The organism is Thioalkalivibrio sp. ALJ24, from assembly GCF_000377785.1.
In the GTDB taxonomy this organism is placed as follows: Bacteria; Pseudomonadota; Gammaproteobacteria; order Ectothiorhodospirales; family Ectothiorhodospiraceae; genus Thioalkalivibrio.
Map to the genome: position 1 here is coordinate 1 of NZ_KB898729.1, position 57,274 is coordinate 57,274.

The window sequence follows — 57,274 nt, forward strand, 5'->3', positions numbered from 1 at the left end:
CATCTGCTTGAGCCGGCGGTTCTCCTCCTCCAGCTCCTTGAGGCGCTTGAGGTCCGAGGCGGCCATGCCGCCGTACTTCGACTTCCAGTTGTAGAACGTCGGCTGGCTGATCCCGTGCTTGCGGCAGATCTCCTTAACGGACTGCCCGGCATCCGCCTCCTTCAGGATCGACAGGATCTGGTTCTCGCTGAAGCGTGACTTCCGCATGGCTCCCCTCCCGGCGGCTCGACCTCGATTGTGCCAGAGCACTCTAATAACCACTGGTCCTCGTGGATGGGAAGCTTACGAGCCAGCGGCGAAAGGGCCGCCAAACAAAACCGGGGCTGACTCGTTTTAGCAGTCTGTAGGTCTCGCTCATGGTCTGTTCTTTCCCTGATCAAGAGGAGACGATGCGTTGGTTCTCCCGTAGAACCGTCTCACCGCCAAATCTCTATCCGGGGACGGTTTTCCTGCGCTCCGGAGTTTTCGAAAAAGTACCATCAAGATGCCCCGCGTTTCCGATTGAATCGCAAGAATGACTCTGCTATGCGGCGCATCTTTCCGATAGCTCGTAGCATCCACCGGTAATGTCGAACACTGTGCGCAAGCTCCAGGTAGACGGCGCGATGCTGGCTCGCGTTTCGTATATCCACTTCTGGCTTTCTTGTGCCGTCAGGGTCAGCTCCCGGCAGCGTTTCCGTTATCCCGGAAACGCCCGGAAATGCCTCCTTTACAGTGGTTGCCGGGGCCTTGGGCAAGAATTTCATGTAGGAGTGGTCGCCAGAATCGTTTACACCGTTTACGGTCGCCAAGTAGCCTGGATAACGCGAGTCGATAATCACGGGGTATCGGGTGTCGATGCTGACATGAGATCCACAATTGTGTATGTGGAAGGTCTCTTCGTCGAAATAACGCCCGCCGCTATCCGGTTCGTATCTATTGAAATAAGCAAGCCCCAGCGCAATCTTGGGAAACGACCAGTGCCTCAAGTCGGTCATGTTTCGCTGGGTGGCATCGAGTTCGCACAAAAAACCAACCGGCATCGAAAATACATACCCAGCCATGTCGGGGCCCAGATGGCCACATAAGGTTTTTACATATTGTGTCGAGAGGGCGTCGTCGTCATCCAGACGTACGGTGGCAAAAAGAACCGGCTCTTCGTTTTTTTCACATTTTTCGTGGACTTGCTGCCGAATCGCAGCATCGATGTTGGCCGGGTGCGCGTCGTTGGCCAAACCGCAAGACCCTGGTGCGACTTTGACGACCCTCAAATGGGCATGTTGATCCGCCAGGGACTCGAGTTTCCTCAAGAAATCTGGTGGTAGTTCGGTAGAGGTGAGAACCAGATGAACGATTTCCACGTTCGGTTCTGCCGGTATCTGCTGCGCGCTGATTGAAGGCAACGTAAAGGTCTCGAAGGTGCGCATTCTTGTCGACAAGCGTTCATCATCAAAAATCTGCTGCTTGTGCTCTTCGAAAGCCATCTCGATGGATGCCCACTCCGAGCCGCGCTCCTGCGGAGGAAGGAGTACACTAAAGCGTGTTACAAAAAAGATAACTACACGCATCTACAGGTCCAAATTGTGTTGTAATCGGGGATCAATAGCCCGTTATCTGGCGCAGTTTTTCAACAATTCGCGTCTGGAGGGGTATTGTAGTCACAGTATACTGTTCTACCCGTGTGACGGTTGGATGGATCGGTCACCGGGAGGTTTTCGGGCAATACGCTCCGTGCAGCGGTAACCCGATTGGGTCGCGCTCGCTACAACTTCAGCCACGCTGAACAGGCGGCATAGCTGCTCGGTGCCTTTCTTCATACTCGAAGAGCAGGCCGTGTGATGGCCCGAAATTGAGTTGTTTCAGACTTCATTGAACGCATTCAAGATGCCTTCCATTCGGGCGAGGCGCTCATTCAACCGATGATCCGAGCCTAGGCGGAAGTGGCGCGAGCGTGCAAGGGCGCGCATTCGATGCTCGAATGCCGTCGCCTTCGCTCGGGCGACCAAGCGACCCTTGATCGAGGATTCGGGTGGCGACCAGAGGGTTGGGAGCTTCCGGAATGAAACGGTGATATTCAGACTGGCTGCCCAATCCTGCCACTTGTCGGGGACGATCTCGGGGCTGGTGATGACGGGCAGCCAGGGGACGCGAAGTGCTTCCGCGGCAATGGCGCCGTGCATGGCGGAACAGATGAGCTTCCGGCTGCGGCCGATCTGGTCGATGACGCTCTCGCAGGATGCTTCTGGGTGGATGAAATGTACGCCGGCGTCTTCGCACAGTGCTTTCATGCGGTCGTGGCACAGGCCGTGATGTGGCATGAAAGCGCAGTCGATGTCTTTTTTTTGGTCGAGGTCTTCCGTTCGGTTCAGCAGGATGCCCGGGTCCGAGATGGCCAGAGACGGGTCCAGACCCAGCGTCTTCGCGGTCAGCGGCCCACGGACAAAATGGATCTTTGCGCGGCGCATCGCGTCCGGGGTGGGTGGCGCACCATAGCCGTAGCCAGTACCGAGGATGTGCAATGTACCCTGCTCCGGAAGGCGCTCATTCAGCAGCGTGCCGATCCCGACTAGTACGTCCTCGGAGCCCGGCTCCGGCTCGAGGGGAGCGCGTATGAAACGGGGCCAGAGATATTCATTCAGCTCGTCGCCGAAGTTGGGCCGTTTGCGGTAGCGGTAGAGATACATCCGGGTCTCCAGCAGAATCCACTTGGTATCGTGCCATCCAGGCGCGGTGCGAAACGACGCCCGCAGCCATCATGCAAGCCGCCTGCGCCGAGGGCAAAACAGATGTCGAACACCGAAGCCAAAATTGCCGTCATCGTACCGTATTTCCAGCGCGAACCCGGGCTTCTGCGGCAGAGCGTGCAATCCGTGCTGGATACTAGGGGCGGGACACCTGTGCGGATTCTCGTTGTAGACGATGGATCACCGCTTCCGGCGGAAAAGGAAATCGGCGATCTGGAGGATGGCGAGACGGTGAGCATTATCCGTCAGGAGAATGCCGGGCCTGCCACGGCGCGCAATACGGGGCTGGACCATGCGGGGGATGCGGCCTTCGTGACCTTTCTGGACTCGGATGACCAGTGGACGGGGCCTTTCCTGCAGGATGCCGTGCGGGCACTGGAGAAGGGGTACGACCTGTTCGTCGGCGACAGCTTGCGTGGCGGCGTTCCAGGTACGCGATTCCACTGGGGACCTTCGGCCGCCGACAATATCCGGCACGACCAGCACCGGCTGGTGGAGACAGAACACCAGCTTTACGAGTTTGTGGGTGATTTCCTCGATCTACTGATTCGTCGCAGCAACATTATCAGTGCGAATACGATGGCCTACCGGCTTGATCGATTCGCGGGTGTCCGATTTCCGGAAAACCTGGTCCATGGCGAAGATAGGTTGTTCAAGCTTAGGCTGGGCGCCCAGCTGCAGCGCGTTGCGTTTTCGCCGCGGGTGTATGCGGATGAGGGCGAAGGCGTGAACATCTTCGACAAGTCGGGCTGGGATACCGAGGGCTATCTGGGGCTGACCGCCAATTACGTTGCACTGGCGCACATGGTCCTGAACGAGATCCCGTTGAACTCCCGGCAGAAGGCGTTTGTGCGGGGCCAGCTCGGCCGCTCCCGCCGAGAGTTTCTGGCCGGTGTGCTGCACCAGCTTCGCCACCGCAAGCCGCTGGACTGGCGGGTGATTGGACAGACCTTTCGTAACGATCCTGCCGGCGTTGCGCTGCTGGTCCCGAATTTCTTACGGCTGATGGCCGGCCGCCTCGCCCGGCGGGATGAGCCACCCGAGAGCAACTGAGTTTGGCTACTCACGCCTGTGCGTCGCCATAGATCCAGACGACTGGTCGGTCCAGGTGACCTGTAGCACCGCCTCATAGCGGCCTCGCGGCAGCTCCAGCGGGGCGAGGCTGCGTCCCACAGCCCCTGCGATTGCCGACGGCAGGGATGTCTCAAGCCAGTTGTCCGTACCCGGTGACTCAGCGCGGAAGGCGCACTCCGAGGGCGCCGCATCGGTGACCGCGTGTCCGCCCAGATTCAGGTAGCGCACGCCATGTTCGCCCTGGTGATCCAGAGTCAGTCTCTGCTCGATGCGCGGATGATCGAGGTGAACGGTCCACTCCAGGGACCCTGTGATGCCGGCAAGCGGTGGACGGCGCAGGGCGGCCTTTCGGCCGAGCGTGCCGCCCAGCAGACGCCAGTCCAGCGCGGCCAGTGTGCGCTGACCGAGCCCTCCGGGCGACGGTCGGATCAATGCCCGTGGCGCGCCCGACAGCGCGATCCGTACGCTTCGCCCGTCACGTTCGATTTCGCATGTATCGAAATCCGTCAGGCCGTAGAGCATCCCCTCACACTCGAAGATCGGTGTCCAGCCCGCCAGGGCCGGGTTCTCCTCCAGCGCCTTGCGTGAAACGCGAACCGGCGCCGGGCAAAGCGGGCGCCCCTGCCAGGTCAGATGCAGCGGGATGCCCCCGGCGTAGCGCAGTTCCACCCCGCTGCGGCTGAAGGCCTGCGGCGGCTGTCCGCGGCCGGCGATCAGCGCAAAGGTCGCACCAGGATCGCCGACGCGAAACTGGGCGGCATTCAGATCGTTTGTGGCGCAGGGCTCGAATGCCGAAAGGTCGACGGGAATGGCGGTTCGCCCGGTACTTGCGATGCGGTCCCGCGCCCAGGCAACGATGGCGGCCGCCCAGGCGTTGTAGACCGACAGGTGCATGTAGGAGTCGTACCCGCAGCCGGGTGCCGCGCGATCCGCCGGATTCAGTGCAAGAAAGCCATCCGGCCGGGTCTGTTCCCGCCAGCGATCCAGAATGCCTTGCAGCATTCGCTCGGCGGGCGTGCTGCGGCCCGGCTCCTGTCCGGCACCCAGCAGGATCAGGCTGGCCACCAGGCAGGCATCCCCGAACAGGGCGTGACTGCTGCGGCCCAGGCCACCGACATGACCGTGTCCGTCCCAGGTTTGCAGGCTCCATTGCAGCAGTCGCGTCACGATCGACTGCCATTCACCGGGATGGCCGTATTCCGCCGCCATTACGGCCACGTACAGGGCCTTGTGGTGGTAGGCGGCCGGAGTGGCCCCTGTGCGGGTCGGCTCCGGACGTGCGGGATAGTCGATAAAGCCGCCATCAGGCCCGGACCAGGCCGCGAACAGCTGCTGCAACTGCCCCGCTGCACGAGGCCGGCGGTTGGCCGGTGCCTCCTGCAGCTCGCACAGCCGAGCCAGCAGTGCCCAGTTGTTGGAGGGATACCGACGGGCCAGTGGGCACTGGCGGGCGAGTGCGCGAAGGTTCTCCGCCTCTTGCTCGCCGCCGCCTTTCTGCGCGGAATGTCCGGCCAGCAGGTTCAGCAGAAAACGATTGAACGGTGCGTGCCCCCGCTCCCGGGGAGCCATCGACTGCCAGGCCCCGAGAGCGTGGCGGGCGGCCGCGGAGCCGCCCCCGTGCACGAGGGTCAGGGCCAGAGCGGTGGCGGTCTGGCCGTAGTGGTCCTGCGGGGTGGCTGCCTGCTCGCCGGGGTCCCACAGCCCGGAGCCAGGGCGGGTGTGGTCGCGCAGGGCGCCGGCCAGAGTCTGCAGCGCGGCATCGAGCTCTGGCATGTCCGTCCCTGCGGGCGAGGAGGCCGGCTCGACGGTCCCGGGACCCGGTTCGCGCTCAGCGCGTTGAGGGCGCATCGCGGCCGGGGTCGTCCATCATTGAACCCGACATGATGGTGTCCTGCGATGTTGCGACCGTCCCCGGGGACGATGCGGTTTGCGCCGGCGACGGAGCTACCTCGGGTCCCGTTCCGGAGGTGGCGGGCCCGGCAGCCGTCGGCGCAACGCTCGGGCGCGCATCCGTCAGCGGTACCGATTCCAGCTCCCGCCGCATGATCACCGCCAGGGCGATGAAGGCATACAGCAGGTTGAAATAGGCCACGTCGAGGAATGCACCCGCGACCAGGTAACCCAGAAGGCCGATTTGCAGAGCCCATGCATATTCGGACAACCAAATCTGTCCTGTGCGGTTCCGGGCGGTGCGCCGGACGCGGTTGAGCGTGAAAAAGGTGAAACCGATCAGCAGCAGGAACACGGCAAGGCCACCGAACCCGTGCTGTCCCAGGATGCCGAAGTAGACGCTGTGAGGCGATAGCACATGACGCCAGTCACCTTCGAAGTTGGCGTATGACACCCACCAGTCGTAACCCAGAGCGGAGTTGCCAAACCCCATGCCGGTCAGGGGTCGCTCCATCGCCATGTTCCAGGCCACGCCCCAGGACTGGATGCGCTGCATCGCGGACCGGTCTTCCTCGTAGGTCTCAATGGTCTGCCAGCGTTCGACCAGGGGTTCCGGGGCGGTCACGCCAACCACGGCCACCAGGATGATGCCCGACAACACCATCAGCCATTTCTTCTGCATGTGCCAGAACAGGAAGGGCAAGATCGCAGCCAGACCCACAAAGGCACCACGCGAGTGCGTGGCCAGGATCGCGATCGCGGTCAGCCAGAAAACGGCATAGGCAAACCACCCGATGGGCCGTGAGAAGCGGTTCAGCAGGTTCACGCCAAGATCCGCCGCCCAGCGCCGGTCGAACATCCGCGCGGTGGCCAGGATCAGCGGCAGGACCATGAGCATGGCCAGCCCGATGTAGGTGTTGCCGGAGAGGTAGGAACCCGTGGGGCCAAGCACGTGATGAGCGCCGCCAGTCTGGATCGCAAAGATTCCGCCCTTGAAGCCGTAGAAGGCGAGCGAAGCGGTGATGATCAGCAGCAGCCAGACGATACGGCGCTCGCCGTAGATCAGCATCGGCGTGACGAAGGTGATGAGCAGGATCTTCATGAAATGGATCCAGAAGTCCCACGCGCCACTGGAGTTGACCGCAAAGTGGCTGGTCATCGCGAAGTAGCCGGCCAGCACGAACAGCATGACCGTCTCCCGCGTAAACGGGAACGGCTTTCGATCCTTGGCCAGGAAGAGCGCGATCAGGGTGACACCACCGACGTAGGTAGCCAGGGGCGCGCCGCGCATGAATGTCCATGTGTGCCACTGCGGGGCAAACAGCCCGATCCAGAACCAGGCCAGCACCCCGATCCATGCATAGCGCACGATCAGAGGCAGGAGCACGGCGATGATCAGGGCGAGAAGATAGTCACGCATGCGGTTCTTCGCTGGCGCCGCCGGGTTGGATGGTGCGGGAAGGCGGCGCGTAATAGCCCATAGTACACGTTCGAGACCATGGTGAATAAGCCAGCAATCGACGGGGCTTTTCCACGCGTGCCCCAAGTGCCAGATCCGAGCCTACGGGATGTGCTCGCCCTCGGGCTCAGGGCAGCACGATCCCTGGCGGCGAGCGACCCGGCGTCACGCGCGATCAGTTTCCAGAGCGCATGGATCTCGCGAGGTGTTCCCAGAAGCTCCGGTGCTGAATTCGCCGGAAGAACGGAATTCGCCAGCCCATATCCTGCTCAATCGCAAACTTGCACGGCGCGCAGCGACCACAGGGCCTTCCCCTGCGAGGTGAGTGGCAGAACCATGTTCTTTCCATGGTGGCGCGGAATCCCCTTTCATCGGAGATCCGGAACATATCATTCTTTGACAGGTGAATGATTGGGAAACGAAATGGCGCGAAAAGCCTTAGCAAGGCGTTTTCGAACTCCGATTCCCCGCCCCCCCCCCTGACGACTCCATTTTCCACATGGGGCCTGAGAATGTTCTCAATCCGCCCTCCACCCTGGATCCCCAGCTCCAGAGGCTCCTCCAAAACCTGCGCGTACCCGGATAGCCACGGGTACTGGCTGCCGATGTCCATCTTTCTAGAGATGATCTTGCAGGCTTCTCGGACCCCATCCGGCACCGGCCGCCCTCGCGCGGAGGCATAATGTGTCGGAAGAAGGCGCGAGGAATCCACTTGCGGATGCTTTTCCAGGTCGCGCCTGATGCGATTCATTGTATGAATCTCTTCACCGGTGGACTTGCGGGTTTCGTCTACAAGGTAATAGGGCTGAACCAGATCGCTTGATTCAGCCAGGATTTGGCAGACCCGGAAAGTACTATCGAAGCCGCCGGTCCACAGGACATGGCGTGTTGGCGTACTCATTATTGGAAATGGCCTTGTGTCCGATTGTGGATTTCAGGCGTCCTGACTTCGAAAGTCGTTTACCTGCCGTGGAGTCTGAACCCTGCCCGCGGGCGCAACGCCACATCATCGGCGGCCGTCTAGCCCCACGCGGCACTGAGAACAATCAATTTGTGCCTCAACGCGGGTCGCCCGGCTTGCACAGCCCCTCACATTTAACCCGAGAGCGTAGCTACCGTAAAACCATTCTTCTACGAAGCCGGCAAGCCGTAAGCTCCGCTGCGCCAATCGAACATGCGTGCCATCGCGCCACGAGCGGTGTCCCGTGGGTTACCATGTCGTTGCAATCACCGGGGGATCACAGGCCGACCGCACATGCCCTACCTTGTTCACGACGCCATACTGGCGCATGCCGATTCCACGCCGCACGCCCCGGCCCTGCGCCACCGCGATTCGGTGGAGGATTACGCGTCGCTGGCCGCCAGCGTCGAAGCCGCAGGAGCGCGTCTGCTGGGCGCCGACATCGAGCATCAGGAACGCGTGGCCGTGTATCTGGACAAGCGCCCGGAGACGGTCCACGCGCTGTTCGGCGCCACGCTGGCCGGAGCCGCCTTCGTACCGGTGAACCCGTTGCTGAAGGCCGAACAGGTCACGCACATCCTGCGTGACTGCAACGTACGCATCCTGGTCACCTCGGCGGATCGGCTGTCGGGTCTGCTGGACGCACTGCCGGCCTGTCCGGATCTGCACACCGTGCTCGTGGTGGGCGAGGTGCCGGAGGATGCCGAGGCCGGTCATGTCCGGATCGAGCCATGGGCGTCCGATGCCCCCGCGCCGGATGTCCGTCCCCATCGGGTGATCGATACGGACATGGCGGCGATCCTGTATACCTCCGGCAGCACCGGACGGCCGAAAGGGGTGGTGCTCTCGCACCGCAACATGGCGGCCGGCGCCGAGAGCGTGGCGACCTATCTGGACAACCGGCCCGACGACCGCCTGCTGGCGGTGCTCCCGTTCAGCTTTGATTACGGCCTGAGCCAGCTGACCACGGCCTTTCGGGTGGGTGCCGAGGCGGTGCTGCTCAACTACCTGCTGCCGCGCGACGTGATCCGCGCGGTGGCCCGTTACGGCATTACCGGGCTGGCGGCGGTGCCGCCGCTTTGGATCCAGCTCGCCCGGCTCGACTGGCCGGAAGAAGCGCAGCAGTCCCTGCGCTACATCACCAACTCGGGCGGGGCGATGCCGCAGGAAACCCTGGCCGGGCTGCGCAGCCAGCTGCCGCGGACCGACTGCGTGCTGATGTACGGCCTGACCGAGGCATTCCGCTCCACCTATCTGCCCCCTTCCGAACTGGACCGGCGCCCGGGTTCCATGGGCCGTGCGATCCCCAATGCCCGGATCGAGGTGGTGCGCGAGGATGGCAGCCCGTGCGCCCCGGGCGAGCCGGGCGAGCTGGTGCATCGCGGGGCGCTGGTGGCACAGGGCTACTGGAACGACCCGGAACGCACGGCGGAGCGCTTTCGGCCGGCGCCGGGGCAGCCTTCCGGCATGCCCCTGCCGGAGATCGCCGTGTGGTCGGGCGACACGGTGCGCATGGACGAAGACGGCTATCTCTACTTTGTCGGGCGCCGCGACGAGATGATCAAGACCTCCGGCTACCGGGTCAGCCCCAACGAGGTGGAGGAAGCGGTCTACGCCACCGGCCTGGTGGCGGAGGCCGCGGCGTTCGGGGTGGCCCATCCGACGCTGGGCGAGGGCATCGTGCTGGTCGGGCAGCCGCAGGGCGAAGAAGCAACCGCGGAGGCCCTGATCGACGCCCTGCGCCCGCACCTGCCGGGGTTCATGCTGCCGGCCCATGTTCACCTGCGCGCCGAGCCGCTGCCGCGCAATGCCAACGGCAAGATCGACCGCAAGGCCCTGGCCGGCGAATTCGGGGACATTTTCCAGCAAGGAGAAACAGCGTGACGGACTCGCGCCCGGAACACAGCCCGATCGATCATTTTTCCGTGGTGGACGATTGCCTGCAGATCGGCGACCGGTCGCTGACGGATCTGGCGGCACGCGTGGGGCAGACCCCGTTCTATGCCTACGACCGCGCGCTGATGACCCGGCGCGTGGAGCATCTGCGCGCCAGCCTGCCGGACGGCATCGCCCTGCACTATGCGATCAAGGCCAACCCGATGCCGGCGGTGGTCCGGCACATGGCCGGCCTGGTGGACGGGCTGGATGTGGCCTCCAGCCGAGAGATGCAGGTGGCGCTGGACAGCGGCACGGCGCCGGGCGATATCAGCTTTGCCGGGCCGGGCAAGTCGGTGGCCGAGCTGGAGGCGGCGGTGGCGGCCGGGATCACCATCAACGTGGAATCGCCCACCGAACTGGAACGGCTCGGCGCCATCGCCGAACGCACGGGCCGGCTCCCGCAGGTCGCGGTGCGTGTCAATCCGGACTTCGAGCTGAAAAGCTCCGGCATGCGCATGAGCGGCGGCCCCAAGGCCTTCGGCGTGGATGCCGAACGCGTACCCGAACTGCTGGCCCGCATCGGCGAACTGGGCCTGCATTTTCGCGGGTTTCACATCTTTTCCGGCTCGCAGAACCTGCGCCCCGAAACCCTGATCGAGGCGCAGTCCCGGACCTTCGAGCTGGCCCTGCGCCTGGCCGACGCCGCCCCGGGGCCGGTGGAGATGCTGAACATCGGGGGCGGCTTCGGCATCCCGTATTTCCCGGGGGAGAAGCCGCTGGAGCTGGGACCCATCGGTGAACATCTGGCCCGCGAACTGCCCGCCGTGCGCGAGCGCCTGCCCCGCGCGGAGATCATCCTGGAACTGGGCCGTTACCTGGTCGGCGAGGCCGGCATCTACGTGGCCGAGGTGCTGGACCGCAAGGAATCACGCGGGCAGGTCTTCCTGGTCACCAACGGCGGCCTGCACCATCACCTCGCCGCGTCGGGCAACTTTGGTCAGGTGATCCGCAAGAACTACCCGGTGGCAGTCGGCAACCGCGTACAGGGCACCGAGCGCGAGGTGGTGAACGTGGTCGGCCCGCTGTGCACGCCGCTGGATGTGCTGGCGCAGCAGATGGAGATGGCGCGCGCCGACGTGGGCGACCTGATCGTGGTCTTCCAGTCCGGCGCCTACGGCTTTACCGCGAGCCCCACGCGCTTTCTGAGCCACCCGGAACCGGTGGAGGTTCTGGTCTGATGGACGGTGGCTCCGCGCCCTCGGCGTCGACGGATCTGCCGCTTGCGCAGCAGGCGGTGTACCTGCCCATTCGCTTTGGTTATCGCACCCTGGCGGAGCCGATGCGGACCATGCAGGTGCTGCAGCTCCCTTTTACGCGGATCGAGGCGCGACATGCCGAAGAAATCCTGAAGGCGGCCCCGGAAGAAGACTGCCTGATACGCTCGATGCCGGTAGAAGCGCCGCTACCGAGGGTTTCTCGTTTCCACGGGCGGTTGCGTTTTGTACCCCGTCAGTACCAGCGGCACTTCATCGACCTGACGACCGGCTGGGACGCCTATCAGGCACGGTTCTCGTCCAAGTCGCGCTCCAGCATGCGCCGCAAGGTCCGCAAGCTGGCGGAGGCCTCGGGCGGTTCGATCGACTGGCGCCAGTATGGCTCCCCGGATGAGATTCGGGAGTTTCATCGGCTGGCTCGGGAAGTCTCGGCGCGTACCTACCAGGAGCGCCTGCTGGATGCGGGCCTGCCCGGAGGTCAGTCATTTGTCGACCAGATTCTCGAGCGGGCCCGCGACGGGCGTGTTCGGGGCTACCTTCTGTTCCTTCATGGACAGCCGATCGCCTATTTGTACTGCCCCATTGACGATGGCGTCTTGCGCTACGCGTTCCTGGGCTACTTGCAGGAACATGCGGACCTGTCACCCGGAACGGTGCTGCAATGGCTGGTGCTGGAGTCCCTGTTTCGCGAAGGGACGCATTCCCTGTTTGACTTCAGCCCCGGAGAGGGGGCGCACAAGTCCCTGTTTGGCAAGGACTACTACTATTGCGCGGATGTCTACCTGCTGCAGCCGACGTGGAGAAATCGGGCCCTCGTGTACACCCACACGGCGATCACGAATGGCTCCCACTGGGCAAGCAAGGCACTCGGATTTCTGCGGCTCAAGGGGCGAGTCAAACGCATGGCCAGGTCGACTTCGGCCGGTTAGGGGGGCAGCTTGCGTCCATCCCTGACTTTCTTCGAAGCCGGCGGGTTCTGGTTTCTGAAACGCCTTACCGGAGTCCAGGTGCACTGGATCTACGAGCTGCGGGCGGAAGATGCCCCGGACGAGCGGCAAGCCGATCGAGTGTCGGGCCTGAATCAGGTCGTATTGCGGCATCCGGATGAATTCCGAGCCTTACCAACAGACCAGGCGCAGTCGATCGCTGGACACACGGGCAGGGCGCCGCAGCGTATTCTCGGAGAAGGTGGCCAGATCCATGCATTGCGGTCCGAGGAGCGCATCGCCTCGCAATTGAATATCCAGTTTGCGCGATTCGACGTTTCTACCCCCATCCCGCTGAACGTCTCCCTGCCGCAAAGTGCCTTCTTTGTTTCTTTCCTGTACACACCGGAACTGGACCGAGGGAAGGGGTATGCCCGGTTCCTGGTGAGAAAGGCCTGTGCGTCCCTTTTTGACGCGGGTTACCGGCGTGCGTACTGCCACATACGGTCGACCAACGTGGCGTCACGCAGGGCTTTTCGCCGCGCCGGTTGGCGGCCGGTCGCGCTGATTCTTACGACTACCAAAGGGGGTTTCCTCGGCACCCCCGGGGCCGGTCGTCGGGGCCTTGAAATCCGGGCCGTCAGCGTTGCCTCAGACGCTTCCGGGCCCACTCCCTGATGCCCAGACGCGATGCAATGCCCGTCAGCCCATCCGACACGGCGTTGAACCATTTCAGCGCAAGGTACTGCGCCGTTCCACGCCAGGTGCGCGGGAACAGATAGAACTTGCCTTCCCGTCGCATCGCATTGGCGAGCTTGCGTTTGGCCGGGTTGTCACCGTGCAGCAGATCGATCTCTTCTACCCAGATATTGAGCGAAGCGAAGTCCCGGATGGATTTGATATGCAGTACCAAACCCGGGGTCCACGCCGCGTAGTCCGGATCGAAACCAACATGATGGCTGAAGTACCGGCCTTTGAAGAGAAATCCGATCCTCCAGGCGATGACCTCTCCATCCACGTAGAGACCGTAACAGCGGGCCTGTCCGCGATTGGCAGCCGCAACGAGCTGACGTTCCAGAGCGCCACCAGGACCTACGCCGAGCTTCAGTAGGCGACTCTGATAGGTGCGTCGGGAGACCGGCGCAACCTCCTCCAGAAAGCGCTTGATTTCGTCTTGCCCAGTCAGCACCCTGACCTCGCTCTGGCCTCCGAACTCTCGTTCGAAGCGATTTTCTCGCCTCTTCAGATCCTTGCGGTGGTTACGCGGGATGCTCGCAAGATACTCATCGAAATCAGCGCCCAGCCGGATTGTGCGGCGGGCGTCTGTGGCACCGCTTTGCAGCACGCGGTAGTTACATCGCAGCTCGGGGTCCTGTAACGCCTGCCACAAAGGTTCGTTCTCGACGACGCCGATCAGAAACACCACGCCATTTCGGCCCAGATGCCCGCGCAGGGAGCGGAGAATGGCGATCAGATCCTCCCGCGACCAGTCCGGCAGGTTGCCGGTCAGGACGTGGCGGCGAATGTCGATGCGACGCACGGCGATGCCACCCAGGACGAAACTGAGGGCCCCGTCGTGGACTTGAATTGGCAGGTACCGCTCGTCCTTCTCGGCCAGCAGGACCTCACCGTGCCCCGGGTGGCGAATGGCCAGAAGCCATTCCGGGTCATGCTCCATCATGGGGCCGGGCCCGGGCGGGCTGAAGGATTCGTCCGGCCGCACCGTGCGCACACGCCAGTCAGCGACCGGCGCTGCGGCTTCCTCCGCCGGGCTGGATTTGGGGGCACGGGCCATGTCTACACGCCGATGGATGCCTGGTTGAAGCGGTTGACCAGCATCCGGGCCAGGGTCTGTTGCAGGGGAACTTCCAGCGCCATGTTTCGATGGTCTCCGGTTGCGGATTCAGGCGAATCGCCGATGCAGCCCGGTTCCAGCCCCGGCTCTGCGGCAATGTACGCGCACAGCTTCTCCAGGCGGTGACGGTTGATCCGGTCGATGCGGGGCGGCTTTGACGGATCGGAGTCGTGTTTGACGAACTCGAAGGGATGAGTGAGCAGCACTACATCCGGAATCCGGTTCGCCTGTGCCCGCCGAAGCAGTGAGCGGATTTCCGGCCAGGAGCATCCGGTGACCGTCAGGGTCTTGTGGTGTTGCTTCCCGGGCAGGCGCCAGTCGATGTAACTGGTCACCGGAAACTCGCGCACCCCGTCGATCTCATGATCACCGCTGAACAGATGCAGCTCGGGCTCCTCCGGTCGAAAGATCGCCAGGCCGACATTCGAGGCCATAGGCATGCCGCATTCCCGCATCGCCCGGTAAACGCCCAGCCCCACACGAAGACCACCGGTGCGCAATACCCGGGGTTCCGGCAGGGCCCAGCGGCGAAACGCCTGCTGGCCCAGTTCGATCAGACGAACCAGCTCATCATGATCGCGACGGGTCATGTCGTCGTTGGGTGGATTCCTGGTCAGTTGCTCCTTCCAGTCAGGCTGCTCGAAATAGGTCCAGCAAGGGTGCAGATGCAGCTGCACCTCGTGTCCCCGCGCGTGGATCTCCCGGGCGATCCTGCCCATTGGTTCATCGCCGAAATAGCAGGTATTCAGGGCTTCCACGAAGAACGTACCGCGAATGCCATGCTGCTCCAGAGTGTCGAGGAGATAGCCGAGCCCTTCCGAGCGCCCCTCGCGTTCACAGTACACGGCGGGCGGCCCTACCGGTTGCCGGTTTTCGGGGTCCTCGAAAGCCCCTCCGATGTTGAATTCGGTATCGACGGTGATATGGACACGGGTGGTCATGCGGCACGCCTCTCCCGGGGTTCGGCAAGATTGCGGGCCAGACGCAGGCCAAAGCGCATCGGGGTCCGGTCCCAGGGCGTGAAGCGCGGGAGCTGAAAGGGGTCGGAATCGGGACGCGCGGCACCCGGCGCAGTGGTGACGGCCGCCTCGAATCCGCTCTCGCGCGCGATGCGCACGTGCTCGGCGGCGTAGTCCTTCTCGGGACGCCCGTTCGGGTAGGCGAACAGGTGCGGCGCCCGTCCCAGCAGGGCCTCGAGGTCGTCCCGCCCCCGCTCGATCTCGGCTCGGGCGCTGGCCTCGTCCACCTCGGTCAGGATGGGATGGGTCGCGGTGTGGCCTCCGATCCCCATGCCTGCGGCCGCGAGGTCGCGCACTTGCTGGCCGGTCATCATCAGATTGTCCGGAAGCCGGACGTCGAAGCGCCGGGCAAGGGCCTCGGTTTCGGCCGTTCGCTGTTCGGCGGGCTGGTACTTGAACCGGCCGATCAGTTCGCGGATCAGGGCCGGACGATCGGCGTCGGTTTCCAGTTTTCGTTCGCCCAGCCCCTCCGGTGTCAGGTCGACCCGACCCGATGGCAGGCGCCGCACGGTCTCGATCAGGGTGTCGTTGAACATGCGGCCGCCGTCGAGATAACCGGTGGCGATGAAGAACGTGGCCGGGACGCCCTCCTCGCGCAGGATGGGCAGGGCGACTTCGGCGTTATCGGCATAGCCGTCGTCGAAGGTCACGCAGACCGCGCGGGGGGGCAGGCTCCGCTCCTGCAGGCGCCGAACGGCCTCGTCGAGTGGCAGCGGATTCATGGAGCGGGCGAGCAGGCGCATCTGCCAGCGAAAGTCGTCGGCGTGCGGGTCGCCATCCAGCAGCGGGTCGGGTTCGGGCAACACGCGGTGGTAGATCAGGATCGACAGCCGCCCCCGCGAACCGCCGGGCGAGAACAGTGAAAACAGGGATCGCAGCAGCATGCCGTTCAGCCTGTCGCCCGTGTAGCGCCCGGCAGCCCAAGCCAGTCACCGATGATGCCCGCGATGCGCTCTCCGGCATTGCCGTCCCAATAGTACGGAATACGGCCCTGTTTGCCGCCATGCTGCATCAAATCGCGGAACGCCGCCTGCAGTTGCTCGGTGTCGTGCCCCACCAGGACATTGGTGCCCTCGTCGATGGTCACGGGACGCTCGGTATTCTCGCGGAGGGTAATGCAGGGGACGCCCAGCGCCGTGGTCTCCTCCTGCATGCCGCCGGAGTCGGTGAGCACGACCTTTGCATCCTTCATCAGCCCCAGCATCTCGAGGTAGCCGGCGGGTGGAAGTACGGCGATGGAAACATCTTCAAGGTGCTGTTCCAGTCCGAAAGAGCGCAGACGATTATGGGTGCGCGGGTGCAGGGGAAAGACCAGCGGCAGATCTTTCGCGATCGTGGACAGAGTGGTGACCAGGGGCTCGAGGATTTCTGCAGCATCGACGTTGGACGGACGATGCAGGGTCAGGACGCCGTAGCGTCCGGCGGGGGCAAACTCCTCCGGCTCGATGCCGGCAGCCTGCAGGGTCTCGCGCCAGGGCACGGCACGGTCTAGATTATGGAGCTGGGTGTCGATCATCACATTACCGACAAAGTGCACCCGATCACGCTCGATACCCTCGCGTTCAAGGTTGTCCAGCGCGTGCCGTTCGGTGGTGAACAGCAGGTCCGAGATCTGGTCGGTCAGAACGCGATTGATCTCTTCAGGCATACGGCGATCGTAACTGCGCAGCCCTGCCTCGACATGGATCACTCCGATGCCTTTCTTGGCCGCAACCAGGGCACAGGCGATGGTCGAGTTCACGTCGCCCACAACAAGGATGGCTCGCGGATTGAGTCGGTCGAGAACGGGCTCGAAACGGCTCATGACCTCGGCCGTCTGCACCGCGTGCGAGGAGGAACCGACCTCGAGGTTGACATCAGGCCGGGGGATGTTCAGATCGGCAAAAAAACGCTCGTTCATTGCCGCATCGTAGTGTTGCCCGGTATGCACGAGCTGGGCCCGGATGCCGGCATTGTCCAGTGCCCGCATGACGGGACCGATCTTCATGAAGTTCGGGCGCGCGCCGACGACACAGACGATTTCGCATTGGCGTAAGTCTGACATGGGAGAGCCTGATGTCCTGTTGGTTATAAAGGATCATAACGCAGGGTCGCTGCACCGAGTTTGCGGCTGAGCACACGGGTTGCACAACCATCGGGCGCCGGGCGGCACGCGGAGGGTTCAAGCATGGGAAGAAATCGGATGCGGCTGGAAGCCCGGACCAGGTTGGTGTGGTGGCGGCCGGCAGGAGGCGTAGTCCTCCTGATGCTCGCGCTGGTGGTTGCGGGGGGCAGTGCCCCGGTGGCAACGGGCGGAGCGGAATCCGAGACTCGGAAAACGCCCGAAGGGGGCTGGAATCGGGTGCAAGCCGATCCCGCCAACTACCGCGAAGTCGTGTCGGAGCTGGAACCGGGCGACTGGCTGCAGCTGGCCCCGGGGGACTATCCGCGGGCCCTGCGGCTGCATGATGTGCAGGGGACGGCGGAGCGCCCGATCGTGATCAGCGGTCCGGAATCCGGCGAGCCGGCGGTGTTCCACGGGCGCCGCGGCGAGAACACGGTCAGCCTGCTGGATGCCGCGCACGTGGTGATCCGGCACCTGACGCTGGATGGCGGCGGGGAACCGGTCAGCGGCGTGGTGGCCGAGGCGCACGGCGAGTATGCGCACGACATTACGCTGGAGTCCCTGACTGTCCGTCGCTACGATCGCTCGCAGGGGAATTCGGCGATCACGACGCGCGTGCCCGCCTGGAACTGGGTCATCCGGGACAGCACGATCAAGGATGCCGGGACCGGGATGTATCTGGGGCAGCCCGACGGGGACAACGCCTTCGTCGGGGGGCGGATCGAAAACAACCGGATCGTGCGCACGCTGGGGTACAACATCCAGATCAAGCACCAGAACAGTCGCGACGATGTTCCCGGGATGCCGGCCGAGCCGCGCGAAACGCTGATCCGCTACAACCTGCTGAGCAAGGCGGAGCGTGGCAGTAGCGGCGGCCGGGCGCGGCCGAACCTGCTGGTCGGGCACTTCCCGCCCACGGGGGCCGGTGCGGAGGATCGCTACCGGATCGTGGGCAATCTCTTCTATCAGAACCCCCACGAGCGGCTGTTCCAGGGGGAGGGGAATGTGGCGCTGACCAACAACCTCTTCGTGAATCACCACGGGGACGCGCTGCTGGTGCGACCGCACAATCACGTGCCCCGCGATGTGAAGATCCTGAACAACACGCTCGTGGCCGAGGGGTTCGGGATCCGTGTGGACGAGCCCGACCCGGCGCATGTGCAGGTGGTGTCGGGTAACGCGGTGTTCGCCGGGGCGCCACTGCAGCTCTCGGGCGGGATCGACAGCCGTGACAATCTGACGGCGGAACGGGACGAGGCGGAGCATGCCCTGCGCGCCCCCGATGCGGCACTGGACGCGCTGGACCTGTATCCACGCCCGGGCCGGATGTACGAGCGCGAGGCGCCCGTGACCGACCAGGTGAAAGCGAAGTGGCCGGAGCTCGAGCACGATTACAACGAGCGCCCGCGACTGCGCCCGGTGTGGGGCGCCTACGCCGGGCCGACGGGAGCCAACCCCGGCCGGGTTCCGGGGATCGGGCCGGCCGCGCCGGAGTGTGCGCCGTGCCGGTAAGCGCCGTGGTCTTGGCCGTGCTGCGGTATGCTGCCCGACTCTGCCTCCTTCCCTTTTTGCAACCGGAATGGAACTCGTATGCAAGCGCTCCCTGCACTGGATGACATCACCATCGGCGTAATCGGCCTGGGGTACGTCGGACTGCCACTGGCCGTGGAGTTCGGCCGCCACTGGACTACGCTCGGTTTCGACATTGACCCGCGCCGGGTTCAGGAGCTGCGTGCCGGACATGACCGTACGCGCGAGGTGGAACCGAAGGCGCTGGCGGCCGCCGGCCGGCTCGAGTACACGGCTGACCTGGAGGCGCTGCGGCGCTGCAATGTCTTCGTGGTGACCGTACCCACGCCCATCGACGAGAACCGACGCCCGGACCTGCGCCCGCTGCTGGGCGCCAGCCACAGCGTGGGCAAGGTGCTGCAACCGGGCGATACCGTGATCTACGAATCCACGGTGTATCCGGGCGCCACGGAGGAAGACTGTGTGCCGATCCTGGAGGCGGAGTCGGGGCTGGTCCACAACCGGGACTTCTTTACCGGGTACAGCCCGGAGCGGATCAACCCCGGCGACAAGGAACACGGCGTCACCTCGATCATGAAGGTGACCTCCGGGTCCACCCCGGAGGTGGCGGACTTCGTGGATGCCCTGTATGCACGGGTGATCACCGCCGGCACGCACAGGGCCGAAAGCATCCGCGTGGCCGAGGCCGCCAAGGTCATCGAGAACACCCAGCGCGACGTGAACATCGCGCTGATCAACGAGCTGGCCCTGCTGTTCGAGCGCCTGGGCCTGGACACCGAGGCGGTGCTGCGGGCGGCCGGGACCAAGTGGAATTTCCTGCCGTTCCGGCCCGGTCTGGTGGGCGGGCACTGCATCGGGGTGGACCCCTATTACCTGACGCACAAGGCGCAGGCGGTGGGACACCACCCCGAGATGATCCTGGCGGGGCGGCGCGTGAACGACGCGATGGGGGCCCACATCGCCGATCGCACGATGCGGGCGCTGGTGCGCAAGGGCATCAACCCGGTGGGGGCGCGGATCCTGCTGATGGGACTGACGTTCAAGGAAAACTGCCCGGATCTGCGCAACACCCGGGTGATCGATATCCATTCGACCCTGGTCGACTACAACACGGACGTGACGGTGTTCGACCCCTGGGTGGACCCGGCCGAGGCGGAGCATGAATACGGGATCACGCCATTGACGGCCACCCCGGAGCCCGGCCAGTTCGATGCGATCATCGTGGCCGTACCGCACCGCGAATTTCTGGCCATGGGGATCGAGTCGATCCGCGGGCTGGCCCGGTCGGAAGGAGTCATCTTCGACGTCAAATCGGTGTTCCCGCCCGAGTCCACGGATCTGCGTCTGTAACGCGGCCCCGGCGACAGGGCCCGGGGCACCCGACTGCGGGAGTCCGAATGAACGCCAACGCCCTCCACCACGAACCGCTTTCACTGCGCACCTGCGCATTGTGGGCCTGGCTGGCGCTGGGGGCGGCGTTCTATCTGACGCTGCTGCCGTTCGAGTTCGGCAATGTCTCCCTCGAGACGGCGTGGGAGACCTACCGCAACATGAGCCTGACCGGGCCGGGCACGAGCGGTCGCCAGCAGTTCATGGCGAACGTGCTGATGTTCATGCCGCTGGGGTTCTTCTGGACCGCGTGGCTGACGCATGGTCGCCGCAGTGGTCTGCGGGCCGGGGGCGTCTTCCTGTTCGTGGCCGCCCTCGGTCTGGCGGTGACGGCCACGGTCGAGTTCTTCCAGGTCTGGCTGCCGTACCGCCATCCGGCCGGGGCCGATATCGCCGGCAACTTCTCCGGTGCAGTGGCCGGTTCGCTCGCCTGGCTGGCGCTGCGCAATCCGATGCTGCGCTGGCGTCGGGCGCTGGAGGCGTCGGGCGCGCGGACCTTGGGCATGGCGCTGCTCCTCTATGCGGGGCTGTACGTCACCGTCGGCCTGATCCCGTTTGATTTTGTGCTCTCGCAGGAAGAACTGCGCGCGCGGCTGGCCTCCGACTCGTGGGGCTGGTGGCTGGCCGCGGATGCCTGCACCAGCGGGATCCGCTGCTACAGCTGGCTGACGCTGGAGCTGGTGGTCAGCATCCCGGTGGGACTGCTGCTGGCGTGGTGGCTGCAGCGCCGGGGCCTGCCCCTGCTGGCGGCCGGCCTGCCGTTGGCGCTGCTGGGGGCCGCGCTGTTGGAGGTGGCGAACCTGTTCACCCTGTCGGGCATCGTCGAGGGCCGCTCGGTGCTGTTGCGATTCCTCGGGCTGGGGGCCGGGCTTCTGCTGTGGCGGCGGCTGCCGGACCACCCGCACGGGGTGATCCGCTCGCTGCAGCAGGCCGCGTCTGCGGTGCTGGTCGTGGCCATACCGGCGTATGCCCTGCTGCTGTTGGCGCTCAACCACGGCTTTGCGGATTTTCACTTCGATCTGGAAGCGGCGCACGCGCAATGGCGCGAACTGAACCTGTGGCCGTTCTACTACCACTACTTCGTCGACGAGATCCACGCACTGCGCAGCACGGCGCTGCATCTCGCCATGTATGCGCCGCTGGGCGCGCTGGTCTGGGTCTGGCAGCTCAACCGCGCCTGGTCGACGGCCGGGCTGTACTGGCTCGCGGTGGCCGGTGGGGTCCTGCTGGCCCTGGTCGTGGAACTGACCAAGCTCTTCGTGGACGGCGCCCGACCGGACCCCGCCAGCCTCGTGCTGGCCGGGCTGGCGGCCTGGGTGGTTGCGGCGGCGCTTCGCTGGCTCGAACAGGCGAGCGGTGCCGCCGCTTCGAACCGGCACGATGCGGGCGAGCCCGCGCAGGCACCGGCTGCTGGACCGACCCCGGACCCCTCCGGCCGGATGCGGCAAGCCCTGGGCGGCCTGGTCGCACTCACCACCCTGGGGGTGGCGGCGACCTGGCCGGTGGCGGCACCGGCCATGGTGGCGGGACTGCTGGGCTACGCGGTGTTGTTGTGGTGGCGGCCGCAGGCATGGCTGCTGGTCATCCCGGTCGTGCTGGCGACGCTGGACCTGACGCTGTACACCGGCCGGCTGTTCGTCTCCGAACTGGACCTGTTCCTGCTGATGACAGTGGCGGTGGCCCTGTGGCACGGCGTCCACCCGGGTCATTCCGGTCCCCTGCTGCCACGCGCCGTTCGCTGGCCGCTGGTGCTGCTGACGGGTTCCACGCTGGTGGCGCTGGCGATCGCCCTGTATCCGCCCGGCGCATGGGATCCGGGCCAGGCGGTGCACTTTGCCCATGACTGGAATGCCCTGCGTGTCGCCAAGGGACTCCTGTGGACCGTGATGCTGCTGGCGGTCCTGCGTGTTGCGCCGATACCGGTGCGCGAGCAGGTGGAGCGCTGGTTCCTGCCCGGGGTTGCGCTGGCCCTGCTGGCCAAGGTGGCCTATGTGATCCGCGAGCGTGCGACCTATCCGGGTCTGCTGGATTTCGACAGCGGCTATCGCCTGTCGGGGCTGTTCTCGGAGATGCAGGCCGGCGGGCCGAGTATCGAGACCTTCCTGGTACTGGCCCTGCCGCTGGCACTGATCTGGTGCTGGCGGCAGCGGCCGGGGATGCTGCTCGCGGGCTCGCTGCTGTTCGGCGCGGGGGCCGCCTATGCGGTGGCGATGACCTATTCGCGTGGCGGGTATCTCGGCTTCGGGGTGGCCCTGGCGATCCTGCTGGCCGGCCTGTTGCTGGCGGGCGTGCGGCGGCGGGGGACGCTGCGGCCCGCGTGGCTGGCCGGGGGGCTGCTGCCCGTGGCGGCAGCAGTTCTGGTCGCGGGCACGACCCTGGGCGGCTTCGGCGAGCAGCGCCTGGGGCAGATCGAAGATGACCTGCAGAGCCGGCTGCAGCACTGGCAGGCGGGCCTGGAACTGCCCGGCGGGGGGCCGCTTGCGCCGATCCTGGGGCGCGGAATGGGCAGCTTTCCCGACCACTATCGCACCGGCAACGTGGAGGGGCGGCTGCCGGCCAACCTGGCCTTCGTCCGGGATGATGAGGGTTCACAACTGCAGCTGGGCGGGGGCGATTCGCTGTTCGTGAATCAGCGTGTACGTCTGCCACGCCAGGGCCCGCTGACGCTGGAGATCGAGGCGGCCGGCGCGCAGGCAAACGGGTTCCGCGTATTCGTATGCGAGAAGCCCATCCGGCATTCCTTCGAGTGCCGCAGTCAGGGCCTGCAGCTGTCCGGCGACGGCGCGCCCGAGACCCTGGAATGGGAGTTCGATCTGGAGGGGCTGGAGGATCGGTCCTGGCCCTTCGAGCGGGGACTGGTATTTTCGATCAGCGTGGATCGCGGACTCGACGGCATCATGGAGTTCGAGCATGTGCAGATCCGCGACGCCGACGGTCACGGCTATCTGGACAACGCCGATTTCGAGCAGCGGAGCCGCCACTGGTATTTCATCACCGATCATCTCTGGCCCTGGCGCATCGAGAACCAGTGGCTGGAGATCTATTTCGATCAGGGCTGGCTCGGCGTACTGGCCTTTGTCTGGCTCACCCTGGCGGCCATCCTGTTCCTGCTGCGGCGTGCGATCCGCGGCGACGCCCTGGCGCTGGGAGCCGCGTCCGCAACGGGCGGGGCACTGGCGGTCGGGCTGTTCAGCACGATCTTCTTTTCACCCCGGATCGCGCTGCTGTTCTACCTGACGCTGCTGCTGGGGGTGGCCGCGGCGCACACGCGCGCATCGCGTGACGGCGGAACTGATACCATTCGCTGAGTGTGGATAGCGAGCCAGGACCCTGTGATGGGCGAAGTGATAGACCGATTCGACGAGCATCTGCCGGAACTGGCTCGTTTCGTGGAAGACGCCGACTCGCTGGAAAAGGGGCTTGAGCGGCTTGCCTCGCTGGTCGGGCATGCGATGAGCTGCGAGCGCTGCTCGATCATGCTGGTGAAACCCGATCCCGATTCGGGTGAGCCGCGACTGCGGGTGCAGGCGCATCACGGGAACCTTGCGGACCGGGCTTACGAGGAGCACCAGCCCCTGGGCCAAGGGATCTCGGGCCAGGTTTCGGCGTCGGGCAAGGGGATGCTCATCCGCGATCTGCACCGGACGGCTTACGCGGACGCGGCCAGACGTGAACCCGAAGACCGGCCGGTCGATATCATTGTGGTCCCGATCCGCCTCGAGGGCGAGGTGATCGGCGTGATCAATCTCGACTCCCCCGCAGACGGACGTCGTCTCTCCACGGAGGATCTGCGCATCGCCTCCATCCTCGCGCTGGTGGTGTCCCGGTCCATCCTGATCCACCGGCTGAAAGGCCTGTTGCGCACCAGCTTCACGCAGATGGCCCTTGCGCGTCAGCCCGACGCGCTCAACGGACCGATCACGCATGAACCCCGGCGTGTCGCCCGCCTGCTGGCGCAGACCATGTATGACGAGATGCAGCGGGCGGGGTTTTCCGACGACCATGTGCTGACCGCCGCGACCGAGCTGATCAGCCACGTGAGCGAGGCGCGCAAATGAGGCGGCATCCGCGCGCATGGATGCCCCGGAGGCCTGCGGAATGAACCAGCCGGAGGACTTCGAACGGCGCTGGCGGCGTCGCTTTGTCGAACGCGGTGCGCAGCTGGATGACGACGCCGGAATCGCCGGCTGGACCCCGACGGGACTGAACAGCCGGGTGCGGCAGTTTCGGCACTGGTGGGGACAGGCAGACCCGGTACCGGGGCGCTGGCTGGATATCGGCTGCGGCGCCGGCACCTACACCCGGATGCTGCAGGCCGAGGGATACGAGGCCGTGGGCATCGACTACTCCTCGCCTTCGGTCGGCAAGGCGCGGGATCGCAGCCCGGAGGGCATCGGCTGGCTGGCGGGCGACATCCACCGCCTGCCATTTCCGGAGGCGGTCGCCGACGGCATCCTCTGCTTCGGGGTGATGCAGGCGATCGTACGACCGGACACCGCGCTGGCCGAAATGGCGCGTGTGCTGCGGCCCGGCGGGGAGCTCTGGGTCGATGCGCTGAACGCCGACTGCCTGCCGACCCGGATCCGGGAGGCGCGTCGGCGGCGGGCCGGTCGCCCGCCCCATCTGCGTTACGACAGCCGCAGCGGACTGCTGCAGGCGGCCGCAGAAGCGGGTCTGGAACGCATCTCCGCGCACTGGATGCCCCTGGTGCCGGGGCGCGTGGCCTTCCTGCAGCCCCTGTTCGAGAGCGGGCCGGGGCGCGGGTTGCTGCATCTCGCGCCTCCCCTCGGCTCGGCCCTGAGCCACTCCTTCATCCTGCGCCTGCGACGCCCCGCGGACTGACGGGCGCAGGCCCCTTGGCCGCGGATTGCGGCATCCCTCGCAAGGATGGCGCTACAGCACGATCTCGGCGGGCAGCGGGCGATCCTGGAACCCGGCCGGGCTGGCGGTCAGGCCGTAAGCCCCGGACAGGAAGACCGCAATCAGATCGCCGGGCTCGGCATGTGGCAACGGTACCCGCGCTGCCAGACAGTCGTGCGGCGAATCCAGCGGGCCCAGAATGCTGACGGTCTCGGTGTCCGGGTTGTTGACGCGGGTAGCGATGGCCACCGGCGGGTTGCTTCGCCCATCCGCCCCGGGGAGGCCGGAAGCCGTCTGACGGTGGTGGGTGCCGCCGTCCGTGAGCAGGAAGGCCTCGCCGCCGGAAACCTTCCGCTCGACCACCCGGGTCAGATAGACGCCGGACTCTCCCACCAGGTAACGCCCCAGTTCGAGAACCAGATGGGTTTCGGGCCATTGCTCCTGCAGATCCCTTGCCAGTTGCCCGAGGCCCTGCGCGACGACGGCGGAATCCAGGGGCCGGTCTTCGGCGCTGGAGGGGATGCCGAAACCACCGGCCAGTGTGACGAATTCCGGGATGATGCCGGCCGGGCACAGACTGCGGACCTGATCGACTGCGTGCCTGTGGGCCTCGGCAATCCGGTCGGCCCGGAGGTTGGCGGAGCCGATACGGACCTCGAAACCGGCAATGTAGACCGGCAGGTGACGGGCTTCTTCCAGCAGTTCCGGAACGGCGCTGGCGTCGATACCCAGGGGCGGGAAATCGGAATCGGACAGCCACCGGTCGGACCGGAGATACCGTTCGGGACGGACATGAATGCTGACCGGGATACGGTGGCCGGCGGTACGGGCCTCGTCGGCGACCCGGCGCAGCTGGCCGGCGGATTCGATACCGAGCACGCATCCGGACTGTGCCGCGGCCTCCAGGTCCTCGGTCGTCTTGGCCGGTCCGGCAAACGAGATCCGGGACGGCGAGATGCCGGCCTTGCGGGCGCGCAGCAGCTCTCCGGCCGAGACGACCCCCATCCCGTCCAGCCATGGCACCATGCGGTGCAGAAGCTGCGAGTACGGATTGGCCCGCACCGCGTAGTGGAGGCGGACACGCGCGGGCAACTGGCTGCGCAGCGCCTGAATCCGCTCACCGGTGTCTTCGGCATCGTAGACGTACAGCGGCGTGCCGTGCTGTTCGACAAGGGAGTGTGCAGGATGCCCGGCGATCAACAACTCGCCCTGATGGTCGCATCCCAGTCCAGGGGGCCAGTAGTACGGGCCGGGTTCGTGTTCGCGTGTCATGGTTGCCTGCCCCCTGTGCTGAAGATGCCGCAGCTGATCTTGCCGCGCGCGGCTGAACGCGTCCAACCGCAGAGCGCGCCAGACAGGTGTCGGATTCTTTTACAATCGCCCGCACCCGAATCCGCGAAGAGGATGAAACACCAAAATTTCCCCGGCATGATCCGATAGTTACACGTGCCCGAAAAATATGGCGCCTTTCTTGCTTCCCATGAAATGAGCGTTTGCGCCCTGATGCTAGGCAACAGCCAGCGGGCGCGATAACATGGAATGAGTTCTTTTTGAAGAGCGGACAACGTCGGGCAACAACCTGAGACGCTGGATGCTCGGGGCCGCAACGGCCGGCGAACAGCCGATGGGTGATTCATCCGTTATCCGGTGGGGTGACATCGAGCCTGCTAAAATTTAGAAATAACGGTTGGTTACCGTGTATCTCCGAAATTGCGGCTCGCGCTGGTGCTTTCGGGGCCTCGGTACGGAAGGAAACAATGCCGGGGACGGACCTGGAGCAGAAGACATGAACGACGAACACGACCAAGACCCACGCCACAGCCAGAAGGGTGATGAGCGGCCCACCGCGTCGGTGGATCGAGATCAGGCCTCTGCCGCCCCCCGCAACCCGGCCCGGCGGCGCCTGGCTACGGCCGGTCTGGGCGGGGCGATGCTGGTCACGCTGCCAGCAAAATCGGTATGGGGCAATCAGGGCCGATGCTCGCTGTCCGGGGAGATCTTCTCTGCCAATGTCTCCGATATCGATCACGAGTGCACCAAGGGCCAGGGCTGCACCCCCGGGTTCTGGAAGAACAACACCGAGGCCTGGGACTGCACCGGCTTCGACCCGGGGCAATGCATCGAGCGGAACGAGGACGGCACCTGCGCGGTGTGGGACGCCTATGGCGCCGGCACCCGTTTCGACGCTGTCTTCCACAATAGCCCCACCTGCGCCCCTCCCTACGCCACGTTGATGGAGGTGCTGCAAACGTGCAAAGGCCGCGACTTGGATTGGCACGCGGTGGCCGCCATGCTGAACGCCGCCTGCAATTCGGTGGAGTACGGCGCCACCATGGAGGACGTCAAACAGGCCTACTACATGGCCCGGACGGATGCCGACACCGATGCGGAGCTGGTCAAGGATGTTTTCGACAACATGAACAACCGCGGCTGCCCCATCGATCGCTGGGGTGACTGTGAAGATGGCTACACCAAGAACGAAGCAGACCAATGCATTCCGGTGAAGACGTCTCAGTCCGACTAGGCGTATCCCCATTGGCTTGTCCGCCTAGGGAGACACTGACGGGTTTGGGCGATCGTCGCGAGCGTAGTGGGAGAGTGGCCCCTTTTTTCGGTCTTTCGAGGCGCATAGTGGGGCTATGCGACGAGAAAGAGCGGAAAAGGGGCCACTCTCCCATACGCGCAGCAGATCAGTCCTGAATCCGACAGGCTCCTAGAACCGGCATGAGGCAACGGATTGGTATCAGGCCCTGACCCCGCAGCACCCACCGGCCTCTGGCAGACAGCGGCCCTGCCGGCGGCGCATATTCGCGAATGGGCGCAACGCTGGGTGGTCTACGACCACCGCACCGGCGAGACGCACCTGCTGGAAGGGGCGGCCGGTGCGCTCTTCCAATGGCTGCATCAGACCCCCAGGAACCAGCGAGAGCTGATCGAGAAGTGCATCCAGGACTGGGGCCACGAGGTGGAAGATGCCGAGGCCTTCATCGAACAACTTCTGGCCGAGCTGCGCCGCCGGCAGTTGGTTTGGGAGCGGAGCTAGCCCGTGGCCGTTGCCGTTTCTGCCGATCTTCCCCGGATACTGCGCACGCAGGGCGCGCCTCTGGAGATTGGGCCTTTTATCGTACGGCTGAGCTCCCGGCTTCCGGCCATTGCCGAGAGCATCGGTTTGCACTACACCGAGCAGTTGCTGCCGGCAGACACCCCCTTTAGCGATTTCCACGTGCGCCTGGACCGGGCACCGGGGGTTCGCGGCGTATGGCGGCCGCAGGCGCGCTTCTATCTCGATGGCAGTTCCCCCTTCAAGCCACTGCCCCTAAGCCAGGCCTTCCCGCTATTCGAGTGGGGCCTGAACTGGTGCATTGCCCAGCACGGCCACCACTACCTGATGATCCACGCCGCCGTCGCTGCACGGGACGATCAGGCGCTGATCATGCCCGGCGCGCCGGGGGCGGGGAAGAGCACGCTGGTGGCCGCGCTGGCGCTCTCCGGCTGGCGGCTGCTGTCAGACGAGTTCGCTCTACTGTCCCTTGAGAATGGCCTGCTTACCCCGCTGCCGCGCCCGGTCAGTCTCAAGAACCAGGCCATCCCTCTGATCCGCGAGCGCTTCCCGGAGGCGGTGGTGGGCCGATCCGCCCATGAAACGACCAAAGGCACCGTGGCCCACATGAAACCACCGTCGGCGAGCCTCGCTCGGGCCCAGGCACCGGCCCGGCCGGCGTGGCTGGTTTTCCCGCGTTTCGCCCCAGGTGGCGACGACACCCTGCGCGAGATGCCCAAGGCCCACGCCCTGTTGACCCTCGCCGATGCCGCCTTCAACTACAGCGTGCTGGGCGGTCAGGGCTTCGAGGCGGCTGCCGAGCTGGTGGACCGCTGCGCCTGCGCCCAGCTGGACTACGCTGATCTGGACCGGAGCCTGTCCGCCCTGAACGCCCTGCCCGACGCCCCATGATGCCGCGAGCGCTCGATCACCTGCTGACCGCACTGACCCAACCCGCCGCCGTCGAATCGCTGCAGCTGAGCGACTGGGACCCGCTCTTGCGGGTGGCGCGGGCCGCCTCACTGGAGGCACGACTGCATGCCCTGCTCGAAGAGCAAGGGCTGCTCGCCCGGGTGCCAGCGCGCCCCCGGCGCCACCTGGCGGCCGCCGGCAAGGTGGCGGCCCAACAACACCAGCGCATGCGCTGGGAGGTGGAGCAAGTACACGAGGCATTGGGCGCCCGAGAGGCACCGGTGGTGATCCTCAAGGGGGCCGCCTACCTTATGGCCGATCTGCCCTGTGCCCCCGGCCGGCTTTTTGCGGACCTGGACATCATGGTGCCGCGCCGAGCACTGGAGAGCACCGAACGGGCCCTGTTCGCCCGCGGCTGGCTGGCCCAGGGGCACGATGAGTACGACCAGACCTACTACCGGCGCTGGATGCACGAACTGCCGCCGCTCACCCATATCCGCCGCAAAAGCGTTCTGGACGTTCACCACACCATCCTGCCACCCACCGCAAGACTCGCCCCGGACCCGGACAAGCTATTCGCCGCAGCCCGTCCGCTGAAGGGCTGGTGCAACCTGTTAGTACTGGCTCCGGCGGACATGGTGTTACACAGCGCTACCCACCTGTTTCACGACGGCGAGCTGGAGAACGGCTTGCGCGACCTGGCCGACCTGGATGCGCTGCTGCGGCACTTTGCAGAGCGGGACTCGGGCTTCTGGGAACAGCTCACCGCGCGCGCCTTCGAGATGGATCTGGCGCGTCCGCTGTACTACGCGCTGCGCTACGGTCGCGAGTTTCTGGCGACACCGATCCCCGACACGGTCTATGCGCGCCTTTCCCCGGCGCGGCCCGCCACCCCGTTGCTGGTGGTGATGGATGCCCTTTTCCGGCGTGGTCTCAAGCCCCATCACTGGATATGCGATGGCCCATTATCCGGCACCGCCCGCTGGTGTTTGTACGTGCGCTCGCATTATCTGCGCATGCCCCTGCGCCTGCTGCTGCCGCACCTGGTGCGCAAGGCGATCAAGGAGCGCCGTGCTGGCAAGAGGGAACAGCCCGACCCTTGAGGGAGGCACCACTCTGCACCCATGGCCCCTGCGCTGGTCGTCTCGATTCCCGGCGTGGCACGCGCGAGTAGCGGTTCTGTCCTGACCGTGGTCGATCCGGGTGTTCAGCCGATCGGGGCCAGCGTCAGATCGGCGCGGAACAGCACGCTCGAGTCGGCCAGCAGTCCCAGGCAACGGTAGCGCTGCTGGCCTGTGCCGGGTTTCACCAGGCCGCGATCGGCGGGCGCCACGTATTCGGGCGGGCTGACCAGGATGTGCAGGGCATCGGCGCTGCGCAGGCCGCGGACCAGGCGCCGGTCCACACTGATGTGGTGCGTGGTGTAGACCAGTGGCTGGGCGTAGAAGTCGTGCCCGGTGGCGTGGGCCCGCTCCAGCAGCGCGCAGGAGATCAACGAGACCGGGAACATGTCCGGGAAGTTGACGCAGTCCTCCAGTTCATCGAAGTAGTCGGCCTGATGCACCAGGGACCCTGCCAGCAGATTCTTGGCATTGCCGTTGGACATGAATTTGCGCTTGTGAAACCACCCGGAGTCGGCGATGACGCTGCGATCCTCGAGCTGTTCCAGCGGCGTCTGCGCCGGCAGGGGGAGTGTCGCGTCTGCCAGGGCCAGTGGCGTCTGGGTGTCGCGTACATGACCCAGCAACACCAGCCCGTCGCCCTTGCGCATCACGACACGATTGGCCACCTGGGGCGATCCCGCCGAGGCCGTGCGCCGCACGGAGGGCTTGACCACCGTGGTGAAGGCTTCGTCCGTACGCAGGGCACCGGCAAAGGTGAACTGGTAGTTGCGAAACGGCAGTGCGGTGTCCTCGTGGCCGCCCTCGGCGCGGCGCACCGCGTTCACGAGGTCCTCGGCCAGCGATTCGAGCTGAAAGCCGAGCACGATCGGACCGCCAAAGGGGTTGCCGCGAATCCTGTCCCACTTGTCCCCGTCATGAAAGGGATTGAAGTCGTCCGTGGAGTTGCGGGCGACATCAATGTGGATCTGCTGGAAGACACGGGTGGTGTCGGTCGGGCTGTCAGCCATGCGGGCGTCCATTTCTTCATCCGTTTGGCGGGCGCGGCCAGCACTGCGCCTCGTTCATGCGCATCGAATTCGGAGCGCGAATGCGCTCCCGGGTTGGCGCCTTACTGGTCCCGGTAACGCGCCAGCAGGGGCCGGATGCGATCCGCCGGGATCGCATAAGTGATGCCGCTGGGCTGGCCGATGGCCGCCTCGCGCCCGCCCTGCACGAAGACCTGGTTGATCACCCCGACAACCTCTCCCGAGTCCATGCGAAACAACGGACTCCCGCTGTTGCCGGGATAGGCGGTCGCGTCCAGCTGGAACACCATCGGAGGATCGTTGCGCAGCGCCCGAATACGTCGCTCGTCCAGCTCATCCGAATGGCGGGCCGGTATGACCATCGGGGTGCGGGCGGAAACGGTCGCCCGATGCGTTGCCGGGTAAAGCCCCAGAATCATGCCGATGGGGTAGCCGGTGAAGGCAACCTCCTCTCCGACCCGCACCGCATCCGATGAACCCAGAGGCAGCGCGGGCAGCGACGACCCGTCAATCTCCAGCAGGGCAAGATCATGATCGACGGACCGGGCCACGACCTCCCCCGAATGGACTTCGGTATCCCGGCCCTGGCCGCTGACCACCACCAGGCGTTCCCGCCGCTCGCTGTCCAGGTCCTCGGGGATCACATGATGATTGGTGACCACCAGCCGGCCGTTGCCGACCACGAAGCCCGTTCCCTTGTATTCCGCACGGGGACTGCGGGTCGCCTGATAAGTACCGACCGCGACGATCGAGGGCTCGACCCGATCGACCGTATCTGGCAGATCCCCGGACTGGACGGCCCCTGACAGGAACGCGAACACCGCTCCCAGCACGAACGACACCACCCATCGCGCCAGGCGATGGCGGCCGCCAGCCGGCGGCTGGAACACGGCGTAGCGATACGGGCTCATGGTCGCGACCCTCCAGCATTCTTTCGGATGAGTCTAGCCCAGAATGCACCGCGGGATGCGGGCGGTCGACACCAGCCCCTTGCCCTGCTCGACGGCTACGCGAGTTCCACGCGGAAGCACAGGACCCGTGCCCGGTTCAGCTCACGCCGCCGGGCGCTCCATGAGGTCCGCTGAACGGGGTGGTTATGCCGCAATAACTTCCACCATGGGATGGCTCACTTTCATATCCGGAACCCTCGATCATCCAGCACAGGGCGGCGGGTTCAGGCCTGCTCGGCCTCGCCAATGCGGCGGAGGAAGGGGGCCTGCGGCGGGCCGGTGACGATCAGCTCGTCCATGGCACGGGTCATGGCCACGTAGAGCAGGCGGGCCTCTTCGGCCTCGCGCTCCTCAGCGGTATCCATCTCGCCCAGGCCGGTCAGGGCCACCACGGGAAACTCCAGGCCCTTGCTGGAGTGCATGGTCACCATCTTGACCGTGTCGGCCGGGGTGGCCGACTTCTGGCGGTTACGGTCCCCGAGGTTTTCCAGCGGGATGCCCGCGCGCTCGAACACTGCGCGGATCTTGCCGGCGGCGGGCACGCGGCGGTGCAGCACGGCCATCTCGCTCCAGGGGCGGCCCTGTTCGTGCAGCCGCTTGAAGTGCCCGGCGATGTATTCAATCTCCTGCGGCTGGGCGGGCAGGGGGATGATCGCGGGCTCCGGGCCTTCGCGGCCCGCGCTTTCCGGCGGCACCAGCGGGATGCCGTCTTCCTCGGCCTCCTGCGGATCCAGCAGTTCGCGGGCGAAACGGGTGGCCAGGTCCAGCACCTGCCGGGTGTTGCGGTAATTCACCCGGAGGATGGTGGTGCGCCCGCGGGCCTCCACGCCTACGCTGGAGAAGCTGAACCGGCTCTGGCTGCGGCCGTAGATCGACTGGGCGTCGTCGTACAGCACCAGCACCGAGTTGGTGTCCGGGTCGACCATCTGCGTGGCCAGCCGGAACCAGCGCGGTTCGAAGTCGTGGCCCTCGTCGATCATCACCGCGCCGTACTGCCCGCCGGGGATCTGCCCCTGGTCGACGCCGTCGATCACCTGCTGCACCAGCTGGTCGAAGAAGGCCCGCTTGTCCGTGTTATTCGGCGGTGGCGGCACGTTGTAGGTGCGCAGCTGCGCGTGGCACCAGCGGTGGAAGTTGTACACCACCACCTGATCGCCCGCGCCCTTCTCCGCCAGGATGGCCTGCAGGCGGTCAGCCAGGGTGCGGTTGTAGCACAGCACCAGGATCGGCTTGCGCAGGGCCCGCGCCAGATGCAGGCAGCGGTAGACCAGGATCAGCGTCTTTCCCGCCCCGGCCGCGCCATGGATCACCCGGTGCCCGGTTCCCAGGCTGCGCGCCAGCTGTTCCTGCTGCAGGTCCATCACCCGCATCAGGTCCGGGAGCACTTCGGCCGGCGATTCGGTCTCGTCCGCGTCGGGCGCATCGTCGAAAAGGCTGCCCTGGCGGATGCGGATCTCGGGGAACAGGTGACCGCGGATGCGGTCGATCTGCGGCAGCGACAACCGGTGCGGGAACTGCACGGTGAACATGTCCCACAGCCGCTTCTGAAAATCCTCCGGATCCTGGGACTCGGTCATCTCGTCGCGACAGATGACCCGATTGCCCGGGATCACCTCGCCCAGCTCCTGCTGCTCGAACTGCGCGCGGGTAATATTGGCCAGCACCACCCCGTGCCCGAAGGGCAGCATCAACCGACCCTGCAGCGAAGACCCCGGCGGATACACCAGCTGCGGATCGCGCTCCAGGGGCTTGATGACCTGATAGGCATACTGGCGCGCCTGCTCCAGCGGGTTGGGCACCACCTTCAGGCCCCGGTCCGTCAGGATGGTCGCCTCCTGGCGATCGATCTGCCGGATGGTCTCCAGCCGCCAGTCCTTGACCTCCAGGATCAGCAGCCCACGCTGCGGATGCAGCACGATGAAATCCGGATGCTCCGACCGCCCGCCCACCGGCACGTCGTACCAGCACAGGTAGTCATCCTCCAGGAAGTGCTCCAGCCGCCGCGCAAAGCGCTTCTCGCCCGACGTCATCCGTGGGAGGCAGCTGTTCAGCGAAGGTATTAGCGTGGTCATTCTCCAGAACCTACCTGTACGGATAACGCCCAGCGTAACCGGACGGCTTTGGCGCGCCAGCGGAAAAGCCGGTCCGCGTTGACGCTGTTGTTAGCGATCTCGTCATCTTGGTCCCGCTTTCAATCTACCTGCGCGCCATAACCTAAAACTAGCCGTCCCCGGTACTCCTTCTCGCGCATCCCTAAATGCAACTCCAACGGTTCTGCCTTCCAAAAGATGGCTTGCGAGGAATGTCTGGCAAAACTGTGAAGCTGTGGCGCCGGGGACGGAATGAAATGGCCCAATGAAATCACTACATATGGTAGAACGCGATATTTCTGCCCCGTAAGACTTATATCCATGTTCACAGCACAATGAAATATATGTCTTACGGGGCGCACATCGAAGCCGCAGAGTACTGTTAAGCCGAGCCGGAGCAACCCATCCATCAACTGCGAAGTTTATTCCATTTCGTGAACCGTGACCAACCCAAACGACATGCGAGTACAGGGACTGTTCTCGCTTCCATAGATTCTCAAGCTCTGCGAGACTTCGCACTCGAACCTGCCGCATTTGGTCCTCAGGCACCAATAGTCGGCAAAATTGACCTACCGATTTTGCAAGCGGGTCAAGCAAACCGTATTCTGAGAAAAAATCACCAACATTTATTATTAGTATCCCTACATTCCTATGCAAAAGAGGAAACCCGATCCAGCCTGATGCTACGCCACCAGGCAGATCTACACGGGCACGCTGGCCTTGAACATCAACCACTTGGGTCTCGTAAAGCGCAACGCCTCTGTCTCGCAGCACCGGTATTCGAGCGCAAGGTACGTAGACCCTTTCCCCTACTTGTAGATTACCTGCCATGTGATCTCGCTAACAGTAGATTAGACAGAATCTGTCATATTGGTGATATACAGATTCTGCATATCATCCCGGCGTTCTCCTCTCGGCGGCACACCACCACAGCTAAACCATGCTTTTATCATGGTAGTGTGCGTCGCGTCGAGTGGCAGGGCGTCCGGCCGACTGGGACGAAGAGTCTTTGGCAGTTGATCAAAGACTTACATCGGCCCGCCGATCCAACATAGGCGAGATTCAGGGGCCGACGTTAAAGGCTTGGGGTTGGACTGATTCGGGGCGAGACGTGGAAGGCGGCTGCTCGGGCGTGATAGAGCGCGGTGCTATACAGAATCGGGATATCAACGTTACCCGGTGTGGCGTGACGGGAGGAGCGACCACGTGGGGCCCGGGGATCGGGCTTCCGGCGGGAGCCGTGGCGGCGTTCCCTGGTACGATCCGGCCAGAGGTTAAGGGAGAGCCGGTGTTGGCAACGCTCATAGAAGCGAATCAGGCGGTGGTGGTATGCGGCATTCTGGAGGATGCGCAGGGGCGGATCTTTCTGGCGCGTCGCGGGGCCGATCAGGCGCTGGCGGGGTATTGGGAATTCCCCGGCGGCAAGGCAGAGCCGGGCGAGAGCCTGGAGGTTGCGTTGTGCCGCGAATTCCGCGAAGAGCTGGCGCTGGAGCTTCGAGTCGGGGAAGAGATCGGTCGTACGCCGATTCCGGGTAACGGAAGCCTTGAGCTGGTGGCGCTGCGGGCGTGGACGGACGACGAGAGCCCGGTTCTGACGGTGCACGATCGCTGGTGCTGGGTGTCGCCGTTGGAGGCGCGCGGGCTCGAGCTGGCGCCCGCGGACATCCCGTTGCTCGAAGCCTTTATTGCGGGACCTTCCGCATGAACCGGGATAACGCAGCCAAATCCCTGCCCCGGGGCGAATGGGTCGGCCTGCATGAACGGCTGGATACGCCGCGGGTACGGCAGGCGCTGGAGGCCCTGGGGCTGGAGGACCATGCCCGCTGGAGCCAGGGGCTGGAGGGTGACGACCTGGCGATGACCCTGGCCGCCGAGCTGGCCCAACGGCTTGCAGAGCGGGCCGGAAAGCTGCGCGAGAAGGGGCGTGAAGACTGGACGCAGGCCGTGCAGATCCTGGCGGATGCGCTGGCGGCGGCCGGGCATCCGCTGTCGGGCATAGAGGAAGACCTGCCGCAGCCGCCGTTTCGGCAGTTGTTGGAGGTGCGCTCTCCGACCGCCGACCAGGTGGGGCAGCAGGAGACACCGCGGCCGGATATTCCGTTGGCCCTGTCCAGCCTGCTCACGGGATCCGATCGCACGCCCAGCCTGGTCACGCAGATCGAGAAGGAGCTGGCCAGTGCGGAGCGGGCCGACTGGCTGGTGTCGTTCATAAAATGGAGCGGGATTCGCGCTCTGCGCGAGACGCTCAAGCGCTTTACCGAGACCCCGACGGCCGATGGCTCGCCCAGGCTGCGGATCGCGACGACCTCGTACCTCGGGGCCACCGATCTCAAGGCGATCGAATTTCTGCTGGACCTGCCGAACACCGAGATTCGGGTCTCGTACGACACGCACCGCACGCGCCTGCACGCCAAGGCCTACCTGTTTCATCGGAGCACGGGGTTTGGCAGTGCCTACATCGGCTCGGCGAATGTCTCACGCGTGGCGATGGATGAGGGGTTGGAGTGGACGGCCAAGGTCAGCGAATACGAGCTGCCGCATATGTGGCGCCAGATCGAGGCCTCGTTCGAGGCGCACTGGGCAGACCCGGCCGAGTTTGAACCGCTCACCACGGATGACCTACCCCGGCTGCAACAGGCGCTGGAATCGGAATCCAGCTCAGGACCCGCTGCGCAGAAAGACGCCACCACGTTCTTCGACCTGCGGCCGTATGCCTTTCAGCAGGAGATCCTGGAGGACATCCAGCGCGAGCGCCGTTCAGGGATCGACCGCCATCTGGTGATCGCCGCCACCGGGACCGGCAAGACCATGATCGCCGCGTTCGACTATCGGCGGTTTGCGCGCGAGCAGGCGGATAAGGGGCGGCCGTCACTGCTGTTCATCGCCCACCGCGAGGAGATCCTGCGTCAGGCGATGGCGAGCTTTCGGCAAGTGCTGCAGGACCGCGAGTTTGGCGACGTGCTGGTGGGCGGGGCGCGTCCGAGTCAGGACCGCCATCTGTTCTGCACGGTGGCGAGTTGGAATTCACGGGACCTCGATCGCCTAGACCCGGCGCATTTCGATTACGTGGTACTGGATGAGGCGCACCACAGTACCGCGGGGAGCTACCAGCGCATCCTCGAGCATGTACGGCCCAAGTGCCTGCTGGGCCTGACGGCGACCCCGGAGCGCACGGATGCCGATGACATCCGCCAGCACTTCGGCCAGCGTTACACCCACGAGATCCGCCTGCCGGACGCGATCGAACGGCGCCTGCTGGTGCCGTTCCATTACTTCGGCGTGGCCGACCACGAATCTGTGGACCTGAGCCGGGTGAGCTGGCAGCGCGGGGGCTATGACGCCCAGGAACTCGAAGGCGTGTTCACCGGCAACCAGGCGCGGGCCGACTGGGTGTTGCGGCAGGCCCATGAACACGCGACCGACCTGGGCTCGGTTCGGGGCCTGGGGTTTTGCATCAGCCGCGCCCACGCGCGGTTCATGGCGGAGCATTTTTCGGCCAGGCAGGTGCCCAGCGCGGTGCTGACCGGCGAGAGCCCAGACCACGAGCGCGAATCGGTGCAGCGCGACCTGCGCGAGGGGCGCATCCGCTTCATCTTTACCGTGGACCTCTACAACGAGGGCGTGGATCTGCCGGAGGTGGACACCCTGTTGCTGCTGCGCCCGACCGAGAGCCTGACGGTCTACCTGCAGCAGCTCGGCCGCGGGCTGCGGCTGCATGAAGGCAAGCCGCACCTCACGGTGCTGGATTTCGTGGCGCCGCAGGACCGGCGCTTTCACTATGCCGCGCGGTTCCGGGCGCTCAGCGCGCGGCCGGAGAAGCGGGTCGACCACCAGATCGAGGAAGGCTTCCCCTGGCTGCCCAGCGGCTGCCTGATCCACCTCGACCGCCTGGCCACCCAGCGGGTCCTCGACAACATCCGCGCGCAGATCAACCGCCAGCGTCCGCAAATCGTGCGCGAGCTGAAGGGCTGTTTCCAGGAGGACATCGACTCGGCAAGCCTGCCCAAGATGCTCGACTGCCTGCATATGGACGAGGCAGAAGACCTGCTGCGCAAGGATCTGCCCTCACGGCTGCGCGCGGACTGCGGAGGGGAGTCGACCGAGGCGCTGAAGCCGTATGCCAACGGCCTCAAGCGCGGGCTGCAACGCCTGGTCCGCTGTGATGACCAGCAGTTGCTGGAAACCCTGCAAAGCCATCTGGCGGAATCCGCGGCGAACGTGGATGAGCTCAGCGAGGAAGAACGGCTGCGGCTGGCCCTGATCCACAGCACGCTATGGGGCAAGACGCGCCCGGGGAATGGCGATCTCGCCTCGGTGGCCCGCTTCGTCCGCGAACAACGCCCGCTTTACCGGGATCTCCAGGAGGTCGCCGAATGGCGGCGCGCGCGCATGGTGCCGGCCAGCGGCATCACCTTCCCGGAGCAGACCGGGCCGCTGGAACTGCATGCGTCCTACACCCGCGAGCAGATCCTGCTGGCGCTGGGGCTCGGGAGCCTGGAGAAGCCGATCACTCAGCAAGAGGGTGTGCGGCATGTGCCGGAACGGCGAGTGGATGCGCTGTTCGTGACCCTGGAGAAATCCGAGCAGGAGTTCTCGCCCACCACCATGTACGAGGACTACGCCCTCAACGAGCGGCGGTTCCATTGGCAGTCGCAGTCCGGCACCTCACCCACCTCGGAGACCGGGCAGCGCTACATCCACCACGAACAGCTCGGCTACACCCCCATGCTGTTCATACGCCCGGCCAAGCGCGACGGCACCGGCCTGAGCCAACCGTTCACCTTCTGCGGCCCGGTGCGCTACCAGCGCCATGAAGGCAGCAAACCGATGAGCATCGTCTGGGAACTGGATTACGAACTGCCCGCCCGCCTCCTGCACTTCGCCCGCCGCACGGTCCTGTAGCGCTCAGCGGCGGTTCAGGTGCCGAGCGCTTCTTTCAGCTGATGGAAAGCGGGGAGGTAATCCGGCAGCCGGGAGTAGAGCTGTGCGGCCAGTTTTTCGTCGTAGGTGTGCGCGGCGCGGTTGCGATCATCCAGCATGGCCAGCCAGACCGTTTCCTCGGTTATCCAGCCCTGGCCCAGAGCCAGCCGCAGGCACGAACGCGGCGAGGCGCACTCCAGGCCTTCCTCTGCCGCGGCGGCCTTCACCGATTTCCACGCCAGGTCAAAGGTGAACTCGAACCGCTGGATGCTGGCATCCCGCGCCAGATCGCTGGCGGGGGCGGCCAGAGCTTGGTCAAGACGGTCGAGCGCCTTGCCAAAACTCTCGAGGGGCTTGTTCAAAGCGGGATTCCATGGTCTTCGACGTCGCGGCGCAGTTCGTCGCTGGCCTCGGTCAGGTCGACCAGATCGAAGGTGTAGAGCGTCCGCAGGTCCTCGATGCGGCCGCGCAGCCGGCCCCAGTCGCTGATGGCAACGTCCCGGGCCGGCACGATCGCCAGGTCGATGTCGGAGTTCCAGCGCGCCGTGCCACGCGGCCAGGAGCCGAACCAGATTACCCGGGCATCGTCACCGAATTCCTCGCGCACGATGGCGGCGGCGTCATGCGCCAGCCCGGTCACCCGCTCGCGCGGCGACTGCGCCTCTTCGGCCTTCGGGATGTTGGCGTAACCCGCGGTTTCCATGCTCTGACCGTCCCCTGAGTACAGGAAAACTATAGCATCCGGGGTTGCTGACAAGCCTCGGGTCCGAGCGTCAACTTCAATGTTGGGAAGTGAGGCATGCCCGGGAACGGGCTGTCGTCAGTCGAAGACGACGGTCTTGTTGCCGTGGGTGAGCACGCGGCCTTCGAGGTGGTAGCGCAGGCCGCGGGCGAGGACCCAGCGTTCCACGTCGCGGCCCTTGCGGATCATGTCCTGCACGCTGTCGTCGTGGCGTACGCGGGTCACGTCCTGTTCGATGATGGGGCCGGCGTCCAGTTCTTCGGTCACGTAGTGGCTGGTGGCGCCGATCAGCTTGACCCCGCGGGTGTGCGCCTGGTGGTAGGGGCGCGCGCCGGAGAACGAGGGCAGGAAGCTGTGGTGGATGTTGATGATGCGCTGCGGGTAACGCTCGCACATCCACGGCGGGAGGATCTGCATGTAGCGGGCGAGGACCACGGTGTCGGGCTGCAGGTCGTCGAGGCGTTCCTGCAGTCGGGCGAAGGCGGTCGCGCGGTCGTCGCGCGGGACGGGGATGTGCTCGAACGGGATGCCGTAGCAGCGCGCCAGGGGTTCGTGGTCGGTGTGGTTGGAGAGGATGGCGGGGATGTCCATGGGCAGCTCGCCGGCGTGCCAGCGGGCGAGCAGGTCGCTGAGGCAGTGGCCTTCGCGGCTGACCATGAGCACCACGCGCTGGCGGCTGCACGAGTCGGCCAGCACCCAGTCCATGCGCATGTCTTCACCCAAGTGCAGCAGGCGGTCGCGCAGTTCGCCTTCGCGCGCGGGGTCGAGGGCGAAGACCCAGCGCATGAAGAACCAGCCGGCCTCGGCGTCGGTGTGCTGGGCGGCTTCGGTGATCCAGCCGTCGGTGCCGGCAATGGCCTCGGCCACCCGGGCCACGATCCCGTGCTGGTCGGGGCAGACGATGCTGAGGCGGAAGTCGTGGCGCGCGGGGGTGATTTCTGTCATGGTCGAGATATTCCGGGGAGATTGAAGCGGTCAGGGTACACCGGGGCGCCCGGGAGACCGATATCCGGCAGGAATGACTACGGGCTCGACCGGACGCGCTCCCCGGCCCAGCTGGCAAAGGCGGAATACACGTCCAGGGCGTCGGGGACGGCATCGGTATCAGGAGGTATCCGTGCCCTCTATCCGTAGTTGCTGGAAGAGTACGGAATCGGCGTGCAGGAAGAAGGCGCGGTCCTGCTCGGCGTGGAAGCGCCCGGCCTGTGCTTCGTACAGGCAGACGCCATCCCGGAAGACCTCGAACCGGGTCAGCGGGGAAGTACCTTCGCTCAGGACCAGCAGATCAACCGGGCAGGGTTGCAGGATCTCTTCCAGTTGCCGTTGCCAGCGGCCCTGGGTCATCAGGTCCGGCATCTCCGCCGGCTGAACGGCAAGGTCGATGTCGCGGCCGGTGCCGTCCCGCGCCGTGGAGCCGAACAGGACCAGCAGCTCCCAGCCATGCTCTCTGGCGAGGCGCTCGAGCTGCGAAGTTTGTTCGGGAGAAAGCATGGGGCACCGCGGCAGCGAATCCGAAAGACCCCAGATTAGGACAACTACAGTTCGCGGCCAAGGACGCTCCTGCGGGGGTCAGGCGGTGTCGCGCAGGCCCGGGGGGATTGAGAAGGTGATGGTCTCTTCCTGGCCGGCGACTTCGCTCACCTCGTTCACGCCGCGCTCCCGCAGGTAGTCGATGACTTCCTGCACCAGCAGTTCGGGGGCGGAGGCGCCGGCGGTCACGGCGATTCGGTCGCGGCCTTCGAGCCAGGCGGGGTCGATGTCGGCGGCACCGTCCACCAGATACGACGGCACGCCGGCGCGCGCGCCGATCTCGGCCAGGCGGTTGGAGTTGGAGCTGTTCTTCGAGCCGACCACCAGCAGCAGGTCGCAGTCGTCGGTGAGGGTCTTCACCGCGTCCTGGCGGTTCTGGGTGGCGTAGCAGATGTCCATCTTGCGCGGCCCCTCGATGTTGGGGAAGCGCGCGGTAAGGGCGTCGATGATGTCGGCGGTGTCGTCCATCGACAGCGTGGTCTGGGAGACGAACGCCAGCCGGTCGGGCTCGCTCACCTCCAGGCGTTCCACGTCTTCCACGGTTTCCACCAGCATCATGCGCCCGCCGTTCGAGGTGTCGAACTGGCCTAGGGTGCCTTCCACCTCGGGGTGGCCGGCATGGCCGATGAGGACCACTTCGCGCCCCTCGCGGGCATGCTTCGAGACCTCGAGGTGGACCTTGGTCACCAGCGGGCAGGTGGCGTCGAACACGGTCAGGCCGCGTTGCTCGGCCTCTTCCTGCACGCGGCGCGGCACGCCGTGGGCGGAGAAGATGACCACGTGGCCGTCCGGGACCTCTTCCAGTTCTTCCACGAACACCACGCCGGCGTCTTCCAGGCGCCCGACGACGTGGCGGTTGTGCACCACCTCGTGGCGGACGTACAGCGGGGCGCCGTGGATCTCCAGGGCGCGTTCCACGATCTCGATGGCGCGTTCGACGCCGGCGCAGAAGCCGCGCGGGTTGGCGAGCCGGACCTGCATGTTCATGGCCTGTTCTCCTCGCGGATCACTCGTCCGCCGGGTGCACTTCCAGGATCTCCACCTCGAAGGTGAAGTTCTTGCCCGCCAGCGGGTGGTTGAAGTCCACGGTCACGGTCTCCTCGCCCACTTCGGTGATGCGGCCGGGCACGGCCTCGGCCGAGGGGCTGGTGAACTCGTAGATCTGACCCTCTTCCAGTTCCGCCTCGGGCGGGAACTGATTGCGGGGCACCGGCTGGAAGGCCTCTTTCTCGGGCCAAGGGAACATGGTCCCGGCCTCGATCGCAAATTCCCGCTGATCGCCCGGCTGCAGGCCGATCAGCAGGTCTTCCAGCCCGGGCAGGATCTCGCCGGCGCCGACCTCCAGCTCGGTGGGTTCCTCGCCGGTGGAATCCACCACCAGGCCGTTTTCCAGCACCAGCCGGTAGTGCATGAGCACGCGTTTCTCTTTCACTACGGTCGTCATGTTCGCTCCAGTTCGATTCAGTCGCGGCGGGTGGCCTCGCCCTCGGTGAAGGCGGCCACGATCAGCAGCACCGCGCCCACGGTGATGGCCATGTCCGCCACGTTAAAGGCGGGCCAGTGATGCCCGGCCCAGTGGAAATCGAGAAAATCGACCACCTTGCCGATGCGCAGGCGGTCCACCAGGTTGCCGATGGCCCCGCCCACGATCAGCCCCAGCGAGGCGATGGTCAGCCAGGCATGGCGCGGCAGGCGGGCCAGCCACACGGTGATCAGCACCCCGGCGGCGATCGCGATGCCGGACAGCAGCCAACGGCCCCAGTCGCCGGCGTCCGCCAGCAGGCTGAAGGCCGCGCCCGGGTTGTACAGCAGGGTGAAGTTGAAGAACGGCGTCACCTCCACCGAGGCGAACTGGGTGAGCGCGCGCTCGGCCCAGAACTTGGTGATCTGGTCGAGGACCAGCACCACCGCGGCCAGCGCCAGACCGGGAGCCAGTCCGGAACGCCCCGGCAGCCTCACGCGAACCGCCGGGTCTCGCCCGGCCCCTCCACGTTGGTCACGCAGCGCCCGCACAGCTCCGGATGCGCCGGGTTCTCGCCCACGTCGGGACGCAGGTGCCAGCAGCGCACGCACTTGGCGTGTTCGCTGCGGTGCACCACCACGCCGATCGCGGTGCCGTCGCCCAGGGTGGCGGTGTGCGCGTCGTCCGGCGCGGGTTCGGGCCGCAGGCGCACCTCCGAGGTGATGAACACGAAGCGCAGTTCGTCACCCAGGCGCTCCAGCGGGCCGCGCACTGCGGCGTCGGCCGGCACGTGCAGGTCGATCTCCGCGGTCAGCGAGGCGCCGATGCGCTGCTCGTTGCGGGCGGTCTCCAGCGCGCGGGCCGCGTGGGTGCGCATCTCGAGGATGCGGTCCCAGTCGGCATTGCTGAACGCGGCGTCATCCGGCAGCGGGGCCAGGCCCTCGTACCAGGTGGCGAACAGTACCGAGTCGGCGCGCTCGCCCGGCAGCAGCTCCCAGATCTCCTCGGCGGTGAAGGTCAGGATCGGCGCGATCCAGCGGGTCAGCGCCTCGGCCACGTGGTACAGCGCGGTCTGCGCCGAGCGCCGCGCGTGCGAATCCGCCGGGGTGGTGTACTGGCGGTCCTTGATCACGTCGAGGTAGAAGCTGCCCAGCTCCACCGAGCAGAAGTTGTGCACCCGCTGGTAGATCGGGTGGAACAGGAACTCGTCGTACGAACGCGTGACCTGTTCCTGCACCTGCAGCGCGCGCGCCACGATCCAGCGGTCCAGCGGCAGCAGCTCGTCCAGCGGCACCGCGTGCTGCTGCGGGTCGAAGCCGCTGAGGTTGCCGAGCAGAAAGCGCATGGTGTTGCGGATGCGGCGGTAGGCGTCGGCGGTGCGCTCGAGGATGTTGTCGGAGATCGCCATCTCGCCGGAGAAGTCGGTCGCGGCCACCCACAGGCGCAGGATGTCCGCGCCCAGGGTGGAGACCACTTCCTGCGGCGCGACCACGTTGCCCCGCGACTTCGACATCTTCTCGCCGTTCTCGTCCACCGTGAAGCCGTGGGTCAGCACCCCGCGGTAGGGCGCCTCGCCGCGCATGGCCACGCTGGTCAGCAGGCTGGACTGGAACCAGCCACGGTGCTGGTCCGAGCCCTCCAGGAACAGATCCGCCGGCAGGCCGCCCAGCTCGGGGCGCTTCTCCACCACCGTGCTGTGAAGCACGCCGGAGTCGAACCACACGTCGAGGGTGTCGGTGAGCTTGATGTATTCCTCTGCCTCGTCGCCCAGCAGTTCGGCCGGGTCGAGGCGGAACCAGGCCTCCACGCCTTCCTGCTCGATGCGCTGCGCCACCTGTTCGGTAAGCTCGGGGGTGTGCGGATGCACGCGGCCCGTCTTGCGGTTGAGGAAGAACGGGATGGGCACGCCCCAGTGGCGCTGGCGCGAGATGCACCAGTCGGGCCGCCCGGCGACCATGCCGTGGATGCGCGCCTGCCCCCATTCCGGCATCCAGCGGGTCTGGTCGATCGCGCGCAGGGCATCGGCGCGCAGTTCCGCGCGCTCCATGCTGATGAACCACTGCGGCGTCGCGCGGAAGATGATGGGGGTCTTGTGCCGCCAGCAGTGCGGATAGCTGTGGTGCAGCTTGCGCGCGACCACCAGCGCGCCATGCTCGCTCAGCACGTCGATCACGTGGCCGTTGGCCTGGTGCACGTTCTCCCCGGCGAAATGCGGCGTGCCCTCCACGAACACCCCGTCCGGGCCCACCGGGTTGTCGACCGGCAGGCTGTACTGCAGGCCCACCGTGTAGTCGTCCTGGCCATGGCCGGGCGCGGTGTGCACGCAGCCGGTGCCGGCCTCGGTGGTCACGTGGTCGCCCAGGATCAGCGGCACCTCGCGCTCGAGGAACGGGTGCTGCAGCATCAGGCCTTCCAGCGCCGCGCCCTTCACCCGCGCCAGCACACGGCCTTCGCCCAGCTCGTAGCGAGCCAGGCAGTCCTCCAGCAGTTCTTCCGCCAGCAGCAGGCGTTCGTGCTCCACCTCCACCAGCGCGTAGTCCAGCTCGGGATGCACCGCCACCGCCTGGTTGGCCGGCAGGGTCCACGGCGTGGTGGTCCAGATCACCACGCTCACCGGGCCGTCGGCATCGGCGCCGGAGAAGCGCCGCACCAGATCCACGTCGTCCACCACGCGGAAACGCACGTCAATCGCGCGGGAGATCTTGTCCTCGTACTCCACCTCGGCCTCGGCCAGCGCGGAGCCGCAGTCCACGCACCAGTGCACCGGCTTCTCGCCCATCTGCACGTGGCCGCGTTCGTAGATGCGCGCCAGCGCACGCACGGTGTCCGCTTCGACCTGATAGTCCATGGTCAGGTACGGGTGGTCCCAGTCGCCCAGCACGCCCAGGCGCTGGAAATCGGCCGACTGGCCGGCGACCTGTTCGGCGGCGTAGGCACGGCAGGCCTCGCGGAACGCGGCCGCGTCCACCTCGTGGCCGGGCTTGCCGATGTTGTGCTCCACCTGCAGCTCGATCGGCAGCCCGTGGCAGTCCCAGCCCGGCACGTAGGGGGCGTCGAAACCCGCCAGCGTGCGGCTCTTGACGATGATGTCCTTGAGGATCTTGTTGACCGCATGCCCCACGTGGATGGAGCCGTTGGCGTACGGCGGGCCGTCGGCCAGCACGAAGCGCGGGCGCCCGGCGCAGTGCTCGCGCAGGCGGCGGTAGCGGTCTTCCGCGCGCCACTGCTCCAGCCATTCCGGCTCGCGCTTCGCCAGGTTCGCCCGCATGGGGAACGCGGTCTGCGGCAGGTTGAGCGTATCCTTGTAGGGATTCGGCGGTGCCTGTTTCTTGGCCATGGCTTTTCCGGATGGGCCCCGCGGGCCGGTTGCTTGTGGAATGGTGGATTCGGGTCCGTGTTTCGGCGGCGGTCGGTTCAGCGGGCGCCGGGCCCGTTGCCCGGTACGGCGCCCGGGGTGTCGTCCGCGAGGCAGGCGCGGGCGGCCTCCGCATCGCGCGCGATCTGCGCCTTGAGCGCGTCCAGCCCGTCGAAGCGCTGTTCGCCGCGCACCAGGGCACGCGGCTCGAACGCCACGCGCATGCCGTAGAGATCGGGCGCGGCATCCAGCACGTGGATCTCCAGACGCTGCTCGTTGCCCTGCACCGTGGGCCGCCAGCCGATGTTCGCCACCGCGGCCAGCGGCTCGCCGCCCGCGCCATGCAGCCAGCCGGCATACACCCCGCGCAGCGCCATGGGCCAGCGGCCCAGGCGCACGTTGGCGGTGGGGAAGCCGATGGTGCGCCCCAGACGGTCGCCATGCGCAACCCGCCCGTGCAGCCGGTAGGCGCGCCCCAGCAGCCGCGCGACCTCGTCGAATCCGCCCTCGCGCGCCGCCGCACGCACCCGGGTACTGCTGATGCGCCCGTCGCCATCGCTGACGGTGGGCGTGGACTCCACGCTGAAGCCCAGCCGCGCACCTTCGCTGCGCATCAGTTCGTTGTCGCCCTCGCGCCCGCGGCCGAAACGGAAGTCGTCGCCCACCAGCACGTGGCAGGCGCCCAGCCGCCGGTACAGGACCTCCTCGAGGAAGTCGCGCGCCGGCAGGCCGGCCAGGCGGGCATCGAAACGCAGCACCCAGGCGGCATCCAGACCGCGACCGTCGAGGGTCACCAGACGGTCGCGCAGGCGCTGCAGCCGGCCCGGCGGCGTAGGCGCCCCGGCATGCTCGGCAAAATATTCGCGCGGCAGCGGCTCGAAGGTCATCAGGACCGACGGCGCGTCATGCTCGCGCGCAGCCGCCAGCAGGCGGTCGACCACCGCCTGATGCCCGCGGTGCAGGCCATCGAAGTTGCCGATGGTCACCACGGCGCCGCGTACCGCAGTCAGCCCGGAATCCGTACCGTCGGGCCTTCCCAGCCCTCGAATCAGCCGCATCGCCCCGCATCCAGACAAAAGCGCGAGTATAACCCGGCGCAGGTCCCGAGATCAGGCCTCCCGCAGCAGGAAATGCCGCGGCCGCAGCCCGGCCAGCCACAGGGTCACCCCGAGACTGGCGACCCCGGCCAGGATCAGCCCGCTCAGCGCGGTCCCGCGCTCGGGTATCGACCAGTCCGTCCACGCGTCCAGCGCTGGCGACAGGAACACCAGCACCGCCACCATCACGGCCAGCGCGGCCGGCAGCCCGTAGCGCAGCCGCCACAGGGCGGGCCCCGGGTGATAGATCCCCTCGCGCACCAGGCCGCGATACAGCAGCCCGGCATTGATATAGGCCGAGGCCGAGGTCGCCAGCGCCAGCCCGGCATGCGCCCCGGGGACCCCGGACAGATACCACGGCAGCACGAACAGGCCGTTCAGCAGCATGTTCCAGAGCATGGCGATGATCGCGATGCGGACCGGGGTCTTCGTGTCCTGGCGCGCGAAGAAACCGGGCGCCAGGACCTTGATCAGGATGAAGCCGGGCAGCCCGAGGGCGTAAGCGGACAGCGCCATCGCGGTCATGTAGGTGTCGAACTGGCTGAACTCCTGGTACTGGATCAGCGTGGCGAGGATCGGCACCGCCAGCACCACCAGCCCGGCCATCGCCGGCAGGGCCACCAGCATCGCCAGGCGCAGGGCCCAGTCCAGAGTCCGGCCGAAGGCCTCGGGGCGCTCCTCGTTGAACTGCTTCGCCAGGCGGGGAAGGATCACCGTTCCGATGGCGATGCCGAACAGCGCCAGCGGCAGCTCGACGAAGCGATCACCGAAATACAGCCAGGAGATCGACCCGGCCACCAGGAACGAGGCGATCAGGGTGTCCACCAGCAGGTTGATCTGCACCACCGAGGTCCCGAGGATCGCCGGCAGCATCAGCTTGACGATCCGGCGCACGCCCTCGTGTGCGCGGCGGAAACGCGGCCGCGGCAGCAGCCCCGCGCGCCACAAAAACGGGATCTGGAAGGCCAGCTGCAGCGCCCCGGCGATGAACACGCCCCAGGCCAGCGCGACCACGGGTTCGGCAAACATCGGCGCCAGCCACAGCGCCGCGGCGATCAGCGCGAGGTTGAGGAACACCGGGGTGAAAGCCGGCACCGCGAAGCGCCCGATGCTGTTGAGGATGCCCGCCGCCATCGCGGTCAGCGAGATGAACAGCAGATACGGGAAGGTGATCCGCAGCATGTCCGCGGCCAGGTCCTGGCGGCCTGCCTCCTGCGCCAGCCCGGGGGCGAAGATCCAGATCAGGGCCGGGGCCGCCAGGATGCCCAGCAGCGTGACGATGGCCACCGCGCCCAGCAGCGCCCCGGCGGTATGGTCCAGCAGATCGCGCAGGGCCTCGCGCCCGCGCTTCTCGCGGAATTCGGCGAACACCGGCACGAAGGCCTGGTTGAAGGCCCCCTCGGCAAACAGCCGGCGCAGGAAGTTGGGGATGCGGAAGGCGACGAAGAAGGCGTCGGTGGCCGCGCTGGCGCCGAAGGTCACCGCCAGTACCATGTCGCGCAGATAGCCCATGATCCGCGAGATCATGGTCATGCCGCTGACCACGGCGGTGGAACGGAACAGTCGGTTCATGCGGAAGCCGGGCCCCAGGGGAAACAGGCGGCCCGGAGTGTAACCGACTCGGCCGCCGCAAGGCGCGGCCATGGCGACCCGTGGGAACCACGGGTCGCCATCGGGAAGGGGGTTACTCGATCTTCAGGTAGGCGAAGCCTTCCTCGTTCTGCAGTTCGGCGATGCGAACCACGCCGGAGGGCACCAGGTCCACGCCGTCCATCAGCTCGTCCTCGGCCAGCCCGACCTCGCTGCGGGTGATGTCGCACAGCTCCAGCTTCACATCGTAGGTATTGGCCAGGTTGCGCAGACGGCTCTGCAGGCTGTCCCGCTCTTCCAGCAGCTCCTCGTCGGCCTCGAACGGGGTGCCTTCCAGGTTGTCCTCGGTGAGGAAACGGATGCCGTGCGACACGAACACGATGCGCACGTCCGCTTCCATGAACTCGTTCTCGTAGTGCATGACCATGTTGTTGATGCTGCCGATCATCGCCGAGAGGCGCCGCGGATCGGCAAAATCGGCGTGATAGACGACCTTCGCGTCGGGCTCGAAGGCGCGCGCCTGCTGCGGGGCGAGCACCAGGCTGGCGGCGAACAGCGCCAGCAGGGCCAGGACAAGCCCGGGAAACAGGGTCGTGCGGGTAGCGGAATGACTCATCTCCATGCTCCTTTCTTGTTGTGATGCCTGCAATGTAGACGCGCGGGACACGGGAATCCATTCCGGTTTGCTTGTATTACCGGCCAGCACCGCTTCGCTTGACCCTGACCGGCGCCCCGGGTATGCTTTGCCGCCTTTCAAAGAACCCGGCGAAGAACGCGAGGGATAGAGTTTTGGCGAATATTGCTTCTGCCCGCAAGCGGGCCCGACAGGCTGTCAAGAACCGCGCCCACAACATGGCGCTGCGGTCGCGTTTCCGCACCTACATGAAGGCGGTCCTCAAGCCGCTGCGCAAGGGAGACGTCGAGGCGGCCCGCGAGGCGTATCGCCAGGCGGTGCCGATCATCGACAAGACGGCGAACAAGGGCCTGATCCACAAGAACAAGGCGGCCCGGCACAAGAGCCGCCTGAACCAGCGGATCCGCGCACTGCAGAGCTGATCGCTGATGACTCGGACCTGCGCGCAGGTCCGGGGCTGCAGCGAGCCGCGCAAAAACAGAACGGGCCCGCCCCTTGCGAGGGGCGGGCCCGTTTGCGTGGATGATCGACGCTGAAAGCGGCTACAGCAGGACCATATTGTCGCGGTGCACCAGTTCCGGCTCGAACTGGTATCCCAGCGCCCCCTCGATCTGGTCGGCACGCAGCCCGCGGATGCGCTCGACCTCGGTGGCGGAATAGTTGACCAGCCCGCGGGCCACCGCGACCCCGTCCGGGGCCACGCAGGTCACCACTTCGCCGCGCCGGAAATCTCCCTCGACCCGGGACACCCCCACTGCCAGCAGGCTGCGCCCGGACTCGCGCAGCACCCGCGCGGCGCCCTCGTCCAGATGCAGCACGCCGCGCGAATGCAGCTGGTCGGCAATCCAGCGTTTGCGCGCGGCCATCGGCTCGCGATCCGGCTGCAGCCAGGTGCCCACGTCCTCGCCGGCCAGTACGCGCGCCATCACGCGTTCCTCGCGCCCCGAGGCGATCACGGTGTGGGTGCCGGAGCGCGCGGCGCGCTCGGCGGCAAACAGCTTGGTCGCCATGCCGCCGCGACCCAGGCGCCCGAACTCCGGGGCCACGTACTGCTGGAGCGTCGTATCCGACGCGCGCCCTTCGGCAATGCGCCGCGCCTGCGGGTTGCGCCGCGGATCGGCGTCGAACAGCCCCTCCTGATCGGTCAGGATCAGCAGCAGATCGGCGACCACCAGGTTGGCGACCAGTGCCGCCAGGGTGTCGTTGTCGCCCAGGCGGATCTCTTCGTAGGCGACGGTATCGTTCTCGTTGACCACCGGGATGGTGCCCAGCGTCAGCAGGGCCTGCATGGTGGAGCGCGCGTTCAGGTAGCGCTCGCGGTCGGCGAGGTCGTCGTGCGTGAGCAGGACCTGCGCCGCGTGCAGACCATGCGCGGCGAATTCCCGCTCGTAGGCCTGCACCAGCCCCATCTGGCCCACGGCCGCCGCGGCCTGCAGGCGGTGCAACTGATGCGGGCGCTCGGTCATGCCGAGGCGATGCATGCCCTCGGCCACCGCTCCGCTGGAGACCAGGATGACCTCCAGGCCCTGCTCGCGCAGCGCGGCCATCTGGTGCGCCCAGGCCTGCAGGGCAGGGCGGTCGAGGCCGGCGCCGTCGGCGGTGATCAGCGCGCTGCCGATCTTGACCACCACGCGCCGCGCCCGCGGCAGGGCCCGGCTCATGCATTACCCTCCGCGACATCGCCTTCCGCGGGCTCGCTGCGGCGGCGCTCGACCTCGCGCATCACGGCCTGCAGCAGCCCGTCCACCCCGTCGCCGGTGGCGGCGGAGATCCGGTACTGCGGCACGTCACCGCCATCCGCCGCCTGCATCCGGTCGGCCAGGGCCTGGAGGTCCGCCTCGTCCAGCAGTTCGCACTTGTTCAGGACCAGCCAGCGCGGGCGCCCCGCGAGCTCCTCGCTGTGCTGGCGCAGCTCGTTGAGCGCAACCTGCATGTCGGCCACCGGGTCGGCCTCCGGATCCGGGGGCGCGACGTCCACCAGATGCAGCAGCAGCTCGGTACGGCCCAGGTGCTTGAGGAAGCGGGTACCCAGTCCGGCGCCCTCGGCGGCCCCCTCGATCAGGCCGGGGATGTCGGCCATGACGAAGCTCTGGTTGGGCCCTACGCTCACCACGCCCAGCTGCGGATGCAGGGTGGTGAAGGGATAATCCGCCACCCGCGGGCGCGCCGCCGACGCGCGCGACAGCAGGGTGGATTTGCCTGCGTTGGGCAGGCCCAGCAGGCCCACGTCCGCCAGCACCCGAAGCTCCAGCTGCAGGCGGCGCTGCTCGCCCGGGGTACCGGGCTTGCTCTGGCGCGGGGCCTGATTGGTGGAGCTCTTGTAGCGGGTGTTGCCGAGGCCGTGATAGCCGCCCTGGGCGACCAGCAGGCGCTGGCCGTCGGCGGTAATGTCCCCCAGCAGCTCGTCGGTCTCCGCGTCGCGCACCACGGTTCCCACCGGAACGGCGATCTCGAGGTCCTCGCCGGACGCACCGGTGCGGTTGCGGCCCATGCCGTTCTGCCCGCGCGGGGCATCGAAACGCTTCTGGTAACGGAAGTCGGCCAGGGTATTCAGGCGCTCGGTCCCGACCAGCCAGACCGAACCCCCGTCCCCGCCGTCGCCGCCATCCGGCCCGCCGAAGGGGATGTATTTCTCGCGGCGAAAGCTCACGCAGCCATCGCCGCCATCGCCGGCCTTGACCACGATATTCGCCTCGTCGATGAACTGCATCCTGCGCCTCCGGAGGGGGTAGAAACGAAAAAAGCCCCGCAGAACGGGGCTTTACGGCGATCCGCGTAGCGGCCAGCCGGATTACTGCTGCGGCTGGACCGTCACGAAACGGCGGTTGAAACGACCGCCCTTCTTGAAGACGACCTGACCGTCAACCTTGGCGAACAGCGTGTGATCCTTGCCGCAACCCACGTTCTCGCCGGGATGATACTGCGTGCCGCGCTGCCGCACGAGGATATTGCCGGCGCGCACGACCTGGCCGCCAAAGCGCTTCACGCCAAGGCGTTTACTCTCTGAGTCGCGCCCGTTCTTGGAACTGCCGCCTGCCTTCTTGTGTGCCATGTTCTCGTTCTCCCGAGTACTGTCGTGCCGCAGCTCAGCCGGCGATGCCGGTGATGCGCACGGTGGTGTAGTGCTGCCGGTGGCCCGCCTGCTTCATGCTGTGCTTGCGGCGCCGGAATTTGATGATGCGGACCTTGTCGCCGCGGCCGTGATCCTCGACCTTGGCGGTGACCTTGCCGCCATCGACCACCGGGGCCCCGACGCGGACATCGTCACCCGCACCCACCATCAGCACCTGGTCGAAATCGACCTCGGAACCGACTTCGGCGTCGAGCTTTTCGATGCGGATCACGTCGCCTTCGGCGACGCGGTACTGTTTACCACCTGTTGCGATGATCGCGTACATTTCCCTGGGACTCCGTTGCGATGACCTGTGTGGACCAGGTGCTGATGAACTGGTCTCGCGAAAGGGCGGCAATGCTAGCAGCACGGGGTCGGACGGTCAACGCCACAGGGCCCGGGATTGCTTGACACCCCGCAACCCCCTTTCTAGCATGCCGGGCTGCCTCCATCACCCCCACCCTCACCGGCCTGCCGAACCGCATGTCCATAGAGACCATCCGAGAGCTCGCTGCCGAAGACATGCAGGCAGTCGACACCTGCATCCGAGAGCGGCTCCGCTCGCCGGTGGTGCTGATCAACCAGCTCGGCAACTACATCATCCACAGTGGCGGCAAGCGGCTGCGCCCGCTGCTGGCGACGTTGTCCGCCCGTGCCTGCGGGTATCAGGGCGACAAGCACGTCACGCTGGCGGCGCTGGTGGAGTTCATCCACACCGCGACCCTGCTGCACGACGACGTGGTGGACGCCTCCGAGATGCGCCGCGGCAACGAGACCGCGAACCACATCTTCGGCAACGAGGCCGCGGTGCTGGTGGGCGACTTCCTCTACACCCGCGCATTCGAAATGATGGTCGAGATCGACTCGATGCGGGTGATGGAGATCCTCTCGCGCGCCACTAACGTGATCGCCGAGGGCGAGGTGATGCAGCTGATGAACTGCCACGACGCCGATGTCGACGAGACGCGCTACATGGACGTGATCCAGTCGAAGACCGCCAAGCTGTTCGAGGCCGCCTGCCAGATCGGCGGGATCCTCGCGCAGCGCGACGCCGACGACGAGGCCGCGCTGGCACGCTACGGCATGCACCTGGGCACCGCCTTCCAGCTGATCGACGACGTGCTCGACTACTCGGCCGACCCGGAGGTGACCGGCAAGCAGCTGGGTGACGACCTCGCCGAGGGCAAGCCGACCCTGCCGCTGATCCACGTACTGCGCGAGGGCAGCGAGAGCGAAAAGGCGGTGGTGCGCCGGGCGATCGAGGAAGGCGGGCGCGAGGAGACCGAGGCGGTGCTGGCGGCGATGCGCTCCACCGGGGCACTGGAGTATGCCCGTGCACGGGCGGAGGCAGAGACCGACGCCGCGATCGCCGCGATCGCCGATCTCCCGGAAAACGACCACCGCCGCGCGCTGGTGGATATCGCCCGCTTCGCGGTGGGGCGCGACCACTGAAACCACGTTCGCCCGGGGCATGGACAACCCCGGATGAACGCGGCACAATACCCAGCTCAGTGTCGGAGTGTAGCTCAGCTTGGTAGAGCACTGCCTTCGGGAGGCAGGGGTCGAAGGTTCGAATCCTTTCACTCCGACCATTTCCCGATTTGTCCGGTCGGGCGGCGCATCCGGCACCGCCCGGTCCCTCCTTTGGCGGACGCCAGCATGACCGTTTCCAACCGGCCCGCACGTGGCACGCTGTACATCGTTTCCGCACCGTCCGGTGCCGGCAAGACCAGTCTGGTCGGCGCGTTGCTGGAAAGCGTGGACGACGTCGAGGTCTCGGTCTCGCACACCACGCGCCAGCCCCGCCCCGGCGAGGTCGACGGCGTCGACTACCACTTCGTTTCCGCGGAAACCTTCCTCGGCATGATCGAGGACGGCAAACTGCTGGAACACGCCAAGGTGTTCGACAACTTCTACGGCACCGCGCTGGCCAGCGTGAACGAGCGCCTGGAGGCGGGCTGCGACGTGATCCTGGAGATCGACTGGCAGGGTGCCCGTCAGGTCCGCGCGGCGGTGCCGGACTGCCGCTCGATCTTCGTCCTGCCGCCTTCGCGCACGGAACTGGAACGCCGGCTGCGCGGGCGTGGTCAGGATAGTGAAGAGGTGATCGAACGGCGCCTGCGCGATGCCGAGTCGGACTGCACGCACTACCGCGAGTACGACTACACCGTGGTCAACGCGGAGTTCGATCAGGCCCTGCGGGATCTCGCCAGCATCTTCCGCTCCAACCGGCTGCGCACGGTGGAGCAGGAGATCCGCTCGGCGGAGGTCCTGACCAATTTGACACGCAACATCCGGAGCTAGCCCATGGCCCGTATTACCGTCGAGGACTGCCTCGAGAAAGTCGACAACCGCTTCGAGCTGGTGATGATGGCCGCCCGTCGCGCGCGTCATATCGCCCACGGCAAGGAGCCGCGGCTCCCCGAGAACAACGACAAGCCGACGGTCATCGCGCTGCGCGAGATCGCCGCCGGCGAGGTCGGGGCCGAGGTGTTCGACGAGCACGACGAGCGCCCGCAGAACCAGATGCTGGATTTCTCCACGATCCGGCACCTGGAACAGCTCGAAGCCGACGAACGGTAGGTCGCACCCATGGCCGCTGGGCTCTCCGCGCCCGGGGCCGTCTCCTCGGCTTCGGCGGACTCCACCCGTTTCCTGATCAGTGACCTGTGCGCTGAGCTGGAGGCATACCTGGAATCCGACCAGGTCGAGGAGGTCTATCGCGCGTATCTGTTCGGCGCCGAGGCCCACGACGGTCAGACCCGCAAGACCGGCGAGCCGTACATCTATCACCCGCTGGCCGTGGCCCGCACCATGGCCGAGATGCGCATGGACGACCGCGCGATCTGCGCGGCCATCCTCCATGACGTAATGGAGGACACCCCGACCAGCAAGGACCGCATCCACGCCGAATTCGGCCAGGAGGTGGCGGAGCTGGTCGACGGGGTCTCCAAGCTGACCCACCTGCAGTTCCAGTCGAAGGCCGAGGCGCAGGCGGAAAACTTCCGCAAGATGATGCTGGCGATCACCCGCGACATCCGGGTGATCCTGATCAAGCTGGCCGACCGGCTGCACAACATGCGCACCCTGGGCGTGATGCGCCCGGACAAGAAGCGGCGCATCGCCAACGAGACCCTCGAAATCTACGCCCCCATCGCCCAGCGCCTGGGCATGAACGCGATGCGCCGCGAGCTGGAGCACCTCGGCTTCACCGCCAAGCATCCCTGGCGGGCGGCGGTGCTGGAGAAGGCCATGCGCGAAGCCCGCGGCAACCGCCGCGAGCCGATGCGCAACATCGAACAGGCGATCTGCTCGCGCATGGAGGCTGCGGGCATCGAGGGTCGCATCTCCGGACGCGAGAAGTCGCTCTACAGCATCTACCGCAAGATGCGGTCGAAGCGCCACTCCTTCGAGGACGTGTTCGACGTGTTCGCCATCCGCATCGTGGTGGACGACGTCGACACCTGCTACCGCTCGCTGGGCGTGGTGCACAACCTGTACAAGCCGGTGCCGGGCCGCTTCAAGGATTACATCGCGATCCCCAAGTCCAACGGCTACCAGTCGCTGCACACCATCCTGTTCGGCCCGCACGGCATCCCCATCGAGATCCAGATCCGCACCACCGAGATGGATCGCGTGGCGGAGAGCGGGATCGCCGCCCACTGGCAGTACAAGGCCGGCGGCGAACTGGCGCAGACCGCGCAGAGCCGCGCGCGCGAATGGCTGAAGGATGTCCTCGAGATCCAGAACAGCGTGGGCAACTCGATCGAGTTCCTGGAGAACGTGAAGGTCGACCTGTTCCCCGACGAGGTCTACACCTTCACCCCGGGCGGCGACATCCTGGTGCTGCCGCGCAACGCGACTCCGGTGGATTTCGCCTACGCGGTGCACTCCGATGTCGGCAACCGCTGTGTGGCGGCCAAGATCGACCGCCAGCTGGCACCGCTCTCCAGCCAGCTGCAGAGCGGCCAGACCGTGGAGATCGTCACGGCACCGGGCGCCCGACCCAACCCCGCCTGGCTGTCGTTCGTGGTCACCGGCAAGGCGCGCAGCGGCATCCGCCACTGCCTGAAGTCGATGCAGGCCGACGAGGCCCGCGCCCTCGGCCGGCGGCTGCTGGAGAAGGCCCTCGCCGCACTCGACTCCAGCCTGGCCCGGATCTCCCCCGCGCAACTGGATCAGCTGCTGGACACCATGCAGCTGAACGATCTCGACGCCCTGCTGGTGGAGATCGGACTGGGCAACCGCATGGCCGGCCTGGTCGCGCGCCAGCTGACGGGCATGGAGGCCGCCGAGCCCGCCGAGGGGGAGGGCGATGGCGAGGGTGGTCGGCAGTCCCTGGCGATCCGCGGGACCGAGGGCATGGTGCTGAACTACGGCCGCTGCTGCTATCCCATCCCCGGGGATCCCATCGTCGGGCAGCTGAGTGCCGGGCGCGGCCTGGTCGTGCACCGCGAGAGCTGCCGCAACCTGCACGAGAGCCGCGAGCGCCCCGATCGCGTGATCGACCTCGAGTGGTCACACGAGCCGGGACTGCAGTTCACCGCCGCGGTCCGCACGCGCACCGCCAACCGGCGCGGGGCGCTGGCTGAAATGGCCGCGAACATCGCCGATCAGGGCTCCAACATCGAGCACATTTCGTTTAACGAGCAGGACGGGCACACCACCGCGATGACCTTCCTGCTCACCGTGCGCGACCGCCAGCACCTGGCGCAGATCATGCGCATGCTGCGGCGCCTGCCCGACGTC

At 66.2% G+C, this 57,274-nt stretch carries 50 protein-coding genes and 1 tRNA gene (1 of these 51 cut by a window edge); 22 read left to right on the forward strand and 29 right to left on the reverse strand.

Translation table 11 applies throughout. From position 1 onward, the window contains the following. The 3 genes from D571_RS0108720 to D571_RS0108730 all read right to left on the reverse strand — a co-directional run. The coding region (locus D571_RS0108720; RefSeq protein ID WP_018936301.1) for a transposase at positions 1-207 on the reverse strand (207 nt) is incomplete at its 3' end. 272 nt (positions 208-479) lie between these two features. Further along, the gene (locus D571_RS14095) at positions 480-1,547 is read right to left on the reverse strand and encodes a glycosyltransferase (protein ID WP_083916888.1); all 1,068 of its coding nucleotides are present in this window, start codon (positions 1,545-1,547) and stop codon (positions 480-482) included. Positions 1,548-1,838: 291 nt separating this feature from the next. Further along, positions 1,839-2,663 (reverse strand): polysaccharide pyruvyl transferase family protein, encoded by an 825-nt coding sequence (locus tag D571_RS0108730; RefSeq protein WP_018936302.1) that lies wholly within the window; start codon positions 2,661-2,663, stop codon positions 1,839-1,841. A 102-nt stretch (positions 2,664-2,765) separates the two neighbouring features. Between D571_RS0108730 and D571_RS0108735 the strand changes: the two genes are divergently transcribed. Beyond that, positions 2,766-3,776 carry a glycosyltransferase family 2 protein gene (locus tag D571_RS0108735; protein WP_026287729.1) on the forward strand — a complete coding sequence of 337 codons (1,011 nt, stop codon included), beginning with the start codon at positions 2,766-2,768 and terminating at the stop codon, positions 3,774-3,776. Between the two features lie 6 nt (positions 3,777-3,782). On the opposite strand, the gene D571_RS0108740 is transcribed toward D571_RS0108735, so the two are convergent. The 3 genes from D571_RS0108740 to D571_RS13695 all read right to left on the reverse strand — a co-directional run bounded on the left by D571_RS0108740 (position 3,783) and on the right by D571_RS13695 (position 8,047). After that, entirely contained in the window at positions 3,783-5,570 is a 1,788-nt protein-coding gene (locus D571_RS0108740) for a hypothetical protein (protein WP_018936304.1), read from the reverse strand. A gap of 55 nt (positions 5,571-5,625) precedes the next feature. Continuing rightward, complete coding sequence (locus D571_RS0108745; protein ID WP_018936305.1) at positions 5,626-7,107, reverse strand: putative O-glycosylation ligase, exosortase A system-associated; 1,482 nt, start codon at positions 7,105-7,107, stop codon at positions 5,626-5,628. 214 nt (positions 7,108-7,321) lie between these two features. After that, a complete protein-coding gene (locus D571_RS13695; protein ID WP_038046992.1) occupies positions 7,322-8,047 on the reverse strand; it encodes a 7-cyano-7-deazaguanine synthase in 726 nt (241 codons plus the stop codon). 354 nt (positions 8,048-8,401) lie between these two features. On the opposite strand from D571_RS13695, the gene D571_RS0108750 reads away from it, so the two are divergent. The 4 genes from D571_RS0108750 to D571_RS14100 all read left to right on the forward strand — a co-directional run bounded on the left by D571_RS0108750 (position 8,402) and on the right by D571_RS14100 (position 12,863). Beyond that, positions 8,402-9,991, forward strand: coding sequence for an acyl-CoA ligase (AMP-forming), exosortase A system-associated (locus tag D571_RS0108750; protein ID WP_018936306.1), 1,590 nt, complete (start codon positions 8,402-8,404; stop codon positions 9,989-9,991). Further along, positions 9,988-11,223, forward strand: a complete 1,236-nt coding sequence (locus D571_RS0108755) for a pyridoxal-dependent decarboxylase, exosortase A system-associated (protein ID WP_018936307.1) — start codon at positions 9,988-9,990, stop codon at positions 11,221-11,223. Before D571_RS0108750 ends, D571_RS0108755 begins: the two co-directional genes overlap by 4 nt. Continuing rightward, positions 11,223-12,188: a GNAT family N-acetyltransferase gene (locus D571_RS0108760; RefSeq protein WP_018936308.1), complete on the forward strand. Its 966-nt coding sequence runs from the start codon at positions 11,223-11,225 to the stop codon at positions 12,186-12,188. The genes D571_RS0108755 and D571_RS0108760 overlap by 1 nt, the downstream gene beginning before the upstream one ends. 78 nt (positions 12,189-12,266) lie before the next feature. Beyond that, positions 12,267-12,863, forward strand: coding sequence for a GNAT family N-acetyltransferase (locus tag D571_RS14100; protein WP_232196958.1), 597 nt, complete (start codon positions 12,267-12,269; stop codon positions 12,861-12,863). Here the strand turns inward: D571_RS14100 and D571_RS0108765 are convergent. From D571_RS0108765 to wecB, 4 genes are read right to left on the reverse strand one after another with little or no spacing between them, the layout of a single operon-like run. Continuing rightward, entirely contained in the window at positions 12,826-13,980 is a 1,155-nt protein-coding gene (locus tag D571_RS0108765; protein WP_026287731.1) for a GNAT family N-acetyltransferase, read from the reverse strand. The two genes, D571_RS14100 and D571_RS0108765, sit on opposite strands and share 38 nt — an antisense overlap. A gap of 2 nt (positions 13,981-13,982) precedes the next feature. Then, positions 13,983-14,981 (reverse strand): polysaccharide deacetylase family protein, encoded by a 999-nt coding sequence (locus D571_RS0108770; protein ID WP_018936310.1) that lies wholly within the window; start codon positions 14,979-14,981, stop codon positions 13,983-13,985. Next, positions 14,978-15,943 (reverse strand): polysaccharide deacetylase family protein, encoded by a 966-nt coding sequence (locus D571_RS0108775; RefSeq protein ID WP_018936311.1) that lies wholly within the window; start codon positions 15,941-15,943, stop codon positions 14,978-14,980. Before D571_RS0108775 ends, D571_RS0108770 begins: the two co-directional genes overlap by 4 nt. 5 nt (positions 15,944-15,948) lie before the next feature. Then, positions 15,949-17,103: a non-hydrolyzing UDP-N-acetylglucosamine 2-epimerase gene (gene wecB, locus D571_RS0108780; RefSeq protein WP_026287732.1), complete on the reverse strand. Its 1,155-nt coding sequence runs from the start codon at positions 17,101-17,103 to the stop codon at positions 15,949-15,951. Positions 17,104-17,304: 201 nt separating this feature from the next. Between wecB and D571_RS0108785 the strand changes: the two genes are divergently transcribed. From D571_RS0108785 to D571_RS0108805, 5 genes are all read left to right on the forward strand, one after another. After that, positions 17,305-18,675 carry a hypothetical protein gene (locus D571_RS0108785; RefSeq protein WP_018936313.1) on the forward strand — a complete coding sequence of 457 codons (1,371 nt, stop codon included), beginning with the start codon at positions 17,305-17,307 and terminating at the stop codon, positions 18,673-18,675. A 78-nt stretch (positions 18,676-18,753) separates the two neighbouring features. Next, the gene (locus D571_RS0108790; protein WP_018936314.1) at positions 18,754-20,043 is read left to right on the forward strand and encodes a nucleotide sugar dehydrogenase; all 1,290 of its coding nucleotides are present in this window, start codon (positions 18,754-18,756) and stop codon (positions 20,041-20,043) included. Between the two features lie 47 nt (positions 20,044-20,090). Next, the gene (locus D571_RS0108795; RefSeq protein ID WP_018936315.1) at positions 20,091-23,390 is read left to right on the forward strand and encodes a VanZ family protein; all 3,300 of its coding nucleotides are present in this window, start codon (positions 20,091-20,093) and stop codon (positions 23,388-23,390) included. A 27-nt stretch (positions 23,391-23,417) separates the two neighbouring features. Then, complete coding sequence (locus D571_RS0108800; RefSeq protein WP_018936316.1) at positions 23,418-24,140, forward strand: GAF domain-containing protein; 723 nt, start codon at positions 23,418-23,420, stop codon at positions 24,138-24,140. Between the two features lie 40 nt (positions 24,141-24,180). Next, on the forward strand, positions 24,181-24,924 hold the full coding sequence (locus tag D571_RS0108805; protein ID WP_018936317.1) for a class I SAM-dependent methyltransferase: 744 nt from the start codon (positions 24,181-24,183) through the stop codon (positions 24,922-24,924). A gap of 51 nt (positions 24,925-24,975) precedes the next feature. Here D571_RS0108805 and D571_RS0108810 read toward each other — a convergent pair whose 3' ends face one another. Then, the gene (locus D571_RS0108810; protein ID WP_018936318.1) at positions 24,976-26,214 is read right to left on the reverse strand and encodes an alanine racemase; all 1,239 of its coding nucleotides are present in this window, start codon (positions 26,212-26,214) and stop codon (positions 24,976-24,978) included. Positions 26,215-26,728: 514 nt separating this feature from the next. On the opposite strand from D571_RS0108810, the gene D571_RS0108815 reads away from it, so the two are divergent. The 4 genes from D571_RS0108815 to D571_RS0108830 all read left to right on the forward strand — a co-directional run bounded on the left by D571_RS0108815 (position 26,729) and on the right by D571_RS0108830 (position 29,997). Beyond that, positions 26,729-27,466: a hypothetical protein gene (locus D571_RS0108815; protein ID WP_018936319.1), complete on the forward strand. Its 738-nt coding sequence runs from the start codon at positions 26,729-26,731 to the stop codon at positions 27,464-27,466. A 213-nt stretch (positions 27,467-27,679) separates the two neighbouring features. After that, positions 27,680-27,985, forward strand: a complete 306-nt coding sequence (locus D571_RS0108820) for an HPr-rel-A system PqqD family peptide chaperone (RefSeq protein WP_083916889.1) — start codon at positions 27,680-27,682, stop codon at positions 27,983-27,985. 3 nt (positions 27,986-27,988) lie between these two features. Beyond that, positions 27,989-28,894 (forward strand): HprK-related kinase A, encoded by a 906-nt coding sequence (locus D571_RS0108825; RefSeq protein WP_018936321.1) that lies wholly within the window; start codon positions 27,989-27,991, stop codon positions 28,892-28,894. After that, positions 28,891-29,997: a nucleotidyltransferase family protein gene (locus D571_RS0108830; protein WP_018936322.1), complete on the forward strand. Its 1,107-nt coding sequence runs from the start codon at positions 28,891-28,893 to the stop codon at positions 29,995-29,997. The genes D571_RS0108825 and D571_RS0108830 overlap by 4 nt, the downstream gene beginning before the upstream one ends. Before the next feature lie 104 nt (positions 29,998-30,101). On the opposite strand, the gene D571_RS0108835 is transcribed toward D571_RS0108830, so the two are convergent. From D571_RS0108835 to D571_RS0108845, 3 genes are all read right to left on the reverse strand, one after another. Beyond that, a complete protein-coding gene (locus D571_RS0108835) occupies positions 30,102-31,025 on the reverse strand; it encodes a hypothetical protein (RefSeq protein WP_026287735.1) in 924 nt (307 codons plus the stop codon). A 101-nt stretch (positions 31,026-31,126) separates the two neighbouring features. After that, a complete protein-coding gene (locus D571_RS0108840; RefSeq protein WP_018936324.1) occupies positions 31,127-31,954 on the reverse strand; it encodes a S1C family serine protease in 828 nt (275 codons plus the stop codon). 263 nt (positions 31,955-32,217) lie between these two features. Continuing rightward, on the reverse strand, positions 32,218-34,023 hold the full coding sequence (locus D571_RS0108845) for a DEAD/DEAH box helicase (protein ID WP_018936325.1): 1,806 nt from the start codon (positions 34,021-34,023) through the stop codon (positions 32,218-32,220). A 1,348-nt stretch (positions 34,024-35,371) separates the two neighbouring features. On the opposite strand from D571_RS0108845, the gene D571_RS0108850 reads away from it, so the two are divergent. Then, positions 35,372-35,788 carry a (deoxy)nucleoside triphosphate pyrophosphohydrolase gene (locus D571_RS0108850; protein WP_018936326.1) on the forward strand — a complete coding sequence of 139 codons (417 nt, stop codon included), beginning with the start codon at positions 35,372-35,374 and terminating at the stop codon, positions 35,786-35,788. After that, the gene (locus D571_RS0108855; protein ID WP_018936327.1) at positions 35,785-38,985 is read left to right on the forward strand and encodes a DEAD/DEAH box helicase; all 3,201 of its coding nucleotides are present in this window, start codon (positions 35,785-35,787) and stop codon (positions 38,983-38,985) included. Before D571_RS0108850 ends, D571_RS0108855 begins: the two co-directional genes overlap by 4 nt. A gap of 14 nt (positions 38,986-38,999) precedes the next feature. On the opposite strand, the gene D571_RS0108860 is transcribed toward D571_RS0108855, so the two are convergent. The 11 genes from D571_RS0108860 to D571_RS0108910 all read right to left on the reverse strand — a co-directional run bounded on the left by D571_RS0108860 (position 39,000) and on the right by D571_RS0108910 (position 49,401). Beyond that, a complete protein-coding gene (locus D571_RS0108860; protein ID WP_018936328.1) occupies positions 39,000-39,365 on the reverse strand; it encodes an HI0074 family nucleotidyltransferase substrate-binding subunit in 366 nt (121 codons plus the stop codon). Next, complete coding sequence (locus D571_RS0108865) at positions 39,362-39,706, reverse strand: nucleotidyltransferase family protein (RefSeq protein ID WP_018936329.1); 345 nt, start codon at positions 39,704-39,706, stop codon at positions 39,362-39,364. Before D571_RS0108865 ends, D571_RS0108860 begins: the two co-directional genes overlap by 4 nt. Positions 39,707-39,823: 117 nt before the next feature. Then, positions 39,824-40,690, reverse strand: a complete 867-nt coding sequence (gene purU / locus D571_RS0108870) for a formyltetrahydrofolate deformylase (RefSeq protein WP_018936330.1) — start codon at positions 40,688-40,690, stop codon at positions 39,824-39,826. A 159-nt stretch (positions 40,691-40,849) separates the two neighbouring features. Further along, complete coding sequence (locus D571_RS0108875) at positions 40,850-41,236, reverse strand: nucleotidyltransferase family protein (RefSeq protein ID WP_018936331.1); 387 nt, start codon at positions 41,234-41,236, stop codon at positions 40,850-40,852. A gap of 78 nt (positions 41,237-41,314) precedes the next feature. Then, positions 41,315-42,262: a 4-hydroxy-3-methylbut-2-enyl diphosphate reductase gene (ispH, locus tag D571_RS0108880; protein ID WP_018936332.1), complete on the reverse strand. Its 948-nt coding sequence runs from the start codon at positions 42,260-42,262 to the stop codon at positions 41,315-41,317. Positions 42,263-42,281: 19 nt separating this feature from the next. Continuing rightward, positions 42,282-42,719: a peptidylprolyl isomerase gene (locus tag D571_RS0108885; protein WP_018936333.1), complete on the reverse strand. Its 438-nt coding sequence runs from the start codon at positions 42,717-42,719 to the stop codon at positions 42,282-42,284. 17 nt (positions 42,720-42,736) lie between these two features. Then, the gene (lspA, locus tag D571_RS0108890) at positions 42,737-43,234 is read right to left on the reverse strand and encodes a signal peptidase II (RefSeq protein ID WP_018936334.1); all 498 of its coding nucleotides are present in this window, start codon (positions 43,232-43,234) and stop codon (positions 42,737-42,739) included. After that, positions 43,231-46,074 carry an isoleucine--tRNA ligase gene (ileS, locus tag D571_RS0108895; protein ID WP_018936335.1) on the reverse strand — a complete coding sequence of 948 codons (2,844 nt, stop codon included), beginning with the start codon at positions 46,072-46,074 and terminating at the stop codon, positions 43,231-43,233. The genes lspA and ileS overlap by 4 nt, the downstream gene beginning before the upstream one ends. 77 nt (positions 46,075-46,151) lie before the next feature. Beyond that, a complete protein-coding gene (ribF, locus tag D571_RS0108900) occupies positions 46,152-47,150 on the reverse strand; it encodes a bifunctional riboflavin kinase/FAD synthetase (protein ID WP_018936336.1) in 999 nt (332 codons plus the stop codon). Between the two features lie 51 nt (positions 47,151-47,201). Continuing rightward, a complete protein-coding gene (murJ, locus tag D571_RS0108905) occupies positions 47,202-48,761 on the reverse strand; it encodes a murein biosynthesis integral membrane protein MurJ (protein ID WP_018936337.1) in 1,560 nt (519 codons plus the stop codon). Positions 48,762-48,873: 112 nt separating this feature from the next. Then, positions 48,874-49,401 carry a DsrE family protein gene (locus D571_RS0108910; RefSeq protein WP_018936338.1) on the reverse strand — a complete coding sequence of 176 codons (528 nt, stop codon included), beginning with the start codon at positions 49,399-49,401 and terminating at the stop codon, positions 48,874-48,876. 167 nt (positions 49,402-49,568) lie between these two features. Between D571_RS0108910 and rpsT the strand changes: the two genes are divergently transcribed. After that, positions 49,569-49,835, forward strand: a complete 267-nt coding sequence (gene rpsT / locus D571_RS0108915) for a 30S ribosomal protein S20 (protein WP_026287738.1) — start codon at positions 49,569-49,571, stop codon at positions 49,833-49,835. Between the two features lie 120 nt (positions 49,836-49,955). Here the strand turns inward: rpsT and proB are convergent, their stop codons facing one another. The 4 genes from proB to rplU all read right to left on the reverse strand — a co-directional run bounded on the left by proB (position 49,956) and on the right by rplU (position 52,811). Continuing rightward, the gene (gene proB, locus D571_RS0108920; protein ID WP_018936340.1) at positions 49,956-51,074 is read right to left on the reverse strand and encodes a glutamate 5-kinase; all 1,119 of its coding nucleotides are present in this window, start codon (positions 51,072-51,074) and stop codon (positions 49,956-49,958) included. Beyond that, entirely contained in the window at positions 51,071-52,123 is a 1,053-nt protein-coding gene (cgtA, locus tag D571_RS0108925; protein ID WP_018936341.1) for an Obg family GTPase CgtA, read from the reverse strand. Before cgtA ends, proB begins: the two co-directional genes overlap by 4 nt. A gap of 81 nt (positions 52,124-52,204) precedes the next feature. After that, positions 52,205-52,465 carry a 50S ribosomal protein L27 gene (gene rpmA, locus D571_RS0108930; protein ID WP_018936342.1) on the reverse strand — a complete coding sequence of 87 codons (261 nt, stop codon included), beginning with the start codon at positions 52,463-52,465 and terminating at the stop codon, positions 52,205-52,207. Positions 52,466-52,499: 34 nt separating this feature from the next. Then, positions 52,500-52,811, reverse strand: a complete 312-nt coding sequence (gene rplU, locus D571_RS0108935; protein ID WP_018936343.1) for a 50S ribosomal protein L21 — start codon at positions 52,809-52,811, stop codon at positions 52,500-52,502. Positions 52,812-53,008: 197 nt separating this feature from the next. Between rplU and ispB the strand changes: the two genes are divergently transcribed. The 5 genes from ispB to spoT all read left to right on the forward strand — a co-directional run. After that, positions 53,009-53,977, forward strand: coding sequence for an octaprenyl diphosphate synthase (ispB, locus tag D571_RS0108940; protein ID WP_018936344.1), 969 nt, complete (start codon positions 53,009-53,011; stop codon positions 53,975-53,977). A 63-nt stretch (positions 53,978-54,040) separates the two neighbouring features. Further along, positions 54,041-54,117: transfer RNA gene (locus tag D571_RS0108945), tRNA-Pro, on the forward strand. Between the two features lie 67 nt (positions 54,118-54,184). After that, complete coding sequence (gene gmk / locus D571_RS0108950) at positions 54,185-54,829, forward strand: guanylate kinase (RefSeq protein ID WP_018936345.1); 645 nt, start codon at positions 54,185-54,187, stop codon at positions 54,827-54,829. 3 nt (positions 54,830-54,832) lie between these two features. Continuing rightward, on the forward strand, positions 54,833-55,108 hold the full coding sequence (gene rpoZ / locus D571_RS0108955) for a DNA-directed RNA polymerase subunit omega (RefSeq protein WP_018936346.1): 276 nt from the start codon (positions 54,833-54,835) through the stop codon (positions 55,106-55,108). 9 nt (positions 55,109-55,117) lie between these two features. Then, on the forward strand, positions 55,118-57,274 hold the 5' portion of the coding sequence (spoT, locus tag D571_RS0108960; protein WP_018936347.1) for a bifunctional GTP diphosphokinase/guanosine-3',5'-bis pyrophosphate 3'-pyrophosphohydrolase. 27 nt of this gene lie beyond the right edge of the window; the window shows 2,157 of its 2,184 coding nt (coding positions 1-2,157); the start codon lies at positions 55,118-55,120; its stop codon lies beyond the right edge, outside the window.

Excerpts from the sequence above, each read along its gene's own strand:
- D571_RS14095 (WP_083916888.1), bottom strand. The coding sequence starts at position 1,547 with ATGCGTGTAGTTATCTTTTTTGTAACACGCTTTAGTGTACTCCTTCCT.
- D571_RS0108730 (WP_018936302.1), bottom strand. The coding sequence starts at position 2,663 with ATGTATCTCTACCGCTACCGCAAACGGCCCAACTTCGGCGACGAGCTG.
- D571_RS0108735 (WP_026287729.1), top strand. The coding sequence starts at position 2,766 with ATGTCGAACACCGAAGCCAAAATTGCCGTCATCGTACCGTATTTCCAG.
- D571_RS0108740 (WP_018936304.1), bottom strand. The coding sequence starts at position 5,570 with ATGCCAGAGCTCGATGCCGCGCTGCAGACTCTGGCCGGCGCCCTGCGC.
- D571_RS0108745 (WP_018936305.1), bottom strand. The coding sequence starts at position 7,107 with ATGCGTGACTATCTTCTCGCCCTGATCATCGCCGTGCTCCTGCCTCTG.
- D571_RS13695 (WP_038046992.1), bottom strand. The coding sequence starts at position 8,047 with ATGAGTACGCCAACACGCCATGTCCTGTGGACCGGCGGCTTCGATAGT.
- D571_RS0108750 (WP_018936306.1), top strand. The coding sequence starts at position 8,402 with ATGCCCTACCTTGTTCACGACGCCATACTGGCGCATGCCGATTCCACG.
- D571_RS0108760 (WP_018936308.1), top strand. The coding sequence starts at position 11,223 with ATGGACGGTGGCTCCGCGCCCTCGGCGTCGACGGATCTGCCGCTTGCG.
- D571_RS0108765 (WP_026287731.1), bottom strand. The coding sequence starts at position 13,980 with ATGGCCCGTGCCCCCAAATCCAGCCCGGCGGAGGAAGCCGCAGCGCCG.
- D571_RS0108770 (WP_018936310.1), bottom strand. The coding sequence starts at position 14,981 with ATGACCACCCGTGTCCATATCACCGTCGATACCGAATTCAACATCGGA.
- D571_RS0108775 (WP_018936311.1), bottom strand. The coding sequence starts at position 15,943 with ATGCTGCTGCGATCCCTGTTTTCACTGTTCTCGCCCGGCGGTTCGCGG.
- wecB (WP_026287732.1), bottom strand. The coding sequence starts at position 17,103 with ATGTCAGACTTACGCCAATGCGAAATCGTCTGTGTCGTCGGCGCGCGC.
- D571_RS0108785 (WP_018936313.1), top strand. The coding sequence starts at position 17,305 with ATGCTCGCGCTGGTGGTTGCGGGGGGCAGTGCCCCGGTGGCAACGGGC.
- D571_RS0108790 (WP_018936314.1), top strand. The coding sequence starts at position 18,754 with ATGCAAGCGCTCCCTGCACTGGATGACATCACCATCGGCGTAATCGGC.
- D571_RS0108795 (WP_018936315.1), top strand. The coding sequence starts at position 20,091 with ATGAACGCCAACGCCCTCCACCACGAACCGCTTTCACTGCGCACCTGC.
- D571_RS0108800 (WP_018936316.1), top strand. The coding sequence starts at position 23,418 with ATGGGCGAAGTGATAGACCGATTCGACGAGCATCTGCCGGAACTGGCT.
- D571_RS0108805 (WP_018936317.1), top strand. The coding sequence starts at position 24,181 with ATGAACCAGCCGGAGGACTTCGAACGGCGCTGGCGGCGTCGCTTTGTC.
- D571_RS0108810 (WP_018936318.1), bottom strand. The coding sequence starts at position 26,214 with ATGACACGCGAACACGAACCCGGCCCGTACTACTGGCCCCCTGGACTG.
- D571_RS0108815 (WP_018936319.1), top strand. The coding sequence starts at position 26,729 with ATGAACGACGAACACGACCAAGACCCACGCCACAGCCAGAAGGGTGAT.
- D571_RS0108830 (WP_018936322.1), top strand. The coding sequence starts at position 28,891 with ATGATGCCGCGAGCGCTCGATCACCTGCTGACCGCACTGACCCAACCC.
- D571_RS0108835 (WP_026287735.1), bottom strand. The coding sequence starts at position 31,025 with ATGGCTGACAGCCCGACCGACACCACCCGTGTCTTCCAGCAGATCCAC.
- D571_RS0108840 (WP_018936324.1), bottom strand. The coding sequence starts at position 31,954 with ATGAGCCCGTATCGCTACGCCGTGTTCCAGCCGCCGGCTGGCGGCCGC.
- D571_RS0108845 (WP_018936325.1), bottom strand. The coding sequence starts at position 34,023 with ATGACGTCGGGCGAGAAGCGCTTTGCGCGGCGGCTGGAGCACTTCCTG.
- D571_RS0108855 (WP_018936327.1), top strand. The coding sequence starts at position 35,785 with ATGAACCGGGATAACGCAGCCAAATCCCTGCCCCGGGGCGAATGGGTC.
- D571_RS0108865 (WP_018936329.1), bottom strand. The coding sequence starts at position 39,706 with ATGGAAACCGCGGGTTACGCCAACATCCCGAAGGCCGAAGAGGCGCAG.
- purU (WP_018936330.1), bottom strand. The coding sequence starts at position 40,690 with ATGACAGAAATCACCCCCGCGCGCCACGACTTCCGCCTCAGCATCGTC.
- D571_RS0108875 (WP_018936331.1), bottom strand. The coding sequence starts at position 41,236 with ATGCTTTCTCCCGAACAAACTTCGCAGCTCGAGCGCCTCGCCAGAGAG.
- ispH (WP_018936332.1), bottom strand. The coding sequence starts at position 42,262 with ATGAACATGCAGGTCCGGCTCGCCAACCCGCGCGGCTTCTGCGCCGGC.
- D571_RS0108885 (WP_018936333.1), bottom strand. The coding sequence starts at position 42,719 with ATGACGACCGTAGTGAAAGAGAAACGCGTGCTCATGCACTACCGGCTG.
- ileS (WP_018936335.1), bottom strand. The coding sequence starts at position 46,074 with ATGGCCAAGAAACAGGCACCGCCGAATCCCTACAAGGATACGCTCAAC.
- ribF (WP_018936336.1), bottom strand. The coding sequence starts at position 47,150 with ATGCGGCTGATTCGAGGGCTGGGAAGGCCCGACGGTACGGATTCCGGG.
- murJ (WP_018936337.1), bottom strand. The coding sequence starts at position 48,761 with ATGAACCGACTGTTCCGTTCCACCGCCGTGGTCAGCGGCATGACCATG.
- D571_RS0108910 (WP_018936338.1), bottom strand. The coding sequence starts at position 49,401 with ATGGAGATGAGTCATTCCGCTACCCGCACGACCCTGTTTCCCGGGCTT.
- proB (WP_018936340.1), bottom strand. The coding sequence starts at position 51,074 with ATGAGCCGGGCCCTGCCGCGGGCGCGGCGCGTGGTGGTCAAGATCGGC.
- cgtA (WP_018936341.1), bottom strand. The coding sequence starts at position 52,123 with ATGCAGTTCATCGACGAGGCGAATATCGTGGTCAAGGCCGGCGATGGC.
- rpmA (WP_018936342.1), bottom strand. The coding sequence starts at position 52,465 with ATGGCACACAAGAAGGCAGGCGGCAGTTCCAAGAACGGGCGCGACTCA.
- rplU (WP_018936343.1), bottom strand. The coding sequence starts at position 52,811 with ATGTACGCGATCATCGCAACAGGTGGTAAACAGTACCGCGTCGCCGAA.
- ispB (WP_018936344.1), top strand. The coding sequence starts at position 53,009 with ATGTCCATAGAGACCATCCGAGAGCTCGCTGCCGAAGACATGCAGGCA.
- gmk (WP_018936345.1), top strand. The coding sequence starts at position 54,185 with ATGACCGTTTCCAACCGGCCCGCACGTGGCACGCTGTACATCGTTTCC.
- rpoZ (WP_018936346.1), top strand. The coding sequence starts at position 54,833 with ATGGCCCGTATTACCGTCGAGGACTGCCTCGAGAAAGTCGACAACCGC.